Source organism: Ruegeria denitrificans (assembly GCF_001458295.1).
GTDB lineage: Bacteria > Pseudomonadota > Alphaproteobacteria > Rhodobacterales > Rhodobacteraceae > Ruegeria > Ruegeria denitrificans.
Map to the genome: position 1 here is coordinate 56814 of NZ_CYUD01000011.1, position 55864 is coordinate 112677.

The window sequence follows — 55864 nt, forward strand, 5'->3', positions numbered from 1 at the left end:
CGCGCATCACCTTCGCGGGCGCACCAGTTGGGCGACCAGCTCAGCGACAGGACGTAATAGTCGAATTCACCGGCTTTCTCTCCGTCCGCCAATGCCGCGACCGCGCTAAAAACCCACAAAATCACCCAGCGCATTCGCCTCTTCCCTTCTTGCCTTGCCGCGACTATATAGGCCCCAAGTTCCCCGACAACGGAAACCTGCCCCAAGAACAAGGGGCCGCCGAATTCCGGCGACGGGACAGATGTATTTATAGGAGACGGGCTGATGGCAAAACCGCTTATGGCCAAGGCAACAGCCGTATGGCTGGTGGACAACACCACGATCAGCTTCAAGCAGATCGCGGATTTCGTGGGCATGCACGAACTTGAGGTGCAGGGCATCGCCGATGGCGATGTGGCCACTGGCGTCAAAGGGTTCGACCCGATCGCCAACAACCAGCTGACCCAGGACGAGATCGACTCGGCGCAGAATAACCCGCTGCACAAGCTGAAGCTCAAGTTCAACGCTGCTGCCGCTGGCGAGGAAAAGCGCCGTGGTCCGCGTTATACCCCGCTGTCCAAACGGCAGGACCGTCCGAACTCGATCCTGTGGCTGGTCAAGTTCCACCCAGAACTCAGCGACGGTCAGATTGCCAAGCTGGTGGGTACAACCAAACCGACCATCCAGTCGATCCGCGAGCGCACCCACTGGAACATCTCCAACATGCAGCCGATCGACCCGGTTGCGTTGGGCCTGTGCAAACAGTCCGAGCTGGACGCGATTGTTCAGAAAGCCGCAGCCAAGAAAGCCGCCGAAGGTGGCGTCATGAGCGATGACGAACGTCGCAAGCTGGTCTCGACCGAGCAATCGTTGGAAATGGACGCCGCGCCGAAAATCCCGACCGCCATCGAGGGTCTGGAAACCTTCTCACTGTCCGACGACCCAGTGGAAGAGAAAGACGAAGAGCCGATCCTCGACGCCGACAGCTTCTTCAACCTGCCCAAAGGCGGGGCTGAGGACGAAGACGAAGACGATCTACGCCCCTAAGGCACAGATGGCCTCGGTTTTGACGAGCCGGGGCTTTTTTCCCGCAGGGAATTCATGCTCACTATCCTGTCCAAAATCTTTGGCCCGCATCGTGCCGTCTCAATCTATGGCTTTCTGAAGACATGGGGTTTGCTGGTTGTGGCAATCGTCGGCATCATCACGATTGCCGCGACGCTACTGGTGGTCAATGACGACGGCACCCACGAACATGACTCGTACCTGACCGTCTCGGTTCTGTCAGCAACTCCGGTGAATGGGGATCTGAAATACGGCGTCATTGCCTCAGTTCAGCTACCCGATGGCTCAGCCACATCGATTAACGAACCCAAAGAGCATATCGCTCGGACTGTTGGCGCCACAGCCTGCGTAGAAAAACGCATCTATGTAATCAGCGGAGAGGCACGGTATCGCTTCAAACAGCCGAGCCTCTGCGAGGCCAACCAATAAGCAAAACCGCCCGGAGGTATCTCCGGGCGGTTTTTCCTTCAGATCATCTGAAACAGGATACCGGCAATGATTGCTCCGGTAATCCCAAGCCCCAGATAGGTGGCGAAGACCCGCGGTTTGACCAGCGACCACACGGCAGCCATCGCCGGGATCGAGCTGACCGCACCCGCGATCATGAACGACATGGCGGCACCTGCGCTCATCCCCTGTTCCGTCAGCCCTGCCAACAGTGGCGGCGCGACGTAGGAGTTCAGATAGGCCGGCATCCCGACCAGCGCCGCGATCACGATGGGTAGGATGCCTTCGCCGCCAACCACACGGGCGATCAGATCGGCGGGGACATAACTGACCAACAGCGCCTCAAGCACATAGGCCAGTGCCAGCCATTTCAGCAGGAACAGCGCGTTGTGAACGAATTCCGACCGGAACCGTTGACGACGTTCAGCTTCCTGCCAAAACCGCCAAACCGGTTTGTCGTCCTGCTTAGAACCGCAGCTGCCGCATCCGGCCGGTTTGTAGTCGCGCAGCGGTTGGGCAAAAGCGCCCGAGCGCATCAGACCACGCACAACGAAGCCTCCGAACAGACCCAGCGCCACCGCCGCAACCGCCTTTCCAATAGCAAACGGCCACCCCAATGCGCCTGCGGTGATCAACAAGGTCGGCGGGTCGATCAACGGAGAGCTGAGCCAGAATGCCATCACGGCAGACAATGGCGCACCTAGCGACAGCAATCCAGCGATGAAGGGGATGACCTCGCACGAACAGAATGGAGCCAATCCACCAAACACCGCAGCAAGGAAGATCATCCGCGTCTCGCGCCCTTCAAAGGCGCGGGCCACCATGACCTCGGCTCCGGTTGCCTTGAGGTAGGACAGCAATAGCACGGCAAACAGAATGTACTGACCGGTGTGGAGCAGCGCCTTGCCAGCAAAAATCACGACCTCACTCCAGTTGCCGGGATCCAGCACGGCCACGGCGGCAAGGATCGCCACGATCAGTGCCCATGGGGTTTTGATCAGGTCAACCGCCTTAACTGACACTTTGGGATTTTGCGTAAGTTCAGCCATCGTTCGCGGCCTTTCCCACTTCGTCAGCGCAGCATTCGGCAAGAATGAATTGCGCCAGGTTTCTCAATTCGTCATAGCAGGCACGGTTGATCGTGCTGCGGCCGACTTTCTCTTGTTCAACCACTCCACCCGCGGCCAGAAACCGAAGGTGATGGGCCAGCGTTGACGGGGCGATTCCCGTCCGTTCCTGAATTTCACCAACCGTCAGCCCCGCCTGCCCGGCGCGGACTAAAGTTCTCAGAACCTTCAGCCGGGCCTCGGACCCCATGGCCGAAAATCCTGCTGCAGCAGTTTCCCACATATTCGATTCTCCATTAAACTAGATTTCTAGTTATTTAGATTAATCGAACCACCCGGTCAACCATGGCGACGCAGAATTCTTTGAAAAAGCCATAAGTCCAGATTGCTCATCTTTTAGGTCCACCCTATAAGACCTCATGGCAATATCGGTCGATACATTCTTTCTTGAGCTGAACGGGCAAGGCACGCTGCAGGCGCAAATCCAACAGATGATTGCCGAGGGCATTCTATCCGGCAGATTTCATGTGGGGGAAAAGCTGCCCTCATCGCGCAAACTGGCCGCCCATCTGGGCGTCAGCCGGATCACTGTGACGCTGGCCTATACCGAGCTGCTGGCCAATGATTATCTGACGGCAAAAGGGCGTTCGGGCTATTTCGTTTCGCAAAACGCACCGGTGCCGCCAAAATATATGCCCCTTCAGCGCGGTACGGAAAATGTCGATTGGGACGCAGCGCTGGCTCGTAAATTTTCGGGCGGCGATATGCTGTCCAAACCCCGTGACTGGCGCAATTACCGCTATCCGTTCATCTACGGACAGGCCGATCGCAACCTTTTTGACCATGCCAATTGGCGCCTCTGCGCCGTGCGCGCACTGGGCCACAAGGATTTCGAATCCCTCACCACTGATTACGTGGATCAGGATGATCCGCTGCTGATCGAATTCATCGCCCGCCACACCTTGCCCCGGCGTGGCATAGCCGCCCGTCCCGAAGAGATCCTGATCACCATGGGCGCGCAGAACGCGCTGTGGCTTGCCTCTCGTATTTTACTGACTCACAATCGCACTGCGGTGATCGAAAACCCCTGCTACTATTCCTTGCGCAGCCTGCTAGAGCATTGGGATTGCGACGTGACTCCGATACCCGTCGACCGCGACGGGTTGCCCCCCGATGCGCTGCCTGATGCAACGGATGTCATCTTCACCACGCCCAGTCACCAAAGCCCGACCACGGCAACCATGCCCGTCGACCGCAGGCACAAACTGCTTGAACGCGCGCGTGATTTGGATGCGATGGTGGTCGAGGACGACTATGAATTCGAAATGGCCTTTCTGGGCGCGCCCTCACCGGCCTTGAAGTCGATGGACCGCGATGGTCGTGTGATCTATGTCGGCAGCTTTTCAAAATCTTTGTTTCCGGGATTGCGCCTTGGATACATGGTCGGCTCGGAACCATTCATCCGCGAGGCGCGGGCACTACGCTCATTGGTATTGCGCCACCCGCCGGGGCATATCCAGCGTACCGCCGCCTATTTTCTGTCGCTGGGCCATTACGACGCGCAGATTCGGCGCATGTCAAAAGCGCTGGCGAACAGGCGCGCAACGCTGGACAAAGCAATTGACGAACACGGGTTGACCGTCGCCGGGCGTGGCATCATGGGTGGGTCATCCCTGTGGATGTCAGCCCCGGACCATGTCGACACCGCCCAACTGGCCCGCACATTGCAGGGTCAAAGCGTCCATATCGAACCCGGTGCACCTTTTTTTTCGGGGCCGGATCAGCCGAAGAACTTCTATCGCATCGGCTATTCCTCGATCCGGCAGGACCGTATTGAACCCGGCGTGAAACTGATCGCTGAAGCCATTTGTGCCTGTTAGCGGTACGCTGGACCTATTCCGCAAATCCATCTGGCCCTAACGCAGCCCTGCCCCATAGGCCAAAACCGTATGCAAAGGCGGGGCGCCGTGCCCGGCCATTCCACACATGCGCGGAGATCACACACATGAAAATGACGACTGAAGAGGCTTTTGTTAAGGTCCTGCAAATGCACGGTATCGAACATGCGTTCGGTATCATTGGCTCGGCGATGATGCCGATCTCGGATATTTTCCCGAAGGCTGGAATTTCGTTCTGGGACTGCGCCCACGAAGGGTCGGGCGGCATGATGGCCGACGGTTACACCCGCGCGACCGGCAAGATGTCGATGATGATCGCGCAGAACGGCCCTGGCATCACCAACTTTGTAACGGCAGTGAAAACCGCATACTGGAACCACACGCCAGTTCTGCTGATCACACCACAGGCCGCAAACAAGACCATCGGTCAGGGCGGTTTCCAGGAGATGGAGCAAATGCGCATGTTCTCGGACTGCGTGGCTTATCAGGAAGAACTGCGTGACCCGTCGCGTGTTGCCGAAGTTCTGAACCGGGTAATCCTGCAGGCCAAACGTGCGTCGGCACCGGCGCAGATGAACATCCCGCGCGATATGTGGACCCAGGTTGTCGACATCGAGCTGCCGAAGATCGTCGAATTCGCCCGCACCGCAGGCGGTGACGAGGCGCTTCAGGAAGCAGCGGACATTCTGTCGGAAGCCAAATTCCCGGTTATCCTGAACGGTGCCGGTGTTGTTCTGGCAGATGCAATTCCGGCCTCGGCCGAATTGGCCGAGCGTCTGACCGCACCGGTTTGCGTTGGTTATCAGCACAATGACGCGTTCCCTGGTTCGCACCCCCTGTTTGCCGGCCCGCTGGGCTATAACGGCTCGAAAGCCGGGATGGAGTTGATCAGCAAGGCTGACGTGGTTCTGGCTTTGGGTACACGTCTTAACCCGTTCTCGACCCTGCCCGGCTATGGCATCAACTACTGGCCTACAGATGCGAAGATCATCCAGGTAGACCTGAACCCGGATCGGATTGGTCTGACCAAAGACGTCACTGTCGGCATCGTCGGCGACGCCAAGAAAGTTGCCGAAGGTCTGCTGGCCCGTCTGGGTGACCATGCTGGTGACGCAGGTCGCGAAGATCGCAAAAACACTATTGCTACGACCAAATCGGCATGGGCGCAGGAACTGAGCTCGCTGACGCACGAAAACGACGATCCGGGCACCACCTGGAACGAGCGTGCCCGTGCCGCTAAGCCTGACTGGATGAGCCCACGCATGGCATGGCGCGCGATTCAGGCGGCACTGCCCACAGAGGCAATCATCTCGTCCGATATCGGCAACAACTGCGCCATCGGCAACGCCTACCCGTCGTTCGAAGAAGGCCGCAAGTATCTGGCCCCGGGTCTGTTCGGTCCCTGCGGCTATGGCCTGCCAGCGGTTATCGGCGCCAAGATTGGCTGCCCCGATGTTCCGGTTGTCGGCTTCTCGGGTGACGGCGCATTCGGTATCGCAGTGAACGAGCTGACGGCGATTGGTCGTGACGAATGGCCGGCCGTGACGCAGATCGTTTTCCGCAACTACCAGTGGGGTGCAGAAAAACGTAATTCGACCCTGTGGTTCGACGACAACTTTGTCGGCACCGAGCTGGACACCAAAGTGTCGTATGCGGGCATCGCACAGGCTTGTGGTCTGAAGGGCGTTCAGGCGCGCACACAGGACGAGCTGACTGCGGCCCTGAACCAGGCGATCATCGATCAGAAGAACGGCATCACTACGCTGATCGAAGCTATGATCAACCAGGAATTGGGTGACCCGTTCCGCCGCGATGCGATGAAGAAGCCCGTCGAGGTCGCTGGTATCGACGCTGCGGACATGAAGTCCCAGGCCGGAGCATAAATACGTGAAGCCCCTACGCCAAATTCTTGGGGCTGCCACCAGTTCCAAAAAGATCATCGCCCTTGCTGAGGGCGATGATCCACGCGTCGTAGAAGGTGCGCTGAAAGCGCGTGCCGAGAATGCGGCCGATATCATTCTTGTGGGAGATCACGCCAAGATCACCGCTTTGCTGGCGGAAAAAGGCGGATCGGATGTGGACGGGATTACCATCCATGACCCCGTGACATCCCCCCACACGGATCGGTTCGCCACCGCTTACTATGAGCTGCGCAAGCACAAGGGCATGACGCCCGAAAATGCGCGGAAACTGATCAAAAACCGCCTGAACTATGCCGCCATGCTGGTCCATCTGGGGCTGGCCGACGGAACCGTGGGCGGTGCTGTTGAAACCACCTCGGACACTGTGCGCGCCGCGTTGCAGATCATCGGCAAAGCGCCAAGCGCCCATATGGTGTCCAGCTTCTTCCTGATGATCTATGACCGCGACCACCACGCGGTTCAGGGTGCTCATATTTTCGCCGATTGCGGTCTGGTCGTTGATCCCGACGAACGGGAACTGGCCGAAATCGCGCAGGCCTCTGCCGCGTCGTACCACGCGCTGACCGGCCAAGAGCCCCGCGTTGCAATGCTGTCCTTTTCCACCAGCGGCAGCGCCAACCACCCCAAGGTTTCCAAGGTGGTCGAGGCCACAAAAATCGCCAAGGCTGCAAGCCCACATCTGCTGATCGACGGCGAGCTACAGTTCGACGCCGCCTATGTGCCCGAGGTCGCCAGCAAAAAGGCCAAGGACTCGCCGTTGAAGGGGCAGGCCAATGTGTTTGTCTTCCCAAACCTCGATGCCGGGAACCTTGGCTACAAGATTGCACAGCGTATTGGCGGGGCCGAGGCCGTCGGGCCGGTTCTGCAAGGACTGGCGAAACCGGCAAACGACTTGTCACGCGGCTGTTCAGCTGATGATGTGCTGCACATGATCGCCGTGACTGCCGTTCAGGCCCAGCACGCCGATGCCGAGCCCGAAACGTGTTGAACCTCACCCGACATAACTTCGGCGGCAAGCCCGCAGATGGTGCTGCGGCTTCAAGAAGGGCGGCCGGATAGATGCTGGCCATGACCCGGATTTCAAACCTTGTCGGTTCAGAAGCCACCCAAAAGGCCCGGACCCTGTTCCCGGGCATTCTGGTGGCCGTCATCGTTGCCGTGTCCGCCAAATTTCTATCCGAGCACTACGCGACACCAGCCATGCTGATGGCGCTGCTTTTGGGCATCGCGCTCAGCTTTCTGGGGGAAGAGGGTAAAACCGTCCCCGGGATCGGTTTCGCCGCAAAATCGTTGCTGCGTCTGGGCGTGGCACTGTTGGGTGTTCGGGTTTCGATGACTCTGATGATGGGGCTGGGCTGGGACCTGATCGCTCTGGTCGTGGGTGGGGTTCTGGTGACAATCGGCTTTGGCCTTCTGGTTGCCCGGTTTTTCGGCCACAAATGGCGCTTTGCTTTTCTGACCGCGGGTTCTGTCGCAATTTGTGGGGCGTCTGCCGCCATGGCCATCAGCGCCATACTTCCCAAGGATGAACGGTCCGAGGAACGGCTGATTTTTACCGTTCTGGGCGTCACTGTTCTGTCGACTATAGCGATGATCGCCTACCCGATCCTGGTGCGCGTCTTGGGCATGAACGATGTCGCAGGCGGTGTGTTTCTGGGCGGTACGATCCACGATGTGGCACAGGTGGTCGGCGCGGGTTTCTCGATCTCGGAACAGACCGGGGATACCGCAACGCTGGTGAAACTCATCCGTGTGGCAATGCTGGCCCCTGTGGTTCTGGTCGCCTCGCTGATCATTCGCGGCGTCGCTGAAATGGACGATACCGGCAAACGGCCCCCGATCCTGCCCGGCTTTGTCCTGGGCTTTCTGGTTCTTGCCGCTGCCAGCTCTTTCGGCCTGATCCCTCCCTTCATCACAGACCTGCTCAGCCAGACTTCGCGGTGGTTACTGCTGATCGCCATTGCAGCGGTTGGCATGAAAACCAACCTGAAACAAATCCTGTCGGTCGGCGGCGCTGCTATCGCCCTGATCGTCGTGGAAACGCTTTTCATTGCAGGGATTATCCTTGCCGGAATAACATTCCTGACCTGATCCGCCCCGACAGAAGGACGCCAGATGACCATCCAGCAACCGCAGATAGATACCAGCCCAAAAGTCTCGGACGAGGTCCGCAAGACCACATGTTACATGTGCGCCTGTCGCTGTGGCATCAACGTTCACATGAAGGACGGCAAGGTTGCCTATATCGAAGGCAACCGCGACCATCCGGTGAATAAGGGCGTTCTGTGCGCCAAGGGCTCGGCGGGGATCATGCAGGTCAACGCACCGTCGCGTTTGCGCAAGCCCTTGCGCCGGGTTGGTCCCCGCGGCTCGGGTGAGTTTCGTGAGATTGAATGGGACGAAGCAATCAGCACCGCCGTTGGCTGGCTGAACGAGCTGCACGAGACCGCGCCGCAGAAACTGGCCTTCTTCACCGGTCGCGACCAGAGCCAAAGCTTCACCAGCTTCTGGGCGCAGAATTTCGGCACCCCAAACTATGCGGCCCATGGCGGGTTCTGCTCGGTCAACATGGCGGCAGGCGGCATTTATACGATGGGTGGCGCGTTCTGGGAATTCGGTCAGCCCGACTGGGATCACACCAAGCTGTTCATGCTGTTCGGCGTGGCTGAGGATCATGACAGCAACCCGATCAAGATGGGCCTTGGTAAGATCAAGGCACGCGGCGCGCGAGTGATCGGGGTGAACCCGATCCGCTCGGGTTATAACGCCGTGGCTGATGACTGGGTCGGAATTACGCCGGGCACCGATGGGCTGTTCATCCTGTCGCTGATTCACGTGCTGATGAAGGCCGGCAAGATCGACCTCGATTACCTCAGCCGTTACACCAACGCGCCGGTTCTGGTGAATGCCGCAGAAGGCCCCGAGAACGGACTGTTCCTGCGCGACGCAGATGGCAAACCGTTGGTCATCGACCGCACCACCGGCGAGCTGACCGCCTTTGACAAGCCGGGCGTGCGCCCTGACCTGTCGGCGACCTACGAAAAAGATGGCGTCACCCACCGCCCGGTCTTCCACCTGATGGCGGAAAAATACCTGAGCGACGCCAACGCGCCCGAGGCCGTGGCCGAACGCTGTGGCATCCCGGCCAGCCGCATTCGCGCCATCGCGGCGGAAATCGCCCGCGTCGCCTTTGACGAGGCGATCGAGCTGGATCACGAATGGACCGATTTCCGCGGCGAAACGCACAGCAAGATGATCGGCCGCCCGGTCAGCTTCCATTCGATGCGCGGGGTGTCGGCCCATGCCAACGGGTTCCAGACTTGCCGCGCCCTGCACGTGCTGCAAATCCTGCTGGGCACTGTCGAGGTTCCCGGCGGTTTCCGGTTCAAACCGCCCTATCCCAAACCGGTCGAGGCGCACCCGACACCGCATGGCGACCGCCGTCCGGGCCGCCCGCTGAACGGGCCGCATCTGGGCTTTCCGCGCGGTCCCGACGATCTGTTGCTGGACGATGACGACAACCCTATTCGCATCGACAAGGCGTTCACCTGGGAAAACCCGATGTCGGCCCACGGGCTGATGCATATGGTGATCTCGAATGCCGCCGCCGGTGATCCTTACAAGATCGACACGCTGTTCATGTACATGGCGAACATGTCGTGGAACTCGTCCATGAACACCAAGGGCGTGATGGAGATGCTGACCGCCAAGGATGATGACGGCAATTACGTCATTCCGAACATCATCTATTCCGATGCCTATTCCTCGGAAATGGTGGCCTATGCCGATCTGGTCCTGCCCGACACCACCTATCTGGAACGGCACGACTGTATATCGCTGCTGGACCGCCCGATCTGCGAGGCTGATGCCGCCGCCGATGCAATCCGCTGGCCGGTGATCGAACCCGACCGCGACGTGCGCGGGTTCCAGTCGGTGCTGATCGAACTGGCCAACCGCATGAACCTGCCGGGCTTTACCAACGAAGATGGCAGCGCCAAGTGGAAGGACTATGCCGACTATATCGTCAACCACGAACGTCGCCCGGGCATTGGCCCGCTGGCCGGGTTCCGTGGCCCCGACGGCGACAAGGAAGGCCGCGGCGAGGTCAACCCGGAACAGCTGAACCGTTATATCGACAACGGCGGATTCTACGTCGCGCATATTCCCGAAGGCGCGGATTACTACAAACCGTGGAACACGGCCTATCAGGACTGGGCCGTTGGCATGGGTATCTATGACAGCCCGCAGCCTTACCTGTTCCAGCTCTACTCGGAACCGATGCGTAAATTCCAACTGGCGGCCGAAGGCCATGGTGAGCGGCAACCGCCCGAGCACCTGCGCCAGCGCATCAAGGACACGATGGACCCGCTGCCGATCTGGTACGAGACCGACCAACAGGGCAACGAAGGCTTCACCGTCAATGCCCTGACCCAGCGTCCGATGGCCATGTATCACAGCTGGGGCACCCAGAACGCCTGGCTGCGCCAGTTGCACGGGCGCAACCCGCTTTATGTGCCCACCAAGCTGATGCGCGAACACGGGTTGCAGGACGGCGACTGGGCCAAGGTCAGCTCGCCACACGGGGAAATCACGGTGCCGGTCATGGAAATGGCCGCGCTGAATGAAAACACCGTCTGGACCTGGAACGCCATCGGCAAGCGCAAAGGGGCCTGGGCCCTGCAAGAGGACGCGCCCGAGGCCACCAAGGGCTTCCTGCTGAACCACCTGATCCACGAGCTGATGCCACCAAAGGGCGACGGCATGCGGTGGGCCAATTCCGACCCCATTACCGGTCAGGCCGCCTGGTTCGACCTGAAAGTGAAGATCGAAAAAGCCGACGCCCCGGGTGACGCCGAAAGCCAGCCGGAATTCGATCCTATAAAATCGCCGGTGGGAACCGGCCCGAAAGATCTGGCGTGGAAGGTAGGCAAATGACCCAACTCCCCCAATCCACCGAACGTAAGATGGGTCTGGTTATCGACCTGGACACCTGTGTCGGCTGCCATGCCTGTGTGATCTCGTGCAAAGGCTGGAACACGGAAAACTACGGCGCGCCGCTGTCCGATCAGGATGCCTATGGCAGCAATCCGTCGGGCACCTTCCTGAACCGCGTACATTCCTACGAAGTGACCCCGGATGAGGGCCACGCACAGCTGATCCACTTCCCCAAATCCTGCCTGCATTGCGAGGATGCTCCGTGCGTCACCGTCTGCCCCACCGGGGCCAGCTACAAGCGGGTCGAGGATGGCATCGTTCTGGTCAATGAAAGCGACTGCATCGGCTGTGGCCTTTGTGCGTGGTCCTGCCCTTACGGAGCACGCGAGCTGGATCAGGCCGAAGGTGTGATGAAGAAATGCACCCTGTGCGTCGACCGGATCTACAACGAGAACCTGCCAGAGGTGGATCGCATCCCCTCATGTGTGCGCACCTGCCCCGCCGGGGCCCGGCATTTTGGTGATCTTGGCGACCCCAACAGCGATGTCAGCAAGCTGGTGGCCGAGCGTGAGGGCGTGGACCTGATGCCCGAAATGGGCACCAAACCCGTCAACAAATACCTGCCGCCCCGGCCCAAGGATCAGATCGAGGATCAGATCGACATTCTGGCCCCGCTGCTGGCCCCCGTCGCCGAAGAGCCCAAAGGGTTCCTTGGCTGGCTCGACAAAACTCTGGAGAAGCTCTGATGCATCCCGCACCTTCCGTCATCGTCTTCACCACCCTCTCGGGCCTGGGTTTTGGCCTACTGTTCTTCCTCGGTCTCGGCCTGCCCGTCGTCACCGGCTGGGTCGCCTTTGCCCTCTTTGCCATCGGCTTTGGCCTTTCCGTGGGTGGTCTGCTCGCCTCGACCTTCCACCTAGGCCATCCGGAACGCGCGATAAAGGCCTTCACGCAATGGCGGTCAAGCTGGCTCAGCCGCGAAGGCTGGTGCGCTGTGATCGCCCTGATCCTGATGGGGCTTTACGCCATCGGCGCGGTGTTTCTTGGCCAGCGCTGGGGTGTTCTGGGCTTTCTCGGCGCGTTGTTTTCACTGGCAACCGTGTTCACCACGTCGATGATCTACACCCAGCTCAAAACCATTCCGCGCTGGAACATGAAGCTGACACCGGCCATGTTCCTAAGCTTCAGCCTTGCCGGCGGGGCTCTTCTGGCGGGGCAACTCACGGCAGCGATGCCGTTGCTGTTGCTCGCAGGTGTGGTGCAACTGATGTACTGGCGCCAAGGGGACAAGGCCTTTGCCCAGTCAGGCACCGATCTGGGCAGCGCCACAGGTCTGGGTTCACGCGGTTCGGTCCGCGCGTTTGAGCCCCCCCATACGGGCACCAACTATCTGCTGCGCGAGTTCGTCCACGTGGTCGGCCGCAAACATGCTGAAAAGCTGCGGATCATCTCGTTCACACTGGCCTTCTTCGTGCCGTTGATCCTGCTGATGCTGCCCTTTCATCACATTCTGGCACTGCTGGCTGTACTATCGCATCTGGCTGGCGTCGCCATGTCACGCTGGTTGTTCTTTGCACAAGCCGAACATGTGGTCGGGCTGTATTACGGCAAACGATAAAAAAGGGGGCTCTCAGCCCCCTTTTTTGACCATGCAGGCCAATTCATCTTTGAAGACGTGCCGCTAGCCGGATGCAGACACCCGGCAAAGCCTGACTTATGTCAGACCGGCATGAGCCATCGCAGCGTCGATGGCGGTCTTGGTGCTGTCTTCCAGCGGTGTCAGCGGCGAGCGGATCTCTTCACTGCACAGACCCAGTTTTCCAAGCGCGTATTTTGCTCCGACCAGACCAGGCTCGATGAAAATCGCCTCGTGCAGGGGCATCAGGCGGTCCTGATACTCCAGCGCTTTGGCATAGTCGCCCACCAACGTCGCCTGCTGGAACTCAGCGCAAAGCTTCGGCGCTACGTTTGCAGTGACCGAGATGCAGCCAACACCGCCATGCGCGTTAAAGCCCAGCGCAGTGGCGTCCTCGCCCGACAGCTGACAGAACTCGGGCCCGCAGGCTGCACGCTGCTGGCTGACCCGTGCCAGATCACCCGTGGCGTCCTTGACGCCAACGATACGCGGCAGTTCGGCCAGTTCGGCCATGGTTGCCGGGGTCATGTCGACAATCGACCGGCCGGGAATGTTGTAGATGATGATCGGAATATCCGCACAATCATGCAGCGCGCGAAAATGCGCCACCAGACCCTTTTGGGTCGGTTTGTTATAATAGGGCGTCACAACCAGGGCTGCATCAGCGCCGATCTGTTCAGCGAATCGCACAAAGCGGATCGCCTCAACCGTGTTGTTCGACCCCGCTCCGGCAATAACCGGAACACGACCGGCGGCTGCTTTGACTACCTCTTCCACGACGGTTTCATGCTCTTCATGGCTGAGCGTAGGGCTTTCACCGGTGGTGCCCACAGGAACCACCCCGGTCGAGCCTTCCTGAATCTGCCATTCCACCAAGTGTTTGAGCGTCTTCAGGTCCAACTCGCCGTTTGAAAACGGTGTGACGAGGGCTGGCATTGAGCCTTTGAACATGACACGCTCCTTAGTGTGCAGTTTGTGTTTTTTGTGCCCAAGGATCGTCACAATCATGGCGATGTGAGTTGATACCGTCGGCACAAGGTTTATCCTGAATGGCTCTATCCTTGGTTGGTTGGGAAATGCAAGGCATGACACGCGTTCTAGCGCTTTTGATAGCAATGATTCTTGGGTCAATGGGGCAGGCGCAGGCCGATTCGGTCGGCGATCTGCGCGCCGGGATGAATGAGATGCGCAAGGGCGATTGGAATGCCGCCCTTCGCGTGTCGGGTAATCGGGGTTCGGTCAGTCGCGATATCATCGTCTGGCACTGGCTGCGCGAAGGCTTTGGCAGCTCTGGCGATGTGTTGGTGTTTATGGAACGCCGACCGGATTGGCCGGGGTTGGCCTGGCTGCGTCGCAAAAGCGAGCCGGTCTTTACCGGTGCTGATCCCGACCGGGTGTTGAAATTCTACTCCGACGTACCGCCGCAAACCGCCGAAGGGGCGCTGAACTACGCCGTCGCCTTGATGGCCAAAGGGCGCGAAGGCGATGCCGAGGCTGATCTGGTTGCTGCGTGGCGCACCATGCCGATGGGGAAAGGTCTGCAAAAGAACTACCTTGAGAATTTCAGCAAACTGCTGAAACCGCACCACGCGGCGCGGCTGGATCGGATGCTGTGGGACAACCACCTGGTCAGCGCGGGGCAGATGCTGCCCTTGGTCAGCGCCGATCAACGCAAGCTGGCCGAGGCGCGGATCGCCTTGCAAAAGCGCCAGCCCGGCGTCGATGGCAAGGTCGCTGCGGTGCCGAAATCCCTTACCGACTCGCCGGGTCTGGCCTTTGACCGTTTTGTTTGGCGCGATAGGAAGGAACTGGACGATAGCGCGATTGACCTGATGCTGGCACGATCGACCGGGCCTGAGGCGCTGGGTGAACCCGACAAATGGGCCGAGGGCCGTCGCCGTCTGGCGCGGCTTGAGATGCGCAATGGTGATATGAATCGTGCCTATCAGGTCGCCGCCAACCATCACATGACACCGGAAATGGGCTATGCCTATGCCGATCTGGAATGGCTGTCCGGGTTCCTGGCCCTGCGTAAGCTGAATGATCCGGCCACGGCCGTGCGGCATTTCCAGAACTTTTCAGGCGCAGTGCAGTCTCCGATTTCAAAAGGGCGCGGCGGATACTGGCTGGGTCGGGCCTATGGTGCGCAAGGGGATGCCGACAAAGCCTATGAAGCTTATGCGATGGGCGCGGATTACCAGACTTCGTTCTATGGCCTGTTGGCAGCTGAACGTATCGGGCGGCCCTTTGACAGTGAGTTGGCCAACCCCCGCCGCGCGCCGCATTGGAAACAGGCCGAATTTGCCGACTCCAGCGTTCTGGAGGCCGGATTGCTTTTGCTGCGTGCGGGTGAGGACAACCTGTCAGAACGCTTCCTGACCCATTTGGTTGAAGAGTTGGATCAGGTCCAGGCCACGCAATTGGGCGATCTGGTGATCGAACTCAAGGAACCGCATCTGGCGGTGATGATCGCCAAGCGGGCGGCGAAAACTGGAGTTGTTCTACCCGCCGCCTATTACCCGGTTCATCCAGTGGCCGATATGGGCCTGCCCATGGCCAAAGAGATGACGCTGGCCATCGCCCGTCGCGAAAGCGAGTTTGACCCGGTGGTGATCAGCGGCGCGGGCGCGCGCGGGTTGATGCAGGTGATGCCCGCCACGGCGCAGCTTGTGGCCAAGGAACTGGGTATTCTCAGCGGCCACAAGACGATCAAGCTGACCTCGGACTGGCAGTATAACGCCAAACTAGGTGCCAACTACCTGTCGGGGCTGGCAGAGGATTTCAACGGCAACGTGGTGATGATGGCCGCAGGCTATAACGCCGGGCCGCGCCGACCGATCTCGTGGATGGATCGGTATGGTGACCCCCGTGCCGGTGAGATCGACGTGGTTGATTGGATCGAGACGATCCCGTTCAGCGAGACGCGCAACTACGTGATGCGGGTGGCCGAAAGCCTGCCGGTCTATCGCGCGCGTCTTGGTGAACCCGCGCTGCCCGTCCCCTTCTCGCAGGAACTGATCGGTTCAACCCTGGCGGCGTTCGCGCCATAGGGTGAACAGACCCGCCGCCACGACCAGAGCTGCGCCCAGGACGACCTCTGGCCGCAGCATTTCACCAAAGACCGTGATGCCAAGGATGGTACCCCAAACCAGATGGAAATAGGCAAAGGGCTGCACCGCGCTGGCCTCGGCCATCTCATAGCATTTGATCAGCAACCAGTGACCCAAGACGCCGCTAACACACAGCACTGCCATCCACGCCCAGTCTGGGCGGGCCATCGGCTCCCAGAACCACATCCCCACCAGCGTCATCGCCACCGCCCCGGCGATACCGGTCCAGAAGAAACTGGTGGCCGCGCTGTCCTGACGGGCGACATAGCGGGTCAGCAACCCGTAAACCGCAAACATCAGCGCTGAAATCAGCGGGACAATGGCCCAAGGATTAAACACACCCTTACCCGGTTGCAGGATGATCAGGACCCCGATGCAGCCCACGCCGATCGCCATCCAGCGCCGCCAGCCGACCTGTTCGCCCAACACCGGCCCGCTGAGCGCGGCGACCAACAGCGGATAGCAGATAAACACCGCCATCGAGTCGATCAGACCCAGAACCGTGAAAGCAAACACCGCAACGCAGATCTCGGCGGCCAGTAAGACACCGCGAAACACCTGCAAGCCCAGTTGTTTGGTCTGCGCCGCGATCTGCAACCCTCCGGGCGCGCGGGCCGCCAGGGCGATCACAAACGCGGCGAAGAACCAATAGCGGATCATCACGACCATGTAGGTGTTATAGGTCCCCGCCAGATGGCGCGAGATTCCGTCTTGCAAGGCGAACACGACCGTTGCCGCGATCATCAGCGCAATTCCGGCGCGGGTGTTGTTCTGCTGTGTCACGCTTTGATCGCCCGCGTCATGTGGCGTTTGCGCCCGAATCCGGGGGTTCGGGATACGTCAAAGCCTGCGTCTTCCAAGCCTCGCCGTACAAAACCGGCAGCAGTATAGGTGGCCGCCGTGCCACGGCTGGCCGTGTGATCCGCTACGTGTCGCATCAGATCAGCCTCCCACAATTCCGGGTTCTTGGCAGGGGAAAACCCGTCCAGAAACCACGCATCGGCCCGCCCTGACCAGTCCGGCAATGTCTGACGCGCATCCCCTTCGATCACCTCAAGATGCAGGGTGCCCAGATCGCAGCGACCACCATTCCACTGAGCCAGAAAACGGTCGCTCCACGGCGCCACTTCGGGGAACGCCGCCAGTGCACGAGACATGTCTTCGGGCGCCATCGGGAAGGCTTCGAAACTGGTGAAGATCAGGGGCGTGGTTTGGCCTGATTTTTCCCATTCCGACCACACGGTCAGCATGTTAAGGCCGGTGCCAAAGCCCAACTCGGCGATGCGGAACCCAGGCGCAAAGCGCGCGGGCATGTCGTTGCCCGCCAGAAACACGTGCCGCGTTTCCTCTAAGCCGTTCTGCAACGAATAATAGGGATCATCGAAATGGTCCGAGACCGGAATCTGGTCCTCGGTCCATATCAGTTCGGCACGCTGGTCTGCCATCGGGGAATCCTGTAGCTAAGCGGCGCGACACTGAACAAGGATGAGGGGAATGGCAATGGTCGATGTAACGGTGCGCGGCGCGGGCATCTTTGGCCTGTCCATCGCCTGGACCTGCGCCCGTCGCGGCGCCAAGGTGCAGGTCGTCGACCCATTCGGCCCCGGTTCGGGCTCTAGCGGCGGGTTGGTCGGCGCATTGGCCCCGCATGTGCCCGAGAACTGGAACGCTAAGAAAGCCTTTCAATTCGACAGCCTGATCATGGCCGAGCCCTTCTGGAAACAGGTCGAAGCCACCGGCGGGGTTTCAGCCGGATATGCGCGTCTCGGCCGGTTGCAACCCATCGCCGACACCCGCACGCTGGAGCTTGCCCATGCCCGCGGAGTGACAGCGGAAATGCTGTGGCAGGGTCGCGCAGAATGGCGGGTTGTTGCGACCGATACGCTTGGGTCATGGTGTCCGCCCAGCCCGACAGGTTTCGTGATCCACGACACGCTAAGCGCCCGCATGCATCCCCGTCGCGCCTGTGCCGCGCTGGTTTCTGCGCTTGCGGTGATGGGTGTCGAAGTGGTGACAGACGCGCCGGATAAGGGACAGGTTGTCCACGCCACCGGTCTGGTTGGATTGCAAGAACTCAGCCAAGCCTTCGGCAAGACCGTTGGCAATGGCGTTAAAGGACAGGCCGCACTGTTGCGGTTCGACGCGGGCGCGGTGCCGCAGCTGTTCGCGGACGCAATTCACATCGTGCCCCATGCGGATGGTACGCTGGCGATCGGGTCGACCTCGGAACGCGACTATGACGACCCGACCAGCACGGATGCTGCGCTGGACGATGTACTGGATCGCACCATCCGTGCAGTGCCCATTTTACATGGTGCAGAGGTCATTGAACGTTGGGCCGGAGTACGCCCCCGCAGCAAAAGTCGCGCACCAATGTTGGGGGCACATCCATTGTATCAAGGGCAGTTCATCGCCAATGGCGGGTTCAAGATCGGCTTTGGCATGGCCCCAAAAGTGGCCGAGGTCATGGCCGATCTGGTTCTGGACGGGCGCGACGGAATTCCTGACGATTTCCGGCCCGAAGCGTCACTCTGAGCGCGCAACAGCGTCGGCCATCATACATTGCCGCCCATCGGGGCCGCGCACCCACAGGGATTGCTCTGCCCGGCACAGTGTCGCGGTTTCAAAATGCATCAATGGCGCGGTTGCACGGAACGAAAACTGCGCCAAAGGCCCCATTAATTCTTCGGCAAAAAGCATCAGCAGCTGTGCCAGCAGCGGGCCATGAACGACCAGCCCGGCATAGCCTTCGACATCGCGGGCATAGTCCAGATCGTAGTGGATACGGTGGCCGTTGAACGTCAGCGCCGAATAGCGAAACAGTAAGGTTGAATCGAAGGTGGCCTCACGTCGGTCGGTCTCATCGGTGCGCGCAGTGGGCGGGGCAGGCTTGAGCTCATCAGCCGAAGGGTCCTGCCGGTAGACCAGATCCTGCCACTCGGTCAGGCACAGGGTATCGCCCTGATAAATCTCATGCCGAAGCGTGACAAAACCCAACGGCCCGCTGCGCCCGGTTTTCGAGACTGCACCGTCGCAAATGGATCGGCGTTTGGCCATTCGGCCCGCAATCAAGGGCGCGTTGAATTCCAAACGCCCGCCGGCCCACATGCGGCGCGGCAGGCCCATGTCGGGAACCAGTCCGCTACCGACCTTGGGATGGCCATCCCGACCCAATTGGGATGGCGGATGAGGCGACCAGAAATAGAGTTGATGAAAGAATGGTGGCAGCGGAGATCCATCGGTCACCGCCCCCGCCCGCCCCAGTGCCACCTGAAATGCGGCGGCGCGGGCTGGGTCGATCACATCGGCTTGAATTTCCTCTGACATGCCAGCAGATTAGGCAGTCTGGCCCAAGCGAACAAGCGTTAGAACCCTGCCTCAACCCGCAGTTTTCCCATCAGAGTCCGGAGGCTGCTTTCATAGCGGTCGCTGGTCAGTTTTCCATGCTCATCGAACTCTTTCGAACTGTTGGCCAGATGAATTTCCGGGCCCTGCAAAATGCGCGGCTGGAACGGTACCATATAGCCGCGCAACACCATCTGCGCCCGCTCGCCCCCGGCACGGCCGGCCGCCGCCGACATCACCGCAACCGGCTTTTCAGCCCAGGGGCGGCCCTCTGTCCGGCTGACCCAGTCCAGTGCGTTTTTCAGCACGCCGGACGGACCTTTGTTGTATTCGGGTGTGGAAATGATCACCGCATGCGCCTGCGCGATCTGATCCGCCAGAGTTTGAACAGCCGCAGGAATGCCTTCGCCATCTTCCAGATCGCCATCATAGAGCGGCAGGTTCAGGTCAGCCTCGATATGTGTGCCGGGGTCAAACAACCGCGCAGCCTCGCGCAGCAGTTTGCGGTTGGTGGCACTTTGGCGCAGCGAACCGGACAGGCTCAGCAGGATCGGATCGGACATCGGGAAACTCCGCTGTGGTGTTTCCCCATAGCTAACTCAAAGCACGCGCGCACCAAAGCCCATGTGACGCGCAGTCAATGTGCGAAAAAGGGCACCCGCAGGTGCCCCCGGTTCGTTAGGTTTGGCCGCTGGGGACGATCTCGATATCAACCCGGCGGTTGCGGGCCTTACCCTCGGGCGTCAGGTTCGACGCGGCGGGGCGGTTTTCCCCAAGACCTATGGTCGTGAGGCGGGCACTGTTCACGCCGTTGGCCTGCAAGATATCCGCCACGGACCGAGCCCGGCGTTCGGACAACACTTGATTATAGGACGCTTCGCCATCGCTATCGGTATGACCGATAACCTGAACGTTCGAGTTGGGATACCGCGTTAGGTTCTGCCCGACCCGCACCAGGTCTGCGCGCAATGCCGGACGCACCGTCGCGCTGTCGGTATCAAAGCTGATATCGTTCGGTACAGTGACGATCAGGCGATCACCCGCATTGGTGACGGTGATACCCTGATTGGCCAGCTGCTGACGTAGCTCGGCCGCCTGCTTGTCAAGTTGGTTGCCGATCAGACCACCACCAGCGGCACCGATCGCACCACCTGCCAGCGCGCCCAACAGCGGGTCCGAGTCATTCGCAATGGCGCCAACGCCGGCCCCGACCAGACCGCCCAAAATTGCACCTTGTCTGGTGTTCTGATTGGGGTCGGATGGCAGGTTCAGCGTGCCAGGGTCTGTGCACGCACCCAAAACCAGGGCCGAGGACAGCCCGGCGGACAAAACAAATTTGGAAATCGTCATAATATCACCTTCTGCTCCGGCGCCCGTTCTCCGGGCGCGTATTGTTTGAAGCAGTATATCGCGTTGCCCGCAGGTGGGCTCAAGCAACAATCCGGTGAAATCGGCAAATACCCGCCACTTATGACGGCTCCGCAGGCACATCCCAGTGATTCTGTTCCTGCCAGATCGCGCGCAGCGGCTCACCCTGACCGCAGAAATGATCTTCGGTCAGCTCGCAGGCCCAGATGCGATCGGTACGGAAGTGGCGGAACCCGCTGCGCATCTCGCACCACGCGACCAGCATCGTGCATTCGATGTGATAGATCAGAGCAACCGGACGGACGACCCGTTCGGTCCTTACACCGTCGGCATCCTCATAGGTAATGCGAATTTTGCGTTCGTTCCGAATGGCCTCGCGATAATTCACAACCGGTACGCAGCCCTTTTCTGGGTCGTCCATCGGTGCGCCCCAAGGGGCGACCTGCAGCCAGTCCGTCGGCACGCGCAACGCCTCGATTTTGCGGCACACTCGGTCGGCAGCCTGTTGCAGTGTGCTATCCCCAGTTCGCGCCAGCATCGACAGGCCGACCCACAGGGCCTCGACCTCTTCAGCGTCGAAATTCAGCGGCGGTAGGTCATAGCCGCGCCGCATCAGATAGCCTACCCCCGCCTCACCCTCGATCGGGGTACGTTGCGCCTGCAGGGCTGCGATGTCGCGATACACCGTGCGCGCGGACACTTCCAACTTTTCCGCCAACATCTCAGCCGTTACCGGCGCTTTGGCCGAGCGCAGAATCTGGATGATTTCAAACAGTCGTGTCGAACGGCGCATTGGGTTCTCCGGTTGATCTGCTGACACTCTAGCACACCCCCCTGACAGGGTGGTGTCAGCAGTGATGGGCCAGACTTGGGATCAATTGAAAAGGAGAATCCCCATGCCCAGCCGCGACAACCACGTGATGATGACCCTGAAACTGGACCGCTGGGCGCAGGATCACACCCTGCGCGCCTTTGAAATCGAACGCGAGATCATGGCCGCACGTCGGCCCTGTGCCCCGAAGAAGCGAGCGAAACGGTTTTCGCTGGGCAATCTGAAACTGTTCTGGACCAGCACAGCCTAAGGTCAGAAATCCGCCTTGGCGCGAAATTTCATCGCAACCCCGCCTTCAGGGCTCTTCAGGCGTAGCTCTTCGGAATGCAGCATCAGGCGCGGAAAGTCCCGCGCAGCGCCCTCAGCATAGAACGGGTCACCCAGAATCGGGTGGCCCAACGCCTTCATGTGCACCCGCAGTTGATGTGACCGGCCGGTCTTTGGGAACAGCCGCAGGCGGGTCGTTTCAGCCTCAAGCTTGACCACGCGCCAGTCGGTGACGGCGGCTTTGCCGGTCTCGTGACACACCATCTGAAGTGGACGATTGGGCCAGTCCACGATCAGCGGCAGATCGACGGTTCCGGTCTTGTCTTCGACCCGCCCCCAGACGCGCGCCACATAGGTCTTGCGGGTCTGACGATTTTCGAACTGCATGCTCAGATGTCGCTGAGCGTGGGGTGTTTGAGCAAAAACCATGACGCCGGACGTGTCCCGATCCAGCCGATGCACCAAAAGCGCTTGCGGAAACGCCGCCTGCACCCGGGTCAGTAGGCAATCAGCCAAATGCTCACCCCGCCCAGGCACCGACAAAAGCCCCGAGGGTTTGTTCACCACAATCAGCTGCATATCCTCGTGCAACACGTCCAAGGGGGTCGTCGGGGGATCATAGGTCTCGCTCATGCGCGCCTGCCTATCGCAGCGCGCCACCTCCCGCAACGTCGTGCTTGCCTGAACGGAATTGTTCAGTAACTCTCGGGCCGAAGCGGAGGAAAAGAATGCACCCCACGATCCAGCGCATGCAAGACGTTGTCGCCAAGGGCGATGAAAGCCTGATCCACGAATTGCTAGCAGAAGACGTGCGGTTCTCGCCCCCCACCTACTACAGCACCTGGACCGGGCGCGCGCCGGTGGCGGCAGTGCTGGGCCATGTAGGGCAGGTGTTCTCGGACTTTCGCTATCGCCGCGTGATGGGCGCGGGCAAGGACTGGGCATTGGAGTTTCAGGGCCAGGTCGGTGATCTGGATGCGGTGGGCGTCGATCTGATCACCCTCAACGATGACGGGCTGATTCAGGAATTCGAGGTCGTCATGCGCCCGCACAAAACTATCGGTGCCCTGCGCGAGGCGATGATGGCGCGGATCATGACCGATGCACGGTTCCTTGAATTCAAAAACGCGCTGAGCTGACCATGCCTGTCGCCCCGGATCAGCTGTTGCGCGTGCCCCTGCTGCCGGTTCTGGCGGTGCAGGGCCTGTCGGTACGTCGCAACGCCCAATTGCTGCCGGAACCAATTGGCCCGCGCGAGGGGCGCGACGGGCGTGGGCCCCGACTGCGATTACTGATCGCGGGCGACAGCTCGGCCGCCGGGGTCGGTGCGGGGACACAGGCGCAGGCGCTGTCCGGACATCTCGTGTCCCGATTGGCCAGCCACTACACTATCGAATGGCAGCTTGAAGCCACCACGGGACACACAACTCAGGATACAATTGACCGATTGCGCGGCCTGAGCGGCCAGTTCGATATGGCCCTCACCGCACTTGGCGTGAATGACGTGACGCGCGGCGTGACGTGCAAGCGCTTCGTGGACCGCCAGACCCAATTGTTGGAAGTTTTGACCGGCCCTCTGGGTGTAAAACGGCTGGTCGTTACGTCTGTGCCGCAGATGAACCGGTTCCCCGCCCTGCCGCAACCGCTGGCCTGGGTTCTTGGCCATCAGGCAAGGCGACTGGATCAGGGTCTGCGGCAGGTCGCAGCCAGTTTCCAGCAGGCGCAGCATCTGACGCTGGACTTGCCCGACGATCCGGCCCTGATTGCGCCGGACGGATATCACCCAAGCCCGAAAACTTACGCTATCTGGGCCAAAAAGGCCGCCCGCCTTCTTCGTCAGGCCTGAGCCCGCATCTGCCGGATCATCGGAATCGAATACACCACCAGAGCCGTCCAGATCAGAGGAAATGCAATCATGCGTCCCCGGTCAATCTGTTCACCGAACACGGTAATGGCAGTGATGAAAATCATGGTCGGGGCGATGTATTGCAGAATACCCATGGTCGACAGCCGCACCAGCTTGGCCCCGTTGGCATAAACCAGCAGAGGCACCGCAGTCACCACCCCAGCCGCGCCCAAAAGCAAGGTGTCAGAGGCAACCACACCAAAATTGCCGGTGCCTTGCACACCCAACCAAGTGACGTACATCAACGCCGGGATCAGCAGGATCAGGACCTCAAGCAGAAAGCCCTGATTGGCACCAATTGGCAGCGACCGTTTGAAAAACGCATAAAATCCCCACGTCACCATCAACCCTAGTGCTGGCCACGGCAAACTGCCAGTCTCGATGATCAGAACCAGCACGCCCAGCGCCGCAATTGCCACCGCCACCAGCTGCGTTTTCGTCAACGGTTCCCGCAATAGAACCGCGCCCAGCGCAATGCTGAATAGCGGATTGATGTAATACCCCAGCGCCGCATCTAATGCCCGGTCATTGGCAATCGCCCAGATATAAATCGCCCAGTTCACCGAGATCAGCGTCGCCGTCAGACAAGCCATCGCCAACATCTTTGGATTCATCAAGGCCGCTTTCAGATCTCTTGTTCGTCCCAATACCACTAGCAACAAGCCAGCTACAGGCACGGACCAGATGACGCGATGGGACACGATCTCAATCGGTCCGACATGCGACAAGGCCTTCATGTACAGGGGCAAAAAGCCCCAAAGGACGTAGGCGGTCACAGCCAGCGCCAGCCCTTTGGGCGTGTCTGTATTGTTCGGTGGAACAGGGGTGTCTGCCACGACAAGTCTCCGGCTGATACCGTGTTTCTCTACGGCAAATCAGACCGGTTTGGAAACCGCGAAAACTGTGAAGAGGGTCATCAGGAATTATGATACGTCGCGCCAGCACAGGCAGGCCCAGAATCGAGCCAGGGCGCAACAGCGCCCCGACAATATGATTACACCTTAACGCGTTCGGATTTCGGGTCGTACATTGGCTTTAGCGATGCCTCTGCCCTGACCTTTACGCCGCACACGTCGATCTCGTAAGTCGAGGCCAGCACATCCGCCGCCTTCTCACCCTCACACGGAACATAGCCCAGACCGATGGCACCGCCCAGAGTGTGACCATAGTTGCCTGAACTCAGATAGCCCACATATTCGCCATCCCGGATGATCGGTTCGTTGTGAAACAATAGCGGTTCGGAATCGGTCAGCTTGAACTGGACCAGACGGTTTTTGGGCCCGCTTTCTTTGCGCGCAATCACCGCCCCGCGGCCGATAAAGTCGCTCCCCTTGTCAACCTTCACGGCAAAACCAAGGCCCGCATCGACCACGTGGTCTTCGCAGGTGATGTCATGGCCGAAATGGCGGAAGCCCTTTTCGATCCGACAACTGTCCATCATATGCATGCCGCACAGTTTCAGGCCCATGTCCTGACCCGCCTCATGCAGGGTTTCAAACACGTGCCCTGCCATGTCGGACGAGACATAAATCTCCCAACCAAGCTCACCCACATAGGTCACGCGATGCGCGCGGGCGAGGCCCATGCCGATCTCAATCTCCTGCGCAGTACCAAACGGGTTGGTCGCGTTCGAGAAATCGCTGGGCGAGACCTTTTCAAGCAGCGCGCGCGCGTTCGGGCCCATGACAGCCAGAACACCCTCGCCCGCTGTGACATCGGTAATAACCACGTTGAAATTACCGGCGTGGCGCATCATCCAGGTTTGGTCCGCCAGTCGGGTCGCTGCCGGAGTGACCACCAGATAGGAAGTTTCCGTCAGGCGGGTGACGGTCACGTCAGCCTCGATCCCACCGGTGCGGTTCAGGAGCTGGGTATAGACGATCTTACCATTCGGCACCGAATAATCGCCGCCACCGACATAGTTCATGAACTTCTCGGCATCCGGCCCTTCGACACGGATTTTTCCGAACGAGGACATATCGTACATCCCCACATTCTCGCGTACGGCGCGGTGTTCGGCGGCCGAGTTTTCGAACCAGTTCTGGCGCTTCCAGCTGTACTGGTATTCACGCTCCTGCCCTTCGTTCGCAAACCAGTTGGCGCGTTCCCAACCAGCCAGTTCGCCCATCACGGCGCCCTGTTCCAGCAGTTGATGGTGGAATGGCGTCCGCCGCACGCCCCGCGCTGTAGCCTTCTGGCGATACGGATAGTGGTCGGCATAAAGCAAGCCCAGCGTTTCCTTGGAACGCTCAAACAGATACTGTCTGTTGCCCTGGAACGGCTGCATCCGGCTGATATCTACATCGCCCAGATCAAACGGTTTCTCGCCGCTGTCCATCCATTCGGCCAGCGCCATACCCGCGCCACCGGCTGATTGGATACCGATCGAGTTGAAGCCCGCGGCGACCCAGACATTGTCCATCTCGGGTGCGAGGCCCAGATGGTATGCGTCGTCGGGTGTGAAAGACTCCGGTCCGTTAAAGAAGGTGTGAATACCGGCCTCGGCCAACATTGGCATCCGTTCACAGGCAGCTTCGAGGATCGGTTCGAAATGATCGAAATCTTCGGGCAGCTGGTCGAATTCGAACGTGTCAGGGATGCCGTTCATCGCCCAGGGCTTAGCGTTGGGCTCAAAGGCCCCCAGCAGGATTTTCCCTGCGTCTTCCTTGTAATAGGCGCATTCATCCGGCACCCGCAGCACCGGCAACTGGGTCAACCCGTCGATGTTCTCAGTAACGATATAGAAGTGTTCGCACGCGTGCAGCGGGACATTGACGCCCGCCATGCGACCAACCTCATGCCCCCACATCCCGGCGCAGTTCACCACCATGTCGCACTCGATATGACCCGAGGCGCTGCGGTCATCGGCAACCCAATCGACACCGGTCACCGTGCGGCCCTGCCTGACGATATCGGCAACCTTCACCCGCTCTTTGACAACCGCACCGCGCTGACGTGCGCCTTTTGCCAGAGCCAGTGCAATATTCGCCGGATCACCCTGCCCGTCCAACGGCAGGTAAACGGCGCCTTTGACACCTTCGAGGTTGATGTGCGGATACAGGTCCTGAACGCGCTCGTTTGAAATCTCTTCAACTTCGACACCAAAGGCGCGGGCCATGGCGGCCTGACGGTAAATCTCTTCCTTGCGCTCTTCGGTCAGTGCTATAGTGATCGACCCGCAGCGCTTGAACCCGGTTGCGACGCCGGTTTCTTCTTCAAGCGAGCCGTAAAGCTCCTGACTGTACTTGGCCAGCTTGGTCATGTTCGCCGTGGCACGCAGCTGCGCGATCAGACCCGCCGCGTGCCATGTTGTGCCGCTGGTCAGCTGCTTGCGCTCCAGCAACACAACGTCATTCCAGCCCTTCTTGGTCAAATGATACGCAACCGAGCATCCGATGACGCCGCCGCCGATGATGACCACTCTGGCCTTGCTGGGAAGATCAACCATCCTGAGAATCTCCGATGTGTCAGGTTTGCGCCAAAATGCCACGGAAGATCGACAATAAATGCACCAAAACCGTCACAGTATTGGCGATTTTCACCGTTGTATCGCTGCCCGTTTTTCCCGTCTTACAACAAAGGGGGTGATGCCGAAGAAGCTTTTGTAGACCGAGGAAAAACCGTTGGGAAAGCCGCAGGCAAGCCCGATTTCACGAACGCTCATCGTGGTGTTCAGCAACAGGTTATTGGCCTTGGCCAACCGCATTTCGCGATAGAACCCATTGGGCGTAGTGCCAAAAAATGTTTTGAACTTCCGCTCAAGCGACCGGTTTGACAGGTGCAGCGAATCGACAATCTGATGGATCGGCAGCGGGTCCTCAATATTGGCCTGCATCAGCTTGATGCACTGATCCAGCCTGGCATCCCCAGTCGCCGTTAGCTTCACCCCGGAAAACGGCTGCATCGAGGAGAAATCGCGGATGTTCTCATGCAGCATGATATCGGCCACCGTCATCTTGGCGGGACCCGAGATATGGCGACCGATCACAGCCAGCGCCACATCTGTTGTCGCCTCCATCCCGGCGCAGGTCACTACCGCACCCTGTTCGGTGGCAATGGACAGCTTGGCTTCGAACCTCGCACCGCGCTCACGTAGGAACGAGGCGTTCTCCCAATGGGTTGCCATGTCGCCCGTGCCGTGTTCGTTGATATAGCGGCTGGCGGCTTCGGCCAACAGGAACACCTTGGCACCGCGAAACGTGTAATCCGACACGACACGCCCCAGCGACAGGTCGGGGTGATCCGGGTCAGAATTGCCAATCACGAACAGGTAGTCCGCCTTGGGTTGCGCCGGGACAGGATCAGTTTGAACCATCGCCTCGCTGCTGCTGGAAATCGGGCCGCCTTTCAGTGACCGATAGGCATATGTGAACGGAGGCGTTGGGCACACTCGGTTGGCTAGCCGCAGAACCTCGACCAGTGACGCCAGTTCCAACAAAACATAGCCCGGTGCCACGAGGATATCGAAATGCTGCTGAGTTTGCGGTGAGTTGTCTGAACGTGTCCGCATCGCCTTTTCCTCAGACAATCCGGTGACCGGCTGCGCGCAACCGGTCGGCCAGTGTTTCGATGTGATCTGGGCCGACCTCGCAACAGCCGCCCACAATAGTCGCCCCCTGCGCCACCCAGGCCATGGCGTGATCGGAGTAAGCTTCGGGCCCTAAGTCCTGACGCTGTTCCAATGCGTCAACTGTGGGCGCGTCTTCCAGAAAACCCTGCGATATCCCGGTGAACCCGTTGGCATAAGCCCCGAACGGACGACCCAGTTGCTCGATGATCGGTAGTGCTGCCGGAATCGCCTCGGGTCGCGAGCAGTTGATCAGCACTGCATCGGGCGCAAAGCGCCTTACCAGCGGTTCGATATCCGCCAACGGCTCTCCCGAGCGCAGGCGGGTTCCGTCATCATCCATCACCGACAGTCCCAGCCAGACCGGTTTACCACAGCCGTCCGTGCCACGCAGGGCCCCTTCACCTTCCTGCACCGAACACACAGTTTCGATCAGGAACAAATCGACGCGTGGGGCCATCAGTGCCACAAGCTCACCGAATTTACCTGCCGCATCTAACGGGTCAGGGTTCAGATCGGGTCGGTACGAGGCCAATAGCGGCCCCAGCGACCCGGCGATCCGGGCCTCGGCTCCCTCACGGGCCCGTTCGGCTTGTGTCAGAGCTGTGTCGATCAGGTTTGGGACCTGATCCTCCATCCCAACCCGCGCCAGACGCGAACGGTGGACAGCATAGGTGTTGGTGGTGGCAACGGTCGCACCGCGACGAAAGTATTCGCCATGCACGTCAGCCACCAGATCGGGATGGTCCATCATCACCCGTGTCGACCACAGCGGTGTCGCCCGGTCACCGCTGCGTTTGACCAGTTCCTGTCCGATTGAGCCATCCAGAAGAGTGATATCCGCCATTTCTCAGCCTATTCAGGGAATCAGCACAAGTTTGCCCGCAAACGCCTTGGATTGAAAATCCGCCTGTGCAGTCGCGATGTCTTTTAGGGGGTAAGTCTTTGAAACCAAGGGCATGATGCGCCCTCCATTGATCATCCCGACCAGCCGCCCGAACACATCGAACGCCTGATGGGTGCAGCCGTGAATGGTGATGTCGCGCAAATAGATATCGCGCAGGTCGGCCTGCACGACCGGGCCTGCGATGGCGCCTGAAACTGCGTAATGACCACCCGGTTTCAGAGAAAGGATCAAATCGGACCACATCGGACCACCCACAACGTCGATTACCGCGTCGAACATATCTGCAGGCAATTCAGCATCACGGTCGAACGTGTCCGTCGCACCCTGCAACTTGACCACTTCGGTCTTGGCCGGGCTGGTAACTCCCCAGACAGTTGCTCCCCGCAACGCTGCGAGTTGCACGGCCGCCAAACCCACACCGCCGGACGCGCCGGTGATCAGCACTTTTTGCCCCGAGGTCACCCCTGCACGGGTCAACAGGTTTTCGGCTGTGCCAAAGGCGCAGGGAATGGCGGCGATTTCTACGTCAGACAGGGGCGAGGCGCTGACGTCATACAAATCATCCGCCTCAACCAGACAGTATTGCGCAAAGGCCCCATCCAGTTCCGACCCCAACGCAACGAAACCGGTCGGGTGGCCGGGTCTGGGACGGGGCAGGTTGATGGGGCAGGTCACACGCTGGCCTGGTTGGAACACGACCCCTTCCCCCACCACCTCGACGATACCGCACAGATCACCGCCCTGAATACGCGGGAATTGCAGCGCACCGCCCCAGCCTCCGGCATCGACATCCTGATCTACGGCATCTGTCGCGCCTGTCACATCCGAAGAATACCAACCGACCCGCGTGTTGATATCCGTGTTGTTCACCCCCGCAGCCAACACCCGGACCAGCACCTGTCCTGGCCCCGGCTGTGGCACCGGTATGTCATCGCGCCATTCCAACGCCTCAGGCCCGCCGTGCTGGGTCAGGTAAATGCCTGACATGACTTTAGGTATCGTCATCGGGTGATGCCTTTATACGGGATCGTCGGGATGCGGTGGAACCGGACCCATCGGGATGATGTCATAACGGGCGTTCAGCTCTGCCATCTTCGTTTCATCAGCGAAATCCGCTTTGGTCATAGTCGCAAGTTCCGCAAGGAATCCGTCAAACCCCGAGGGCTGAAAAATCATCAGCATCCGCGCCGGCGAAGCGTCGGCCACGCGGCAGGCATGCGGCACACCCGCCGGCACATGCATTGTGGTACCTAGCCCGCACCGATGCCAGTCACCGTCGACGTAGAAATCCACCGCACCCTCCAGAATATAGAAGGTTTCGGCATGTGTGTCGTGGCGATGAAGGCCAAGCGCGAAACTGGCCTTCAAATTGTCTTCCATGAGCGTATAAGCACCATTCGTATCCCGGGCCGAGACCTTTACGAACGTATGGTCGCTTTCCCAGTCATAGTTGGGACCCTCACCGGACCCCAATTTGGAATATCGCTTGCTCATGGTTCCTCCGTCAGGGGTTATGCGCGCAACCGCTCGTTCTGAGGATCCCAGAGCGGTTGATCCTCTTCTACCACGGCGCGACATTTCTGACCGTAGATTTCCACCTCAAGCTCGGTGCCGGGGTTGGCAAGCTCGGCCTTGATCATGCCCAGCGCGATGGATTTTCCAACGCGATAGCCCCAGGCTCCGGACGTGGTTTCGCCCACGATCTCGCCATTCTGCCAGATGCAGGACATGTACGGCGCGTCGCAATCGCCTGCGTCCACTGTCAGGGTGACAAAGGACTTCTTCACGCCCTGCTGCTTTTCGTTCTGGATCGCGGCCTTGCCCGGGAAGTCCTGCGGCTTGTCCAGCTTGACGAACCGCTCCAGACCACCTTCGAGCAGCGAGTAATCAGTCGACAAGTCGCCTTTCCACGCGCGATAGCTTTTCTCAATGCGCAACGAATTCAGAGCATACATACCGAACGGTTTGGCACCGGCCTCAAGGATCGCGTCATAGATCGCAGGCATGTCCGCATTTTCGGCATGAACCTCCCATCCCAGTTCACCCGCGAAAGACACCCGCAGTAGGGCGACCCAGCCGCCCTTGATTTCGCTTTCCTGAAAGCTGAGCCATGGCAACGTCAGATCGGCTTGGCAAACCTTGCTTAGCACATCGCGAGACTTGGGGCCGGTCACGATCAACGTTCCCATGCGCGTGGTCCAGTCCTCCAGCGTGAAGGTGGCATTGGCGGGCATGTGACGCTCGAGCCATTCGCGGTCGTGCCATTGCGCGGTGGCCGCCGTGACCAGAACGAACAGGTCTTCGGCCTCGCGCGTAACCGACATTTCGGTCAGGATGCGGCCCCGCTCGTCCGAGAAATAAACCAACCCGACACGGCCAATTTTGGGCAGCGACCCGGTTACAAGCCCGCGCAACCATTCATCCGCACCGGGACCTTGGATCTTGAACCGAGAGAAGCCCGGAAGGTCCAGCACACCGCACTGGTCGCGCACAGCCTCGCATTCTTCTTTGACGCGTTGCTCCCACGGACCCGAGCGGCCCCAGGTATGGGTGGCCTTAAGCGAAGTGTCATCGCCGGGCTGTGCGAACCAGTTGGCCCGTTCCCAACCGTTATAGGCCCCCATGACGCCGCCCAGTTGCTTCACTTTGGCATGGACCGGCGACAGCTTCTTGTCGCGCGCGGCGGGCCATTCGTGTTGAGGATAGTGCATGGCGTATTCGTTGCCATAGACCTCAAGGCCCTTCTGGTTGCAGTAGTCCTGATCGGTGTAGTCGGTGTAGCGACGCGGATCGACGGCCCACATATCCCATTCGGTGTGGCCATCGACGATCCATTCGGCCAACACTTTGCCTGCACCACCGCCCTGCGCGATGCCGAAGGTAAAGGTGTGCGCTTCGAACGCGTTTTTGACACCCGGCATCGGGCCGATCAGTGGCAGGCCGTCCGGCGCATAGGGGATCGGCCCGTTGATCACGCGACCAACGCCCGAGGTCGCCATCAGCGGCACCCGCTCCATCGCGTCAGTTACGATGTCCTCGATCCGATCCAGATCGTCATTCCACAGCTGGAACGAGAAGTCTTCGGGCATCGGATCATCTTCGGTCATCCAGTGGCCCTTGCAGTTGGGCTCGTACGGGCCAAGGTTGAAGCCGTGCTTCTCTTGCCGCAGGTAGTACGAGATATCCACGTCGCGCAGCAGCGGCAGCTTCTTGCCGCCGTTTGCTTTCGACCATTCTTCAACCTCGGGGATTTCGTCGGTCAGCAAGTACTGATGGCTCATGACCATCGCGGGAACTGTGCGGCCGCCAAATGGTTTGAACCACTCGCCAACACGCTGCGCATAGTAACCTGCGGCGTTGACTACATAGTCGCAGGCGATATCGCCCTTGTCGGTATGTACGGTCCAGGTGCCGTCGTCGTGCTGAGTCACGCTAGTCGCCGGGCAGAAACGGATGATCTTCTGGCCCATGTCGCGGGCGCCCTTGGCCAGCGCCTGTGTCAGCTGCGCAGGGTCGATGTCACCATCGGTCGGGTCATACAGCACGCCCTCTAGATCGTGCGTTTCAAGGAAAGGATAGCGTTCCTTTGCCTCTTCCGGGGTCCACATCTCCATCGGGATGCCCTGATACAGGCCCATCGACATGGCGCGCTCGAATTCCTGCATCCGCTCTTTGCTGTGCGCCAGACGGATCGAGCCGGACTGATGGTAGTTCATCGGATAGTCGACTTCTTCGCCCAGCCGCGCGTACAGCTCGGTCGAGTAACGCTGCATGTTCATGATCGCCCATGAGGTCGAAAATGTCGGCACGTTACCCGCCGCATGCCAGGTCGAGCCTGCGGTCAGCTCGTTCTTTTCCAGCAGAACGCAATCGGTCCAGCCTCTCTTGGCCAGATGGTACAGCGAGGAAGCCCCCACCACACCGCCACCGATAACAACCACGCGGGCTTTTGTCGGAAAATCGCTCATTGATCTTGATCCTTGTTACTGTGCCCGTTGGGGCAGATCGTCTGTGATGTCGTAATAATCGCCCTTGTCCGCGACAAAGATGTGTTGGGCGAGTTTCAGTCCTGTCGGCTCGTCCAGTGAACCTACGGAAATCGCGATCGTGTCCTCTTCGTTGTGCTGCCAGAACAGGAACGAACCACAGGCGCTGCAAAAGCCGCGCCTTGCAATATCGGAGGCGCGATACCAGCCCAGCGTGTCGCTGGCGGTAAAGGCCAAGTCGTCTTGATGCGTCACGGTCGAGGCCCACAAGTGCCCCGACTGCCTGCGGCACTGACCGCAATGGCAGGCGTTGGGCGGGGTGAGATCTCCGTCGATGGTGAATGCGACCTTGCCGCAAAGACAGGAACCAGTGTGCATGTCATTACCCCCTTGCTGCGGGCGTGGAGCTGGCCCCCAGCAACACGCCATAGATGATGAAACAGGTCGCCATGACCCGGCGCACCCAGATGTTGAACACAGCCCCCAGTGCCGCCTTGCCCATCAGCGCGCCCAGCAAGGTGAACCCGGTATAGCTGAGCATGGTGATGACCAGCGCGGTGGGCATGATCACCCCCATCTGCTGCCAGATCGGCACATCAGGCTGCACAAACTGCGAAAAGGCCGCCAGATACCCCGCGACGCTTTTGGGGTTAATCGTCGCCACGGCAAGCGCGTGCAGATAGACATGCCGCGCGGGCCGTTCGGACGCAGGCGCAGGTTTCGTTGCATTCATCCAGCCGCGAACACCCACCCAGATCAGGAAACCCGCGCCCACCAGTTTTGCAATGAAAAACCCGGTCGGAGAGGCCGCGATCAGCGCAGTCACACCCATCGCAGACAGGATCAGAAACGCGCTGGCCTGCGTCAGGATCGCCAGAACCCCCAGCATCGCCTTGGGAAACGGCAGGCTCATCCCGTTCGAAATGCAATTGACCGCATTCGGCCCCGGTGTGGTCACGAACACCACCCAAAACAGTGCGAATATGGTCCAGGCCTCGAAACTCATCAGTACACTCCCTCAATATACGGGAGGGGCAATGACCCAGATGGCCACGGCTGGCTCATCATAGGGGTTGGCCCATTGATAGGGTTCATGCCTGATACGGAAACTGTCGCCCGGTCCCACCGTGAACTGGCTGGGCCCGATGGTCAGGTCTAGCCGCCCCGAAATCATGTAACCGACCTCTTGCGTTGGCCGATTGGCTGGCTTCTGCATTCTGGAGCGGGGCTCGAACGTTGAATGCACCATCTCGAAATCATCGGTCAGATCAGGCGACAGCAGCTCTTCGATCAACCCCTCTTCGCCTGATCCCATCGGACGTCGCGATCCGGCCCGAACCACATAGCCCTGCTCGGCCACTGGCACCGAAGAATGCGCAAACAGCATCGACATCGGCACGCCCAGACATTCAGCAATCTGGCGCAGGTCCGAGATCGAAGGGTCCGACCTGTCACGCTCAACCTGGCTGAGCCATCCGACGGACCGGTTCAGCTGTGCCGCGATCTCTGTCAACGTCAGCCCGCGCGCCTTGCGCAGAGCACGAATATCCGCACCAAGTGTCGCGCTGTGGGGGGCTTGTGTGTTCACCGGGCCGCTCCGAATCTTGTGAAAATTTCCTCTCCTTTTTCACGATGACCGAAAATCATGAAATTACCAAGCCATTTTTCATTTCACCCGTTCACTTTGCTTGATATGCCTTGGGCATGTGGATTGCAGTGATCTATCTTTGGGGGATCAACACCCTGACTCTATTGGCGTTTGGCTGGGACAAGGCCCGCGCACGACGGCGCAAAAGCAGGGTGTCGGAACGCCGCCTATTATGGCTGGCCGTGCTTGGTGGCAGTCCTGGCGCCGTTCTGGGGCGCTGGATGTTCCGGCACAAGACACGCAAGCGCGGGTTCTCGGTCTGGCTGTTCGCGATAGCCGGAGTTCAAATGATTCTAATATTCTTGGTAATGACAGAAGCCTCGGAGAAACTACTGTAAAATTATTATATTCACCTAAAACAATATCTAACCATATCGCCAACTGTCTGTTACAAGTAGGTGTCTCTGTGCGCAGAGATTTCTATTTTGTATGCAAAGGGTTGGACGAATATGGAAAATGGGATCGGTTTCTTCGATATAGTCTGGTCAATCTTCTGGTTATTCCTGATGGTTGCCTGGTTCTGGGTGATGATTTCGGTTGTTGCCGATGTCTTTCGCTCAAAGGACCTGAGTGGGGGTGGCAAAGCGTTGTGGATCGCCTTTGTAATCCTGATCCCCTGGTTGGGCGTGCTGTGCTATCTCATTGTGCGCGGGGACAAAATGCACCAGCACAGTGTTGAGACCATGAATCAGATAGAAGAGGCCCAGAAGGATTATATCCGCTCGGTCGCGAGCGTGTCCTCTGCAGATGAAATTGAACGGCTTGCGGCGCTTAAGGGAAAAGGCCACCTGACGGATGAGGAATTCGCCGCGCAAAAAGCCAAGATCCTCGCGGGCTGACCGATCGCGACCCTTTTGAAATTTGAACCAGCCGGGGTGCGCCCCGGCTGTCTTCATTTTGCAAAGACGTCAGCCAGAATTGCACCAAGCGATGATGCGTCCTGATCGGTGAACGCGTCCGGCTGGTCACTGTCGATGTCAAACACCGCAATCACTTCGCCAGATGCGTCCCGCACTGGTAGCACCAATTCTGATCGGGTAGACGAGGCGCAGGCGATGTGACCCGGAAACGCCTCGACATCCGGGACAAGCTGCACCTCGCCTGTCCGCGCGGCAGCACCGCAGACACCCCGGTCAAAGGGGATCACCAGACAGCCGTGACCGCCCTGATAAGGACCGATTTTCAACAGACCGGGCTGGGTCACACGGTAAAACCCGGTCCAGTCGAACCGATCATCGGCGTGATGCACCTCGCAGGCAATCGTCGCCATCAAGGCGACCTGATCCGTTTCACCCTCAGTCAGGGCGGCGATGGTCTTGGCAAGCGTGTCGTAATCGGCGGTCATGGTCGTGCTCATTGGCAGGGATTTAGTTGGCACTATTCGGAAAAAGCCTAAGCGTCAAACGCGTTCAATTGCGATGGCGGTGCCCTCGCCGCCGCCGATGCAGATGGCGGCCACCCCGCGTTTGAGGTTCCGCTTTTCCAGCGCATTGAGCAGAGTGACCATGATCCGCGCCCCTGACGCGCCGATCGGATGCCCCAATGCGCAGGCACCGCCGTTCACATTCACCTTGTCGCGCGGCAAGCCCATTTCGTGCATAAACGCCATGGGTACGACGGCAAAGGCCTCGTTCACCTCCCACAGGTCGACGTCATCTTTGGACCAGCCGATGTTCGACAGTAGCCTCTGCGCTGCCGGGACCGGCGCGGTCGTGAACAGGCCCGGAGCCTGCGCGTGGCTGGCATGGCCAACGATCCGCGCACGCACGGTCAAACCCTGCGCTTCGGCTGCGTCGGCCGAAGCCAGCAGCAATGCGGCTGCCCCGTCAGAAATGGACGATGAATTGGCCGCCGTGACCGTGCCCTCTTTACGAAAAGCAGGTTTCAGGGTTGGGATTTTGTCTGGCCGCGCGGATTGCGGCTGTTCATCCTGGGCAAAAGTGACTTCGCCCTTGCGGGTTTTGGTTGTGACCGGTGTGATCTCATCCGCAAAAGCCCCGCTTGCCTCTGCAGACAGGGCGTTCGAGAGGGATTGCAGCGCATATTCGTCCTGCGCCTCGCGGGTAAATTGATAGGCTTCGGCACAATCTTCGGCAAAGGTGCCCATCAGGCGTCCTTTGTCATAGGCGTCTTCGAGCCCATCCAGAAACATGTGATCGACCACCTGACCATGCCCGATGCGTGCGCCGCCACGCATTTTCGGCAGCAGATACGGGGCGTTGGTCATACTTTCCATGCCGCCCGCGATCATCGTATCCGCGTGACCCAGTGCAATTTGGTCAAAAGCCATCATCGCGGCCTTCATGCCCGACCCGCACATCTTGTTCAGGGTTGTTGCAGGCACCTCTTCACCCAGCCCTGCCGCGAACCCGGCCTGTCGCGCCGGTGCCTGGCCTTGCCCTGCGGGCAGAACGCAGCCCATCAGGACTTCGTCCACGGTTTCAACGCCTGCACCCTGCATCGCAGCGCGAATGGCAGACCCGCCCAATTCAGCGGCTGCAATGCCGTCGAACATACCCTGAAATCCACCCATGGGCGTCCGCGCCGCGCCCGCGATAACAACCTGTTTCATCGCGATGATCCTCCTTTTTCACCTTCGATGGATACCGAATGGTAAGATTTGTCGTCTAGCGTATTTCTACCAATGAATTTCATATTAGAGGACCGTCGCGCATGGCTTTGACCAGCTCAACGACCGACGCAACCCAGATTATCAAGGTGCATTCCGACCGGATAGATGCAGCTATGGCCATCCAGTTCAAGGAAGACATGCGCAATCAGGCCGAAGGCGGCGCTACGCGCGTGGTGCTGGATCTGACCAGCGTTGAATTTATCGATTCAAGCGGGCTGGGCGCCATCGTCGCAGCGATGAAACAGCTTGGAAATGACCGCAGGCTGGATCTTGCAGGACTGCACCCCTTTGTTGAAAAGGTGTTCCGGCTGACCCGCATGGACACTGTGTTCAAACTGTACCCGACGCTGGATGATGCCCTGTCGGCCACCGCAGACTGACCCTTTTGACCATCTGAATAGGCGCGATGCCCATGCATAACGGCAAGTGTTTAGATCTGAGCTTCGCAGCAACCGAGTCTGAGGCCAGCGCCGGTATCGCGCAGCTCAGTCAAAGGCTGTCGGCGCAGGGGCTTCCGACGCACAAGGCGGGCGATGTGAAAATTGCGCTAGCCGAAGCAATCAACAATGTGATTGAACACGCCTACGCCGACATTACCCCGGCTAAAGTGAAGGTCAGATGCCGTCTGCATCAGAACTGGCTTGAGATTCTGATCTCGGACACAGGCAACCCGCTGCCTGGGTTTCGCGTACCCGATGGTATCCCGGCATCGTTGGGCTCGACGATCGACGAATTACCCGAGGGTGGGTTCGGTTGGTTTCTGATTCATGAACTGACCAGCGATATCCGCTATGAACGCAGCAATGGATGCAATCGGCTGTCATTGCGCTTTGACTTTCCTAAACCTTCCTAGTGGCCAAAAATCGTCACAATAAGGCCCAGATCGAACCATTGTAGCGCCGCAAACACAGGGCAAAACAGTATCTGTAGCTCAGATAGCTTCCCTCGGCGCCGAGTATCACAGCCCCCACCCAGTGAACGGCGCCGAGGAACTTCCCACGGATTTGACTAGACAACCCCGGACCGCGCGATACCTTCGGCGCGTTCTATCGGGGAAAAATGTCATGCGGAATTTTCACACACCGGGCCGATCCGAAGTTCTGGCGACTGAAGGGATGTGCGCCACGTCGCACCCGCTGGCTGCGAAGGTGGCCGTGGACATTCTTGCCCAAGGTGGTAACGCCATGGATGCCGCGATCGCCGGGGCGGTTCTGTTGGGTATTTGCGAACCTCAGATGACTGGGCTGGGCGGCGATTGTTTTGTACTGTACAACCGCGCGGGCGAGGATCAGGTACGCGCCCTGAACGGATCAGGTCGTGCGCCAGCAGCAGCCGATGCGGAAAAACTGCGAGCACAAGGGCTGACGACGGTGCCCTTGAACACGGCGGACGCTGTAACCGTCCCCGGCGCGATCGATGCCTTCTGTCACTTGGCAGAAACCGAAGGCAAGCTCGGGTTAGATGCGATTTTGCACCCTACTATTCACTATGCTGAATCCGGCGTTCCGGTTGCCCCAAGGGTGGCGCTTGACTGGAAAATCGGAGCGGCCACTTTGCAGGGGTCCGCGCGGACGCAATACCTGATCAATGACACCGCACCCGAAGTTGGGCAGATCTTCCGTTCCCCCGGTCAGGCCGAGGTTCTGCGCCAGATTGCCCGCAACGGCCGAGACGCGTTTTATTCCGGCGACATTGCCGACGACATGATTGCCGCACTTACCCAACTGGGCGGCACCCACACTGCCGAGGATTTTCTGGCCACCGCCTGCACCGAAACCCAGCCTGTCATCGGCAACTACAACGGGCTGGAACTGGTCGAGCATCCGCCGAACGGTCAGGGTGCCACGGCCATCTTGCTTCTGAATATCCTCAAGAACTTTGATCTTGCCAGCATGGACCCGTTCGGTGCGGAGCGACTGCATCTTGAAGCCGAGGCCTCGAAACTTGCCTATGACGCCCGAAACCGTTTCATTGCCGATCCCGACCATACGACTCATACGGATCGGTTCACGGATCAGGATGTGGCCGACAGGCTGGCCGCGCTTATTGATCCCAAACGCGCCATGCCTGCGGCGGCCCCGCTGACCGAAGCCATCCACAAGGATACCGTCTATATCACCGTGGTGGATCGGGACAGGATGGCGGTGTCGCTGATCTACTCCATCTTTCACAGTTTCGGCTCGGGGATTGCGTCCGAGAAATACGGCATCCTGTTACAGAACCGAGGCGCAGGCTTTACCCTGCAATCAGGTCACCCGAATGAACTGGGTGGCGGCAAACGCCCCATGCACACGATCATTCCCGGGCTCTTGAAGCAGAACGGCCGTGTGCTGATGCCATTCGGCGTGATGGGCGGCGCGTATCAACCGACCGGCCACGCCAGATTTGTATCAAACCTGATCGACCATAAGCTGGGTCTTCAAGCCAATATCGACGCCCCACGTGCCTTTGCTGACAATGGCATATTGAAACTGGAGCGCGGAATTTCGCCCAGCACCACCCAACAATTGTGTGATTTTGGGCATATTGTCGAACGTCCAGAAACCCCACTGGGTGGTGCCCAAGCCATTCGAATCTATGAAGATGGCATTTTGCAGGGTGCAAGTGACCCGCGAAAAGACGGAATCGCCCTTGGATATTGACGACAGGTGTCTGCCCTAGGGAACTTAGTTCAGATGGAAGTGAAGCGGATAAGCACCGTCTTCAAACGGGCCGAACATGTCGGGGATGTCGGGGTGTTCAACCGGTTCACCCGACTGGTCAGCAATCAGGTTTTGTTCAGAAACATAAGCAACATAGAAGGATTGGTCGTTTTCTGCCAACAGATGATAAAACGGCTGATCCTTGATGGGGCGGCTGTCCTCTGGAATGGCCTGATACCATTCTTCTGTGTTCGAAAACTCGGGGTCCACGTCGAAAATCACCCCTCGGAAGGGATGTTTTTTATGTCGGACAACTTGTCCCAGGCCGTACTTGGCGTTTGTCTTAAGCATTGTCTATGCCCCCATTGAACTTACTACCTCTTTCCGGGCCAAAATGCCAATCATTGATCCAAAAATAAGGGAAACAGTCTGTGAACCTCTTGCTGACAGTGTTCGAAATCGTGGCGCCGGTTTTTATTCTGGCAGGGATTGGTTTCACCTGGGTCAAGCTTGGATTCGAGTATCGACTGCAGTTCGTCACCCGCTTTGCCATGACCCTTGCTGTGCCCAGCCTGATCTTTGTGGCTCTGATGCAAACCGACATTCCGGGCGGCGATCTTTCCCGTTTCACCGTCGCATCGGTTTTTGCCCATCTGGCAATTGCAGCTGTGTTCTGGCTGATCGTGCGTGGGCTGAAACTTGAACAGCGCACCTATCTTTCGCCACTGATTTTCGGAAATACCGGCAACCTGGGCCTGCCCTTATGTATTTTCGCCTTTGGGCAAGCAGGGCTAGGCTATGCGGTGATTTTCCTGTCGGTTACGGCGTTGTTTTCGTTCACTTATGGTATCTACCTGGTGGCGGGAAAAGGTGCTTTCGGCAAAGTCGTGCGCGAGCCGATGGTCTGGGCCACCTTACTGGGCGCATTGTTTTTGTGGCGTGGGTGGCAAACGCCCCTGTTTCTGACCAACACTTTGGAATTGCTGGGACAGATGGCCGTACCCTTGATGCTGATAACCGTGGGCGTGGCAGTGGCACGTCTGACAACGCATCGACTAAGCCAGGCGGTCTGGTTGTCGCTTCTGAAGCTAGGTGTCTGTTTCGCACTGGGTTGGGTTGTAGCGCTTGTTTTCAAACTGGAATCCGTGGCTTTTGGCGTTTTGGTCCTTCAGATGTGCACCCCGGTGGCGGTGACCTCGTACCTGCTGGCCGAGCGGTTCAAGGCCGATGCGGACGCGGTTGCTGGGATGGTCATGGTCTCAACGGCCCTGTCAGTGGGCGCGTTACCATTAATTCTAGCTATTGTTCTGTAGCGATTGTGATTTCCTAAACGCTCAATCTGCGCTAGAATAAAGAAAAAAGGCACGAGGCACATGAGCAGAATTCTTATCGTACTCTTCGGGGTGCTGCTTCTGGCATCCTGCGGGGGTGGCTCCAAACAGCCCCCCAGCAAACTGAATGACGCGTGCAGCATTGCGCGCGAACGGCCTGACTATATGAAGGCCTTCAAAAGCACTGAGCGGAAATGGGGCGTCCCAGTTCACGTTCAAATGGCGACGATCTATCAGGAAAGCCGCTATAAACACGACGCGCGCACACCGCATAATTACGTTCTGGGTGTAATCCCGATGGGCCGCCAAAGCAGCGCCTATGGATTCAGCCAGGCGCTGGATGGTACTTGGGATGAATATCAGAAAGAAACCGGCAAGCGGCGAGCCAAGCGGGATCGTATCCGTGATGCGTCGGATTTCATCGGCTGGTATATGAACAAAAGCTACCAGCGGAACGGTATTCACCCCTCCGACACCCGCAACCAGTACTTAGCTTATCACGAGGGCCACACCGGTTACGCCCGGGGCAGCCATTATAGCAAAACCTGGTTGCTGAATGTCGCCAATGACGTGGACGCGCGCGCCAAACTATATCAGGCGCAGCTGTCAGGGTGCCGCTTCTGATCTGAACGCGGGTCAGCGATTGCCTGACCCGCTTCTTTTCGCCTTGGTAAACAGGTCTCGGCTCAGATTGCTATCTATGTCCAGCTGACCCAGCAGAACGGTTGTCTGACTGCCCGCATTGTCATGGATCACCCATTTGCGCAGCTCGACCGGGTTGTCAGTAAACATCAACTCAATCCGACCGGACTCGGGGTTTTTCGGATCCTGAGCGGTGACAACGGTGGCCGTACCGTCGAAGTCATGGGCCACAACCATATTCGCCTGCCCCAGATTCACGTTGCGCGCCAACACCAGTGACAGCGGCGTTCGCTTCAGCGGGTATTGCTCGGGTGGCTGGTTCGACTTCGGGTCAAAGATTTGCACCGTGCCCGTATTGGCCAGAACAACAGCGCTGTTTGGCGGGTCATATTCAAACCGCATCTTACCCGGTCGCTGCATCCATAACTTGCCGGTGCTTAACGAGCCATCGTCATTGACCTGAGTGAAGGTCGTTTCAACAGTTTTCAGACCGTTGAGGTAATTGGATATCTGCGACAATGGCAGTTTGTCGGCGGCCCAGGCAGCAGGTGCGGCCAGAGTCAAAGCAAGGGCAAAAGCAATCTGTTTCATAAGACCCAGATAAGCTTTCTGCCCTTGTTATTAAATATCCTATTGCTCGGGGACGAGGATTTCCCGCTTACCGACGTGATTTGCCGAAGAAACAACGCCTTCGTCTTCCATTTGCTCAACAAGTCGCGCAGCCTTGTTATAGCCAATGGCAAGTTTCCGCTGGATGTAAGAGGTCGAACATTTGCGATCCTTGATCACAATCGCCACGGCCTGATCATACAATGCATCTTCGCCGTTGGTGTTGCCACCGGTGTTCAGGCCCAGAACCGCGTCGATGTTGTCGGCCTTGTCTTCGGACGGGCCGTCCAGCACGGTGCTCACGTAATCCGGCGGACCGAACTGTTTCAGGTGGTTGACGATTTCCTCAACCTCTTCGTCCGAGACAAACGGCCCGTGGCAACGGGTGATCTTGGCGCCACCAGCCATATAAAGCATATCGCCCTGCCCCAGAAGTTGCTCAGCACCCATTTCACCCAGAATGGTGCGACTGTCGACTTTCGATGTCACCTGGAACGAAATCCGGGTCGGGAAGTTCGCCTTGATCGTGCCGGTGATCACATCAACCGACGGGCGCTGCGTGGCCATGATCAGGTGAATACCCGAGGCCCGCGCCATCTGCGCTAGACGCTGGATGCAGGCTTCGATCTCTTTGCCCGCGACCATCATCAGGTCGGCCATCTCATCGACGATGACGACGATATAGGGCATCGCCTCGGGCGCGAATTCCTCGGTCTCGAACATCGGTTCGCCGGTTTCTTCATCGAATCCAGTCTGGACTGTGCGGCTGAACAGCTCACCCTTGGCCAACGCGTCCTTCACACGTCCGTTGTAGCCGGCGATGTTCCGAACGCCCATCTTGGACATCTTGCGATAGCGATCCTCCATCTCGCCCACGACCCATTTCAAGGCAACAACCGCCTTTTTCGGGTCGGTCACAACAGGTGACAGCAGATGGGGAATGCCGTCATAGACTGACAGTTCCAGCATCTTGGGGTCGATCATGATCAAGCGGCATTCGTCTGGCGTCAGCTTGTACAGCAATGACAGGATCATCGTGTTGATCGCCACCGATTTACCGGAACCCGTGGTCCCCGCGATCAGCAGGTGGGGCATCTTGGCCAGGTTCGCCACAACGGACTCACCGCCGATATCCTTACCCAACGCCAGAGGCAGCGCATGATTGCCATCGCCGAAATCGCGGCTGGCGAGGATTTCACGCAGCACTACCATCTCGCGGTTTTCATTCGGCAATTCGATCCCGATCACCGAACGCCCCGGCAAGGTCGAAACCCGCGCCGACAGGGCCGACATCGAGCGTGCGATGTCATCGGCCAGACCGATCACACGGCTGGCTTTCAGGCCCGGAGCAGGTTCCAGTTCGTACATGGTGACAACGGGGCCAGGGCGGACACTGGTGATCTCACCTTTGACGCCATAATCATCCAGCACGTTTTCCAGCATCCGCGCGTTTTCCTCCAACGCCTCATCGCTGAGGTGATGGCGCTGAATGCTGGCCGGGTTGGACAGCAGATTCAACGGCGGCAATTCGAAATCAGAGTGGCGTTCCTCGAAGGACAGGGTCGGCTGCGCCTCGGCCTGCGCCCGGCGCGAAGGCGGCGGGGTGCGGCGCACGGGCTGTGCCACCACCGGTTTGCGCGGCTCGGCCACCGGGATTTTCATCGCGGGGCGTTGCTGCGGCACGGGTTCAGGCTGGGGCGCATCCTCGAACACGGCTTCGTCTTCAAAATCCGCCTCAGGTGCAAAATCCTGATGCAACGGTTCTTGCTGCCATTCCGACGCAGGTTCCGCCGTCAGCATCGGTTCCGGCGGCAGACCGGCCGAGGTCATTGGCGGCTCGGGCGGCAGTTCCTCAGAACCTCCGGAAGTCAGGATCAGCGGATCCGGCCCCCGGCCACGTCCTTTGGTCAGCGGCAGGTTTGGATCGGGCTCGGGCGTCATCTCTCCGGCGGCGACCTTGCGATTGCGCACGGCAGCAGAGATTTTGGACCGGATGCGATCCTCTCCCGGCATTTCATCAAACCCTGCAACGGGTTCGGGTTCGACCAGCTCGGGTTCAAGCATCGGTTCGGGACGGCGGATCAGGCTTGGCATCCGCGCCAGCAGCCCCGGCTTGGCGGGCTCAGGTTCATTGTATTCAGGCTCTTCGAACACCGGATCGGCATAGGCCAGATCATCGTCAAACACGGCTTCGGCAGCCTCAGCACGAGCGGCCTTGCGGTCCTCCCATTGCGCGCGGCGGTCGCGAGCGGCCTGCGCAGTAGCGGTGGCGCCGCGGCCCAGCATGTTCATCAGCATGTCGTACGCCATCACCAAACCCAGCAAGAAGGCACGGAAGCCTTTGCGTACATCCGCCTTGGTTAAGCCCAGCACAAAGACACCCAGCGCCAGCATCCCTGCAGCCATGGCCAGTGACATCAGCTTGACCATGAAATGCGAGGAAATCGGCAGCAGCGTCAAAAGCGCACCCATCACAGTATCGCCAAACAGGCCACCCAGACCAAAGCTGTGGGTTGCGCGCCAGGCTTCCCCCGGCACCAGCGTCGCCGCGTAAACCGAGACAATGGCAATCCAGATCGGCGCAAAGATCAGGCGGCCAATGGCGCGTTCCTCGCCGAAATGCCCGGCAAAGCGGACACCCCAGCCGATCAACACCAGCGCGATGCTCCAACTGCCCCAGCCTACGATCATGAACAACGGTGCGGCGATCGAGGCCCCGATCCGCCCCATCCAGTTCTGTACCGGGGCGTCGGTGGACACCATCCAGTTCGGATCATCCGGCGTGTAGGACCAGATCATCGCAGCGGCGGCCAGTCCCAGCAGGATCAAGGCGATCCCGATCAGCTCTTTGCTGCGCCGCTCAATCGCGGCCTGAGTCCTGCTATCCAGCAATGGATCGCGGTTGCGCGCGTTATATGATGCCATTTTGCCCTCGTACCTCACGAATAGATGCAGTCGCGGAGCGTGATCAGCCCCTGCCGCAACTCTGTTTTTGGGGCCACCATAGCGACCCGGATAAATTGCTCGCCCGGGTTTTGCCCCGGATCACCTTGAGAAAGATATGCGCCCGGCAGCACCCGTACCCCGGTCTGCTGCCATAGCTTTAATGCGGTTTCTTCGCCGTTTTCGACCGGTAGCCACAGGAAAAACCCGGCCTCAGGCGGCATATAGCCCTGAACATTGGCGAATACCTCATCGGCAATGGCGTATTTTTCCTGATACAGCGCGCGATTCTCGGCGACATGCGCCTCATCCGCCCAAACCCGTGCGGCGGCGGCCTGCAGCGGGGCGGGCAAAGGCGCGCCCGCATAGCTGCGCAACTGCTTGACCCGCTTGATCGTCTCGGGCCCGCCCGCAATCAGGCCGGACCGCAGCCCAGCCAGATTCGACCGTTTCGACAGCGAGTTGAACAGCGTGACCCGTTCAGGATCGACCCCAAGCTCCTGCGCTACGGTCAAGGCCCCGGCAGGGGCATCATTGCGGTAAATCTCAGAATAGCACTCATCCGCGAAGATGCGGAAATCGTATTTCTCGGCCAGTTGGATCAGCTCGGCCCAGTAATCGCGCGAGGCAACGGCCCCCTGCGGATTGGCGGGCGAGCAAATATAGGCCACGGCGGTGCGATTCAACACGTCCTCGGGCAACCCGGCGTAATCGGGCAGATGACCCGTTGCGGCAGTTGCAGGCACAAAAACTGGCTCGGCCCCAACAGAAATCGAGGCAACCATATAGACCTGATAAAACGGGTTCGGGCACAGGACGACCGGTCTTTGGCCGTTCTTCTGTTCCGGGCACAGCGCCATGGCAGCGTTATACAACCCCTCACGCGTGCCGTTCAGGGCCATCACGTTGGTTTCGGGGTCCATCACCACGCCATAGCGGCGCTTGATCCAATCGGTGATCGCGCCGCGCAACTCTGGCGAGCCTTCATTCGGCGGGTACCCCTGAAACCCCGCTGCATTTTCCATGATCACATCTGTCACCCAGGCCGGGAAGTCATGCATCGGCGCGCCGATGGTCATGTGAATCACGTCTCCACCCGGCTGATGGTGATCCAACAGGGTGCGCAAACGCGGAAATGCGTATTCCGGTAGGTTCGAAAACCGCTCGGGGAAATTCATAACTGCTGCCTCAATATCGGGATCATTTTCGCCCCGCTTTTTTGGCAGATTACAGACCGCACCCAGCTTCGTCCAGACAAAGAGGTGCCGAATCAGGGGATTGTGGCATTCAGGCCAACGCAGCCTCGGCTGCCGATCCAAGCCGCAAAAGTGCCTCTTCCGAGCCCGGGTAACCCATCATCATCAAACCACATCCCGGCGTGCCGGTGGGCAGGGTCAGGGCCGCCAACCCCATGAGGTTGCCAATCCGTGTATTGCGCAGCGCCAGCAGGTTTTCGGTGACATAATACTCGTGATCGTTCATCAATCGATCCAGATTCGGCGGCAGAATGGGGGCTGTCGGGGCCAGAACAGCATCAAAACCGGACGTCGCCGCATCCCAGGCGGCACGGCAGGCTTTCAGTTTGGACCACGCGGCGATGTAATCGGGACCCGAGTTATTCTTGCCCGAGCGGAACCGTTCCAGAATCTCGGGATACATGGCGTCGGGGTTGGCCTCGATCACGTCACGCCACAAGCCGTAGGCTTCGGTGGTATAGAGAAGGCCCGACAGACCCATCGCCTCGTTCAGTTCGGACACTTCAAGGGGAACGATTTCCGCACCCGCATCGCGCAACCGGTCGACAGCGTCTTCAAAAGCTTGGCGCGGCGCATCCCGCAAGTCATCCTTGGCCACATTTTGCAGATCGGCAAAGCGACGGCCTTTCAGGCTGGCCCCTCGCAGGTCTGCCGGGGTGCCGCCTTCCAACAGGGCCAGCATATGCGCAGCATCCTCAACGGATCGAGTCAACGGACCGGCGGTATCGAATCGCAGACATAATGGCACGACCCCTTCGAGACTGATCCGCCCGGAAGTGGTTTTCAGCCCGACCAGATTGTTCCAGGCCGCAGGGATACGCACCGATCCGCCCGTATCCGAACCCATCCCGCCAGCAGCCAATCCCCAGGCCACTGACGCCCCGGCGCCCGACGAAGACCCGCCCGGCACAGCATCTTCATCGTCGACGCAGGGTGGTGTGCCGGTGATCGGATTCAGACCAAGGCCGGAAAAGGCCAACTCGCTCATATGGGTTTTGCCCAGACAGACTGATCCCAATGCGGTGGCGTTGCGCACCACAACCGCGTCACTTTCGGGCACCCGGCCTTTCAGTAGGGCAGACCCGGCCTCGGTTCCAATACCGGCGGTATCGAACAGGTCTTTCCAGCTAATCGGAACCCCGTCTAACAACGACAGGCGCTGCCCGAGCTTGGCGCGGGTTTGCGCCGCTGCGGCCTCAGACCGGGCGCGGTCATGGGTGACACGGGCATAGATTCGGTCGCTGTGGGGATGTTCGTCGATGGCCGACAGGTAGGTTTCGGTCAATTCCACCGGGTCAATCCGCCCCATACCGATGCCCCGACCCAGATCACACGCCGTCATGGTCAGCCAATCCTGCATCCCTGCCCCCTTGAAAAAATTACGCTTTGACGGACGGTAGCGACAGGACCGCACATGGACAATCCCGAATGGGCGCGCATATTGCGGGGCATGGAACAAACCTCGGATATCCTGATCGTGGGCGGCGGCCTGAATGGCCCGGCTTTGGCTTTGGCACTGGCGCAGACAGGCCATTCGGTCACCGTTATTGACGCGTTGGCCGAGAAGGTGCGCAAAAACGCCGCCTTTGACGGTCGTGCCTATGCGCTTGCGCTGGCCTCGCAGCGTTTGCTGGATGCGATCGGAGTATGGGATCGTGTAGCCGAACACGCCCAGCCCATGCTGGAAATCAAGGTCACCGATGGGCATGCGGGTTCTGGACCTTCCCCCTTCTTCATGCATTTCGACCATGCCGAGATCGAAGAAGGCCCGATGGGCTATATGGTCGAAGACCGCCACTTGCGCCGCGCCTTTCTGGATGCCATGGCCGAGGCAACAGGCATCACCGAAGTCAGCGGCAGAACCGTTGTCGCACAGGATTGCAGCGCAACGGGTGTAACGCTGACCCTGGATAATGGCAGAACCCTGACCGGCCAAATGCTGGTCGGCTGTGACGGTCGCCGCAGCGGCACCGCCACGCGTGCGGGCACTAAGCGTTCCGGCTGGGACTACGGCCAGACTGCGCTGGTTTGCGCCATCGAACATGACCTGCCCCATCATGGCGTGGCCCATCAGTTCTTCATGCCACCCGGGCCGCTGGCCATTCTGCCCCTGACCGGCAATCGCAGCTCGATTGTCTGGAGCGAACGGACCGAGACGGCGCAGCACATCAACGCCCTGCCCGAGGACGAGTACTTGCAGGTTCTGCGCCCCCGGTTCGGCGATTTTCTGGGTGACATCCGCCTGCAAGGCGACCGGTTCACCTATCCGCTGAACCTGACCATCGCCAATTCCTTCATTGGCGAGCGCATGGCGCTGGTCGGAGACGCCGCCCACGGTATGCACCCCATCGCAGGGCAAGGTCTGAACGCGGGTCTACGCGATGTCGGAGCGCTGGCCGAGGTAGTGACGCTGGCCGGACGGCGCGGCGAGGATGTCGGATCCGTTCTGGTGCTGGAACGCTATCAGGAATGGCGGCGGTTCGACACGGCAGCGCTGGCCATGGCGACGGATGTGTTCAACAAGCTGTTTTCCAACGACAATCCGCTGCTGCGGATTGGGCGCGACATCGGGATGGGAATCGTGGGCTCTCTGCCCGGTCTGCGTCGGGGATTCGTGCGCGAGGCCGCCGGACTGACCGGTGACCTGCCAAAACTGCTACAAGGCCGCCCAATCTAATCCAGTTCGCGCGCCTCATCGACCAGCATTACCGGAATCCCATTGCGGATTGGAAAGGCAAGATTGGCCGCCTTGGACACCAGCTCTTGCTTGTCGGCATCATAGTGCAAGGTTGTATGCGTTTGCGGGCAGATCAACGCCTCAAGCATATGCCGATCAAAAGGGTGTTCAGTTTCGGTCATTGCAGCTTTTCCTCATTCGTTCCGCCGCGCATGGCGAATTCTATCAATGTCACTAGCGTCTCACGCCGGGTGCGCAGACAGGGGGCTTCAAGCAGCGCTTGCTTTTCCTCGGGATCGAAGTCCAGCAGCATCGAAAGCGAATTCACCAGAAGCTCATCATCGGCGTCTTTCAACGTTTCCCAATCCGTCGACAACTGGCGCGAGGTGAAAAACCGTTCCAGCAGTCCCATGAATGAGGCACGATCAAATCCACCATCCATCTCGGCCTTGCCCAAATCACGATCAAACCCACCCCACGATACGGTGCAGCGCCGGTATGGGGTAAAGGCGTCCAGCTCGGACTGGACGCGAAATCGGGAAATTCCGGTCAGAGTGATCAGATAACGGCCATCCTCGGTTTCCGAAAACTGCGTCACGCGCCCCGCGCAGCCGATCTGGTGAAGCTTGTCTTCTTTGCTCTGACACGGGTTCGGTTGCACCATGCCAATCAGACGCTCCTGCGTTTTCAGGGCGTCGTCCAGCATCTGCAGATAGCGCGGCTCGAAGATATGCAGCGGCAGGCGCGAGCGGGGCAACAACAGCGCCCCCGGCAATGGAAAAACGGATACCGTTTCCGGTAGGTCAGCGGGATGCATCATGTACCCGAGTGTAGCTCTGATCGCGATTTAGGCAAATATCATCGAGCTGAGCTTGCGCCGCCCGTTCAGAACAATCGGATCATTGGGCTTTAGCGCGTCGAAGATGGTGAACAGCTGAGCTTTGGCGGCGCCGTCATTCCATTCACGGTCGCGACGGAATAGGTCCAGCAATTGCGCCACGGCCTCTTCCACATCACCAGTGGCGTGCAGCGCCTGCGCCAGATCGAAGCGCGCCTGATGGTTATCGGGCTCAGCCTCGACCGCTGCGGTCAGCTCGGCCACGGGGCCGGCATCAGCAGCCTGCTTGGCCAGTTCCAACTGTGCATGCGCGGCTTCCAATTCGGCCGAGTTGGAAATTTCGGCAGGCGCGCCGTTCAGGATGGCTTCGGCCTGTTCCAGATCGCCTGACGCGATATGCGCGCGAACCAGCCCGCCATAAGCCGCGGCATGGTTCGGGTCTTCGCCCAGAATCGCAGCAAAGGTCTGGGCCGCGTCGACGGCCGCGCCTTCGGCCAGCATCTCTTCGGCGGCTTCAACCGCGTCGTCTAGCTGACCACCGGGGCTTTCGCCGCCCGCAGCTTCGATCACACGGTCGACAAAGGCCTTGATTTCAGACCCCGGTTGCGCCCCCTGAAACCCGTCCACGGGCTGGCCTTTGAAAAAAGCATAAACGGTCGGAACCGACTGAACGCGCATTTGCGAGGCGATCATTTGCGCCTCATCCACGTTGATCTTGACCATCTTCACCGCACCTTTGGCGGCGATTACGGCTTCTTCCAACAGGGGTATGAGGGTTTTGCACGGCCCACACCAGGGTGCCCAGAAATCCACGATAATGGGCGTTTCCTGAGAGGCCTCGACCACATCGGCCATAAAGGTTGCCTCGGACCCGTCCTTGATCAGATCGGTGGCCTCGGGGCTGGCTGCGGCGTTCAGAAGGTCCATGGTTTTCACTCTCCGGTTCGAACTTGCGCCCTATATGCAACCGCTGGCAGCGGAAACCAAGAGCCGAGTTATGCAATTACAGGTCGAAAGTCGCAAAAACCGGCGCGTGGTCGCTGGGTTTCTCCCACCCGCGCGCATCGCGCAGGACGCGGCTGGAATGGCCCGCATTCGAGATATCGGGGGTCGCCCAGACGTGATCGAGCCGCCGCCCTTTGTCAGCCGCGTCCCAATCGCGCGCACGATAAGACCACCAGCTGTACAACTGCCCCTCAGGAATATCCTGACGGGTGATATCGATCCAACCGCCCGCATCCTGGGTTTCTGCTAGCGCCTCAACCTCGATCGGGGTGTGCGAGACAACCTTGAGCAGTTGCTTGTGCGACCACACGTCATCCTCACGTGGGGCGATGTTCAGATCGCCGACCAGGATAGATTTTTCCGGCTTTTCCGAATGGAACCAGTCGCGCATATCCGAGAGGTAGTCGAGCTTTTGCCCGAACTTCTCATTCTTTTCGCGATCCGGAATGTCGCCACCCGCAGGGACATAGAAATTGTGGATCGTCACGCCATTTTCCAACCGCCCGGCAATGTGGCGGGCGTGGCCGAGGCCCGCGAAATCCTTGTCGCCGACCTCTTCCATTGGCAGGCGAGACAGGATGGCGACGCCGTTATATCCTTTTTGCCCCCGCGCTACCATGTGCGTATAGCCCAGTTCTGCAAACCCTTCGGTAGGGATCTTTTCGACCGGCGACTTGCATTCCTGCAGGCATAGAACATCCGGCGCTTCTTCCTGCAGCAATTTCAGCACGATGGGTTCGCGCAGGCGGACCGAGTTGATGTTCCAGGTGGCAAGGGTAAAGGTCATGGAGGATTCCTCTGTCGCGATTGGGCGGAGGTTAGCGTGGCGTGGAATTAGGCGCCATGACAAAAGGGGCCAGAACGTGGGATTAAAAGTGATTGCAGCGTTGATACGATTTCCGTTGGTTCAAACCACTAAATATAGGAGCAATTGCGGCCTCCAGAGCATTCCACTCACTTCGATACACCAGAGGCCGCACCGACAAATGTGTCGGCAGCGAAACCGGCCGAGGTAATTCAAAGCGGAATCGCATTCGAATATTTGTATCTAAAAGGAATCAAATCAATATTTTTCCGCGCGTAAATGTTAAAATTTGCGCGCGGCCCATACCTAATTACTTTCTTACAACATGTTAAGAGAACAAAATTTCTTCAGGACGCATAGCTTTGTCGTTTGCGAACGATCCAATAGCTGACGGACCTTTCTACATCGTCTAGAAAATGTTGACAGTTCAAAGCTTGCCGATTCACTGTCCCCGCAAATGACATAATAGATTTGAAAATACTGTGAATTTCCCTCCGTTAACATCAGGTTAATGTGTGAAATATTAAAAAAATCCATGTAGTTTTTTTACGAGTTGAACATGGGTAAACAAAGCAAAAGGGAGCTGTTCCCACCATTACACTCTTTTGAGCCCTGCACGCAGGTTTCAAACAAGGACGGCTCCCTAATACCTTTACCGGAAACCATTAGATACGCGATTCCAGTTGCCGTGTACTTTCTTCTGTTGGCCTTTTGCCTTCTGGAAGCTTCTGTCGAAAGATACGTGTCGATCTTGATGTGAAAGACATGGAACGTAGTTTGTTCGCGCACTGCCCACACAAAAAAAGGCCGGGCCATCAGGCCCGGCAGTCCAACAGGGAGGTGCATGTCAGAACCCGGACATGCACGGGTTGCAATTAACTTAATTGCACATCCAGAGTATCACTTTGATCCACATCAATCCACAACGAGTTAAGAGACCAAACGATATCCACCCGATTCTGTGACCAAAAGGCGCGCATTTGACGGATCGGGCTCAATCTTCTGACGCAAACGATAGATGTGGGTTTCCAGCGTATGGGTGGTGACACCGGCGTTATAGCCCCAGACCTCGTGCAGCAGCACATCGCGGGCAACCACTCCATCAGTTGAACGGTACAGGAACTTGAGAATGTTGGTTTCTTTCTCGGTCAGCCGGATTTTGCGATCCTCTTCGGTGATCAGCATCTTCATCGCAGGCTTGAACGTATACGGCCCCAGAACAAACACCGCATCCTCGGATTGTTCATGCTGGCGCAGCTGAGCACGGATACGGGCCAGCAGAACCGGAAATTTGAACGGTTTCGAGACATAATCGTTCGCACCGGCGTCCAGGCCCAGAATGGTATCTGCGTCGCTGTCATGGCCGGTCAGCATCAGAATCGGGCTTTTGACGCCTTGCTTGCGCATCAGGCGGCACAACTCGCGTCCGTCAGTATCCGGCAGGCCGACGTCCAGAATGACCAGATCGTAAATCGCTTCACGCGCCCGCTCCATCGCGGACTGACCGTCATGGGCTTCGAACACATCGAAATCCTCGGTCATCACGAGTTGCTCGCTAAGCGCCTCGCGTAGGTCTTCATCGTCATCCACCAGCAGGATTTTCTTGAGCTGAGCCATGTCCGGTCCTCCTAAGCCTTTTCCACCACTTGCGTGCGCAAGATGCAATCAACAAGGTTTGCTGCAATCGTCTCACGCCCTCGTGTCCGAAGCAGAGGAAATGTTTCACATTTCCGTCTTATCAGGCTACAGGAAAACTAGAACGTTACAGGGTAACATAGATGAGTCTGATCCCGGATATCTCAGAATTGCTGGCGCGGGCCCGCGCCGATCTGCGCATGGGGGTTCCTGTTGCGCTGACTGACGACAGCGGATTCAGCGTGCTGGCCATTGCGGCCGAGACTTTGAGTGCGCAGCGGCTTGCGGACTTGCGTGGCCTTGGGGGCGAGCCGGTGGTTGCCGTCACCGTACGACGTGCCGAAACGCTGAAGGCCCGGTCATATGATGGCGATCTGGCGCGTGTGATCATCCCTGCCGATGCGGGTATTACCTGGGTTCAGGCGGTGGCCGATCCGTCAGATGACCTGAACGCGCCGATGAAGGGCCCCCTGATGACCGAACGTCAGGGCAACGCCAATTTGCACCGCATCGCCGTCACGCTGATCAAATCGGCGCGGTTGCTGCCTGCAGCTGTTGTCATGCCCATTGAGGATGGGCGTGGTTTTGCTGCGGCACATGGCCTGACATGCATTGACCACACCCGCGCTGCGCCACATCTGGCCGATCGCAGCGAATTGCATGCGGTGGTTGCCGCCCGCCTGCCGATGGAAGTGTCCGAGGCCGGCCGGTTGCACGTATTCCGCCCCGAAGACGGTGGCGAGGAACATTATGCTGTCGAGATCGGCCGCCCGGATCGGGACAAACCGGTTTTGGCCCGGTTGCATTCGGCCTGTTTCACCGGCGACCTGATGGGCAGTCTGAAATGCGATTGCGGCCCACAATTGCGGGGCGCGCTGGCACAGATGGGCTCGGAAGGGGCCGGGGTGCTTCTGTATCTCAATCAGGAAGGCCGCGGCATTGGCCTAGCCAACAAGATGCGCGCCTATTTCCTGCAAGATCAGGGGTTCGACACGGTCGAAGCCAATCACAGACTGGGATTCGAGGATGATGAGCGGGATTTCAGACTGGGTTCGGACATTCTTAAGTCTCTGGGGTTCAACTCGGTCCGGTTGTTAACCAACAACCCGGCGAAGATCGCGATGATGGAGAAAACCGGGATAGCCGTGACCGAGCGTGTGCCGCTGAAAGTTGGCGAAACCGCCCATAATCGCGGGTATCTTGCGACCAAGGCGGCCAAATCCGGGCATCTGCTGTGACGCCGCATGATCTGGTTCTGACCCCACGCGGAGTGCGGTTTGCCGGGCACGTCATTCCCTGCTCTATCGGCAAAGGCGGATTGAGCCACGCAAAACGCGAGGGGGATGGTGCCACGCCCACTGGCGTGCATCATATCGTCGGGATGCTGTACCGACCGGATCGCATTGCTAAACCGGCTTCATGGGCGATTCCCATCGGTCCGCACGACTTGTGGTCAGATGATGGGCGGGACGACCAGTACAATAACCTGGTCAGCGCGCCCTATGCCTTTAGCCATGAAAAGCTGCGCCGCGCTGATCCGCTGTATGATCTGGTTTTGATTACCGATTGGAACTGGCCCAATGCGGTTCCGGGTCGCGGATCGGCGATCTTCATTCACCAATGGCGCCGCCCCGGATACCCGACCGAGGGCTGCGTTGCCTTCCGCCGCGACCACCTGCATTGGATCGCACGCCGGATTTCGCCGGATACGCGGTTGATTATTCCTGCGGCCTGACCCGTTCGCCAAAGATGGCTGAACCCACGCGCACATGGGTTGCCCCCAAAGCGATGGCTTGTTCGAAATCGCCACTCATGCCCATCGACAGCCCCTGCAAGCCGTTGCGTTCCGCAATTTTGGCCAGCAATGCGAAATGCAGCGCAGGTTCTTCATCGACCGGCGGGATACACATCAGACCCTGAACCGGCAGTTCCAGCCCACGGCACTCTGCAATGAAAACATCGGC

General features: G+C 59.1%; 58 protein-coding genes (2 of these 58 only partly in view). 24 read left to right on the plus strand and 34 right to left on the minus strand.

Translation table 11 applies throughout. The features are described from left to right. On the minus strand, nucleotides 1-134 hold the 5' end (the start) of the coding sequence (locus tag RUE5091_RS16595; RefSeq protein WP_058283060.1) for a ribonuclease T2 family protein. 496 nt of this gene lie to the left of the window's left edge; 134 of the gene's 630 nt are visible here — the first part of the coding sequence; the start codon lies at nucleotides 132-134; its stop codon lies beyond the left edge, outside the window. A 130-nt stretch (nucleotides 135-264) separates the two neighbouring features. On the opposite strand from RUE5091_RS16595, the gene RUE5091_RS16600 reads away from it, so the two are divergent. Next, nucleotides 265-1026, plus strand: a complete 762-nt coding sequence (locus RUE5091_RS16600; RefSeq protein ID WP_058283061.1) for a DUF1013 domain-containing protein — start codon at nucleotides 265-267, stop codon at nucleotides 1024-1026. Between the two features lie 54 nt (nucleotides 1027-1080). Continuing rightward, nucleotides 1081-1473, plus strand: a complete 393-nt coding sequence (locus tag RUE5091_RS16605; RefSeq protein WP_058283062.1) for a hypothetical protein — start codon at nucleotides 1081-1083, stop codon at nucleotides 1471-1473. Nucleotides 1474-1511: 38 nt separating this feature from the next. Here the strand turns inward: RUE5091_RS16605 and RUE5091_RS16610 are convergent, their stop codons facing one another. Both RUE5091_RS16610 and RUE5091_RS16615 read right to left on the minus strand, forming a co-directional pair. Further along, a complete protein-coding gene (locus RUE5091_RS16610) occupies nucleotides 1512-2540 on the minus strand; it encodes a permease (RefSeq protein WP_058283063.1) in 1029 nt (342 codons plus the stop codon). Then, entirely contained in the window at nucleotides 2533-2841 is a 309-nt protein-coding gene (locus tag RUE5091_RS16615; protein ID WP_058283064.1) for an ArsR/SmtB family transcription factor, read from the minus strand. The genes RUE5091_RS16610 and RUE5091_RS16615 overlap by 8 nt, the downstream gene beginning before the upstream one ends. A 136-nt stretch (nucleotides 2842-2977) precedes the next feature. Here RUE5091_RS16615 and pdxR point away from each other — a divergent pair, with 136 nt between their 5' ends. The 7 genes from pdxR (at nucleotide 2978) to RUE5091_RS16650 (ending at nucleotide 12931) form a co-directional block, all read left to right on the plus strand. Next, nucleotides 2978-4438, plus strand: coding sequence for a MocR-like pyridoxine biosynthesis transcription factor PdxR (gene pdxR, locus RUE5091_RS16620; protein ID WP_058283065.1), 1461 nt, complete (start codon nucleotides 2978-2980; stop codon nucleotides 4436-4438). A gap of 125 nt (nucleotides 4439-4563) precedes the next feature. Further along, nucleotides 4564-6339, plus strand: a complete 1776-nt coding sequence (gene xsc, locus RUE5091_RS16625) for a sulfoacetaldehyde acetyltransferase (protein ID WP_058283066.1) — start codon at nucleotides 4564-4566, stop codon at nucleotides 6337-6339. A 4-nt stretch (nucleotides 6340-6343) separates the two neighbouring features. After that, on the plus strand, nucleotides 6344-7366 hold the full coding sequence (gene pta, locus RUE5091_RS16630) for a phosphate acetyltransferase (protein ID WP_058283067.1): 1023 nt from the start codon (nucleotides 6344-6346) through the stop codon (nucleotides 7364-7366). An 80-nt stretch (nucleotides 7367-7446) separates the two neighbouring features. After that, a complete protein-coding gene (locus tag RUE5091_RS16635) occupies nucleotides 7447-8469 on the plus strand; it encodes a YeiH family protein (protein WP_165590794.1) in 1023 nt (340 codons plus the stop codon). Between the two features lie 24 nt (nucleotides 8470-8493). Then, complete coding sequence (locus RUE5091_RS16640; protein ID WP_058283069.1) at nucleotides 8494-11313, plus strand: molybdopterin oxidoreductase family protein; 2820 nt, start codon at nucleotides 8494-8496, stop codon at nucleotides 11311-11313. Then, nucleotides 11310-12059: a 4Fe-4S dicluster domain-containing protein gene (locus tag RUE5091_RS16645; RefSeq protein ID WP_058283070.1), complete on the plus strand. Its 750-nt coding sequence runs from the start codon at nucleotides 11310-11312 to the stop codon at nucleotides 12057-12059. Before RUE5091_RS16640 ends, RUE5091_RS16645 begins: the two co-directional genes overlap by 4 nt. After that, nucleotides 12059-12931, plus strand: a complete 873-nt coding sequence (locus RUE5091_RS16650) for a dimethyl sulfoxide reductase anchor subunit family protein (RefSeq protein ID WP_058283071.1) — start codon at nucleotides 12059-12061, stop codon at nucleotides 12929-12931. Before RUE5091_RS16645 ends, RUE5091_RS16650 begins: the two co-directional genes overlap by 1 nt. Nucleotides 12932-13027: 96 nt before the next feature. Here RUE5091_RS16650 and dapA read toward each other — a convergent pair whose 3' ends face one another. Next, nucleotides 13028-13900 carry a 4-hydroxy-tetrahydrodipicolinate synthase gene (dapA, locus tag RUE5091_RS16655; RefSeq protein ID WP_058283151.1) on the minus strand — a complete coding sequence of 291 codons (873 nt, stop codon included), beginning with the start codon at nucleotides 13898-13900 and terminating at the stop codon, nucleotides 13028-13030. A gap of 134 nt (nucleotides 13901-14034) precedes the next feature. On the opposite strand from dapA, the gene RUE5091_RS16660 reads away from it, so the two are divergent. Beyond that, the gene (locus tag RUE5091_RS16660) at nucleotides 14035-15999 is read left to right on the plus strand and encodes a lytic transglycosylase domain-containing protein (RefSeq protein ID WP_058283152.1); all 1965 of its coding nucleotides are present in this window, start codon (nucleotides 14035-14037) and stop codon (nucleotides 15997-15999) included. Here the strand turns inward: RUE5091_RS16660 and RUE5091_RS16665 are convergent. Both RUE5091_RS16665 and mnmC2 read right to left on the minus strand, forming a co-directional pair. Next, a complete protein-coding gene (locus RUE5091_RS16665) occupies nucleotides 15973-16842 on the minus strand; it encodes a DMT family transporter (protein ID WP_058283072.1) in 870 nt (289 codons plus the stop codon). The genes RUE5091_RS16660 and RUE5091_RS16665 overlap by 27 nt on opposite strands. After that, nucleotides 16839-17504, minus strand: a complete 666-nt coding sequence (gene mnmC2 / locus RUE5091_RS16670) for a tRNA (5-methylaminomethyl-2-thiouridine)(34)-methyltransferase MnmC2 (RefSeq protein WP_058283073.1) — start codon at nucleotides 17502-17504, stop codon at nucleotides 16839-16841. Before mnmC2 ends, RUE5091_RS16665 begins: the two co-directional genes overlap by 4 nt. A gap of 49 nt (nucleotides 17505-17553) precedes the next feature. Here mnmC2 and RUE5091_RS16675 point away from each other — a divergent pair, with 49 nt between their 5' ends. After that, nucleotides 17554-18594: an NAD(P)/FAD-dependent oxidoreductase gene (locus RUE5091_RS16675; RefSeq protein ID WP_058283074.1), complete on the plus strand. Its 1041-nt coding sequence runs from the start codon at nucleotides 17554-17556 to the stop codon at nucleotides 18592-18594. Here RUE5091_RS16675 and RUE5091_RS16680 read toward each other — a convergent pair. The 4 genes from RUE5091_RS16680 to RUE5091_RS16695 form a co-directional block, all read right to left on the minus strand. Continuing rightward, nucleotides 18586-19386, minus strand: coding sequence for an HTD2 family dehydratase (locus RUE5091_RS16680; protein WP_058283075.1), 801 nt, complete (start codon nucleotides 19384-19386; stop codon nucleotides 18586-18588). The genes RUE5091_RS16675 and RUE5091_RS16680 overlap by 9 nt on opposite strands. A gap of 38 nt (nucleotides 19387-19424) precedes the next feature. Continuing rightward, nucleotides 19425-19967, minus strand: coding sequence for an NADPH-dependent FMN reductase (locus RUE5091_RS16685; RefSeq protein WP_058283076.1), 543 nt, complete (start codon nucleotides 19965-19967; stop codon nucleotides 19425-19427). A 115-nt stretch (nucleotides 19968-20082) separates the two neighbouring features. Further along, nucleotides 20083-20754, minus strand: coding sequence for a YiaD family glycine zipper/OmpA-like lipoprotein (locus tag RUE5091_RS16690; RefSeq protein WP_058283153.1), 672 nt, complete (start codon nucleotides 20752-20754; stop codon nucleotides 20083-20085). Nucleotides 20755-20872: 118 nt separating this feature from the next. Further along, the gene (locus tag RUE5091_RS16695; protein WP_058283077.1) at nucleotides 20873-21565 is read right to left on the minus strand and encodes a helix-turn-helix transcriptional regulator; all 693 of its coding nucleotides are present in this window, start codon (nucleotides 21563-21565) and stop codon (nucleotides 20873-20875) included. A gap of 103 nt (nucleotides 21566-21668) precedes the next feature. Between RUE5091_RS16695 and RUE5091_RS16700 the strand changes: the two genes are divergently transcribed. After that, on the plus strand, nucleotides 21669-21854 hold the full coding sequence (locus RUE5091_RS16700) for a hypothetical protein (RefSeq protein ID WP_058283078.1): 186 nt from the start codon (nucleotides 21669-21671) through the stop codon (nucleotides 21852-21854). A 2-nt stretch (nucleotides 21855-21856) separates the two neighbouring features. Here the strand turns inward: RUE5091_RS16700 and RUE5091_RS16705 are convergent, their stop codons facing one another. Further along, a complete protein-coding gene (locus RUE5091_RS16705; RefSeq protein ID WP_058283079.1) occupies nucleotides 21857-22504 on the minus strand; it encodes an RluA family pseudouridine synthase in 648 nt (215 codons plus the stop codon). 95 nt (nucleotides 22505-22599) lie between these two features. Here RUE5091_RS16705 and RUE5091_RS16710 point away from each other — a divergent pair, with 95 nt between their 5' ends. Next, nucleotides 22600-23010, plus strand: a complete 411-nt coding sequence (locus RUE5091_RS16710) for a nuclear transport factor 2 family protein (protein WP_058283080.1) — start codon at nucleotides 22600-22602, stop codon at nucleotides 23008-23010. A 2-nt stretch (nucleotides 23011-23012) separates the two neighbouring features. After that, the gene (locus RUE5091_RS16715; protein ID WP_058283081.1) at nucleotides 23013-23717 is read left to right on the plus strand and encodes an SGNH/GDSL hydrolase family protein; all 705 of its coding nucleotides are present in this window, start codon (nucleotides 23013-23015) and stop codon (nucleotides 23715-23717) included. Here RUE5091_RS16715 and rarD read toward each other — a convergent pair. The 10 genes from rarD to RUE5091_RS16765 form a co-directional block, all read right to left on the minus strand. Next, entirely contained in the window at nucleotides 23708-24613 is a 906-nt protein-coding gene (gene rarD / locus RUE5091_RS16720) for an EamA family transporter RarD (RefSeq protein WP_058283082.1), read from the minus strand. The genes RUE5091_RS16715 and rarD overlap by 10 nt on opposite strands. Nucleotides 24614-24771: 158 nt before the next feature. Beyond that, nucleotides 24772-27225 carry a GcvT family protein gene (locus RUE5091_RS16725; RefSeq protein WP_058283083.1) on the minus strand — a complete coding sequence of 818 codons (2454 nt, stop codon included), beginning with the start codon at nucleotides 27223-27225 and terminating at the stop codon, nucleotides 24772-24774. 90 nt (nucleotides 27226-27315) lie between these two features. Further along, nucleotides 27316-28287: a GlxA family transcriptional regulator gene (locus RUE5091_RS16730; RefSeq protein ID WP_058283084.1), complete on the minus strand. Its 972-nt coding sequence runs from the start codon at nucleotides 28285-28287 to the stop codon at nucleotides 27316-27318. A gap of 10 nt (nucleotides 28288-28297) precedes the next feature. Beyond that, on the minus strand, nucleotides 28298-29191 hold the full coding sequence (locus RUE5091_RS16735; protein ID WP_058283085.1) for a homocysteine S-methyltransferase family protein: 894 nt from the start codon (nucleotides 29189-29191) through the stop codon (nucleotides 28298-28300). A 12-nt stretch (nucleotides 29192-29203) separates the two neighbouring features. Next, on the minus strand, nucleotides 29204-30256 hold the full coding sequence (locus RUE5091_RS16740) for an alcohol dehydrogenase catalytic domain-containing protein (RefSeq protein ID WP_058283086.1): 1053 nt from the start codon (nucleotides 30254-30256) through the stop codon (nucleotides 29204-29206). Between the two features lie 12 nt (nucleotides 30257-30268). Further along, a complete protein-coding gene (locus tag RUE5091_RS16745) occupies nucleotides 30269-30745 on the minus strand; it encodes a cupin domain-containing protein (protein ID WP_058283087.1) in 477 nt (158 codons plus the stop codon). 17 nt (nucleotides 30746-30762) lie between these two features. Further along, a complete protein-coding gene (locus tag RUE5091_RS16750) occupies nucleotides 30763-33219 on the minus strand; it encodes a GcvT family protein (protein WP_058283088.1) in 2457 nt (818 codons plus the stop codon). 15 nt (nucleotides 33220-33234) lie between these two features. Then, nucleotides 33235-33615, minus strand: coding sequence for a GFA family protein (locus tag RUE5091_RS16755; RefSeq protein ID WP_058283089.1), 381 nt, complete (start codon nucleotides 33613-33615; stop codon nucleotides 33235-33237). Nucleotides 33616-33619: 4 nt separating this feature from the next. After that, complete coding sequence (locus tag RUE5091_RS16760; RefSeq protein WP_058283090.1) at nucleotides 33620-34243, minus strand: LysE family translocator; 624 nt, start codon at nucleotides 34241-34243, stop codon at nucleotides 33620-33622. A 12-nt stretch (nucleotides 34244-34255) separates the two neighbouring features. Beyond that, nucleotides 34256-34825, minus strand: coding sequence for a helix-turn-helix domain-containing protein (locus RUE5091_RS16765; protein ID WP_058283091.1), 570 nt, complete (start codon nucleotides 34823-34825; stop codon nucleotides 34256-34258). Nucleotides 34826-34953: 128 nt separating this feature from the next. Here RUE5091_RS16765 and RUE5091_RS16770 point away from each other — a divergent pair, with 128 nt between their 5' ends. Both RUE5091_RS16770 and RUE5091_RS16775 read left to right on the plus strand, forming a co-directional pair. Beyond that, nucleotides 34954-35223, plus strand: a complete 270-nt coding sequence (locus tag RUE5091_RS16770) for a DUF1294 domain-containing protein (protein ID WP_243470808.1) — start codon at nucleotides 34954-34956, stop codon at nucleotides 35221-35223. 111 nt (nucleotides 35224-35334) lie between these two features. Further along, on the plus strand, nucleotides 35335-35724 hold the full coding sequence (locus RUE5091_RS16775; RefSeq protein WP_058283093.1) for an SHOCT domain-containing protein: 390 nt from the start codon (nucleotides 35335-35337) through the stop codon (nucleotides 35722-35724). A 53-nt stretch (nucleotides 35725-35777) separates the two neighbouring features. Here the strand turns inward: RUE5091_RS16775 and msrC are convergent, their stop codons facing one another. Both msrC and RUE5091_RS16785 read right to left on the minus strand, forming a co-directional pair. Further along, complete coding sequence (gene msrC, locus RUE5091_RS16780) at nucleotides 35778-36230, minus strand: free L-methionine (R)-S-oxide reductase MsrC (RefSeq protein WP_058283154.1); 453 nt, start codon at nucleotides 36228-36230, stop codon at nucleotides 35778-35780. Between the two features lie 54 nt (nucleotides 36231-36284). After that, nucleotides 36285-37457, minus strand: coding sequence for an acetyl-CoA C-acyltransferase (locus tag RUE5091_RS16785; protein WP_058283094.1), 1173 nt, complete (start codon nucleotides 37455-37457; stop codon nucleotides 36285-36287). 101 nt (nucleotides 37458-37558) lie between these two features. On the opposite strand from RUE5091_RS16785, the gene RUE5091_RS16790 reads away from it, so the two are divergent. The 3 genes from RUE5091_RS16790 to RUE5091_RS16800 all read left to right on the plus strand — a co-directional run bounded on the left by RUE5091_RS16790 (nucleotide 37559) and on the right by RUE5091_RS16800 (nucleotide 40159). Then, nucleotides 37559-37897, plus strand: a complete 339-nt coding sequence (locus tag RUE5091_RS16790; protein WP_058283095.1) for an STAS domain-containing protein — start codon at nucleotides 37559-37561, stop codon at nucleotides 37895-37897. 32 nt (nucleotides 37898-37929) lie between these two features. Then, nucleotides 37930-38370: an ATP-binding protein gene (locus RUE5091_RS16795; protein WP_058283155.1), complete on the plus strand. Its 441-nt coding sequence runs from the start codon at nucleotides 37930-37932 to the stop codon at nucleotides 38368-38370. A gap of 211 nt (nucleotides 38371-38581) precedes the next feature. Continuing rightward, entirely contained in the window at nucleotides 38582-40159 is a 1578-nt protein-coding gene (locus RUE5091_RS16800) for a gamma-glutamyltransferase family protein (RefSeq protein WP_058283096.1), read from the plus strand. 24 nt (nucleotides 40160-40183) lie between these two features. Here the strand turns inward: RUE5091_RS16800 and hspQ are convergent, their stop codons facing one another. Then, nucleotides 40184-40510, minus strand: a complete 327-nt coding sequence (gene hspQ, locus RUE5091_RS16805; protein WP_058283097.1) for a heat shock protein HspQ — start codon at nucleotides 40508-40510, stop codon at nucleotides 40184-40186. An 80-nt stretch (nucleotides 40511-40590) separates the two neighbouring features. Between hspQ and RUE5091_RS16810 the strand changes: the two genes are divergently transcribed. Together RUE5091_RS16810 and RUE5091_RS16815 are read left to right on the plus strand one after the other, a co-directional pair. Continuing rightward, entirely contained in the window at nucleotides 40591-41472 is an 882-nt protein-coding gene (locus RUE5091_RS16810) for an AEC family transporter (RefSeq protein ID WP_058283098.1), read from the plus strand. Nucleotides 41473-41532: 60 nt separating this feature from the next. Further along, nucleotides 41533-42114, plus strand: a complete 582-nt coding sequence (locus tag RUE5091_RS16815) for a transglycosylase SLT domain-containing protein (protein WP_058283099.1) — start codon at nucleotides 41533-41535, stop codon at nucleotides 42112-42114. Nucleotides 42115-42126: 12 nt separating this feature from the next. Here RUE5091_RS16815 and RUE5091_RS16820 read toward each other — a convergent pair whose 3' ends face one another. From RUE5091_RS16820 to RUE5091_RS16835, 4 genes are all read right to left on the minus strand, one after another. Then, entirely contained in the window at nucleotides 42127-42723 is a 597-nt protein-coding gene (locus tag RUE5091_RS16820) for a LolA family protein (protein WP_058283100.1), read from the minus strand. Nucleotides 42724-42762: 39 nt separating this feature from the next. After that, a complete protein-coding gene (locus RUE5091_RS16825; RefSeq protein WP_058283101.1) occupies nucleotides 42763-45666 on the minus strand; it encodes a DNA translocase FtsK in 2904 nt (967 codons plus the stop codon). Between the two features lie 14 nt (nucleotides 45667-45680). Continuing rightward, a complete protein-coding gene (locus RUE5091_RS16830; RefSeq protein ID WP_058283156.1) occupies nucleotides 45681-46862 on the minus strand; it encodes an aminotransferase class I/II-fold pyridoxal phosphate-dependent enzyme in 1182 nt (393 codons plus the stop codon). Between the two features lie 109 nt (nucleotides 46863-46971). After that, nucleotides 46972-48300, minus strand: a complete 1329-nt coding sequence (locus RUE5091_RS16835) for an amidase (RefSeq protein WP_058283102.1) — start codon at nucleotides 48298-48300, stop codon at nucleotides 46972-46974. A gap of 54 nt (nucleotides 48301-48354) precedes the next feature. On the opposite strand from RUE5091_RS16835, the gene RUE5091_RS16840 reads away from it, so the two are divergent. Next, the gene (locus RUE5091_RS16840) at nucleotides 48355-49617 is read left to right on the plus strand and encodes an FAD-dependent monooxygenase (protein ID WP_243470809.1); all 1263 of its coding nucleotides are present in this window, start codon (nucleotides 48355-48357) and stop codon (nucleotides 49615-49617) included. On the opposite strand, the gene RUE5091_RS16845 is transcribed toward RUE5091_RS16840, so the two are convergent. The 5 genes from RUE5091_RS16845 to RUE5091_RS16870 form a co-directional block, all read right to left on the minus strand. Then, entirely contained in the window at nucleotides 49614-49799 is a 186-nt protein-coding gene (locus tag RUE5091_RS16845; protein WP_058283103.1) for a Trm112 family protein, read from the minus strand. The genes RUE5091_RS16840 and RUE5091_RS16845 overlap by 4 nt on opposite strands. Then, nucleotides 49796-50437, minus strand: a complete 642-nt coding sequence (locus RUE5091_RS16850; RefSeq protein WP_058283104.1) for an LON peptidase substrate-binding domain-containing protein — start codon at nucleotides 50435-50437, stop codon at nucleotides 49796-49798. Before RUE5091_RS16850 ends, RUE5091_RS16845 begins: the two co-directional genes overlap by 4 nt. A gap of 27 nt (nucleotides 50438-50464) precedes the next feature. Then, nucleotides 50465-51382 carry a thioredoxin family protein gene (locus tag RUE5091_RS16855; protein ID WP_058283158.1) on the minus strand — a complete coding sequence of 306 codons (918 nt, stop codon included), beginning with the start codon at nucleotides 51380-51382 and terminating at the stop codon, nucleotides 50465-50467. A 76-nt stretch (nucleotides 51383-51458) separates the two neighbouring features. Next, nucleotides 51459-52247, minus strand: a complete 789-nt coding sequence (locus tag RUE5091_RS16860; RefSeq protein ID WP_058283105.1) for an exodeoxyribonuclease III — start codon at nucleotides 52245-52247, stop codon at nucleotides 51459-51461. A 948-nt stretch (nucleotides 52248-53195) separates the two neighbouring features. Next, nucleotides 53196-53882 (minus strand): response regulator transcription factor, encoded by a 687-nt coding sequence (locus RUE5091_RS16870; RefSeq protein WP_058283107.1) that lies wholly within the window; start codon nucleotides 53880-53882, stop codon nucleotides 53196-53198. A 161-nt stretch (nucleotides 53883-54043) separates the two neighbouring features. Between RUE5091_RS16870 and ribA the strand changes: the two genes are divergently transcribed. Then, nucleotides 54044-55138, plus strand: a complete 1095-nt coding sequence (gene ribA / locus RUE5091_RS16875) for a GTP cyclohydrolase II (protein WP_058283108.1) — start codon at nucleotides 54044-54046, stop codon at nucleotides 55136-55138. Beyond that, entirely contained in the window at nucleotides 55135-55635 is a 501-nt protein-coding gene (locus tag RUE5091_RS16880) for a L,D-transpeptidase family protein (RefSeq protein ID WP_058283109.1), read from the plus strand. The genes ribA and RUE5091_RS16880 overlap by 4 nt, the downstream gene beginning before the upstream one ends. Here RUE5091_RS16880 and RUE5091_RS16885 read toward each other — a convergent pair. Continuing rightward, on the minus strand, nucleotides 55619-55864 hold the end of the coding sequence (locus RUE5091_RS16885; RefSeq protein WP_058283110.1) for a YggS family pyridoxal phosphate-dependent enzyme. Its footprint extends 414 nt past the window's final position; 246 of the gene's 660 nt are visible here — the last part of the coding sequence; its start codon lies off the right edge, out of view — the gene reads right to left on this strand; the stop codon is at nucleotides 55619-55621. The two genes, RUE5091_RS16880 and RUE5091_RS16885, sit on opposite strands and share 17 nt — an antisense overlap.

Bases quoted from the DNA above. Each gene is read 5' to 3' on its own strand.
- RUE5091_RS16600 (WP_058283061.1), top strand. From the start codon at position 265: ATGGCAAAACCGCTTATGGCCAAGGCAACAGCCGTATGGCTGGTGGAC.
- RUE5091_RS16605 (WP_058283062.1), top strand. From the start codon at position 1,081: ATGCTCACTATCCTGTCCAAAATCTTTGGCCCGCATCGTGCCGTCTCA.
- RUE5091_RS16610 (WP_058283063.1), bottom strand. From the start codon at position 2,540: ATGGCTGAACTTACGCAAAATCCCAAAGTGTCAGTTAAGGCGGTTGAC.
- RUE5091_RS16615 (WP_058283064.1), bottom strand. From the start codon at position 2,841: ATGTGGGAAACTGCTGCAGCAGGATTTTCGGCCATGGGGTCCGAGGCC.
- pdxR (WP_058283065.1), top strand. From the start codon at position 2,978: ATGGCAATATCGGTCGATACATTCTTTCTTGAGCTGAACGGGCAAGGC.
- xsc (WP_058283066.1), top strand. From the start codon at position 4,564: ATGAAAATGACGACTGAAGAGGCTTTTGTTAAGGTCCTGCAAATGCAC.
- RUE5091_RS16635 (WP_165590794.1), top strand. From the start codon at position 7,447: ATGACCCGGATTTCAAACCTTGTCGGTTCAGAAGCCACCCAAAAGGCC.
- RUE5091_RS16640 (WP_058283069.1), top strand. From the start codon at position 8,494: ATGACCATCCAGCAACCGCAGATAGATACCAGCCCAAAAGTCTCGGAC.
- RUE5091_RS16645 (WP_058283070.1), top strand. From the start codon at position 11,310: ATGACCCAACTCCCCCAATCCACCGAACGTAAGATGGGTCTGGTTATC.
- RUE5091_RS16650 (WP_058283071.1), top strand. From the start codon at position 12,059: ATGCATCCCGCACCTTCCGTCATCGTCTTCACCACCCTCTCGGGCCTG.
- dapA (WP_058283151.1), bottom strand. From the start codon at position 13,900: ATGTTCAAAGGCTCAATGCCAGCCCTCGTCACACCGTTTTCAAACGGC.
- RUE5091_RS16660 (WP_058283152.1), top strand. From the start codon at position 14,035: ATGACACGCGTTCTAGCGCTTTTGATAGCAATGATTCTTGGGTCAATG.
- mnmC2 (WP_058283073.1), bottom strand. From the start codon at position 17,504: ATGGCAGACCAGCGTGCCGAACTGATATGGACCGAGGACCAGATTCCG.
- RUE5091_RS16675 (WP_058283074.1), top strand. From the start codon at position 17,554: ATGGCAATGGTCGATGTAACGGTGCGCGGCGCGGGCATCTTTGGCCTG.
- RUE5091_RS16680 (WP_058283075.1), bottom strand. From the start codon at position 19,386: ATGTCAGAGGAAATTCAAGCCGATGTGATCGACCCAGCCCGCGCCGCC.
- RUE5091_RS16685 (WP_058283076.1), bottom strand. From the start codon at position 19,967: ATGTCCGATCCGATCCTGCTGAGCCTGTCCGGTTCGCTGCGCCAAAGT.
- RUE5091_RS16690 (WP_058283153.1), bottom strand. From the start codon at position 20,754: ATGACGATTTCCAAATTTGTTTTGTCCGCCGGGCTGTCCTCGGCCCTG.
- RUE5091_RS16695 (WP_058283077.1), bottom strand. From the start codon at position 21,565: ATGCGCCGTTCGACACGACTGTTTGAAATCATCCAGATTCTGCGCTCG.
- RUE5091_RS16700 (WP_058283078.1), top strand. From the start codon at position 21,669: ATGCCCAGCCGCGACAACCACGTGATGATGACCCTGAAACTGGACCGC.
- RUE5091_RS16705 (WP_058283079.1), bottom strand. From the start codon at position 22,504: ATGAGCGAGACCTATGATCCCCCGACGACCCCCTTGGACGTGTTGCAC.
- RUE5091_RS16710 (WP_058283080.1), top strand. From the start codon at position 22,600: ATGCACCCCACGATCCAGCGCATGCAAGACGTTGTCGCCAAGGGCGAT.
- RUE5091_RS16715 (WP_058283081.1), top strand. From the start codon at position 23,013: ATGCCTGTCGCCCCGGATCAGCTGTTGCGCGTGCCCCTGCTGCCGGTT.
- RUE5091_RS16725 (WP_058283083.1), bottom strand. From the start codon at position 27,225: ATGGTTGATCTTCCCAGCAAGGCCAGAGTGGTCATCATCGGCGGCGGC.
- RUE5091_RS16730 (WP_058283084.1), bottom strand. From the start codon at position 28,287: ATGCGGACACGTTCAGACAACTCACCGCAAACTCAGCAGCATTTCGAT.
- RUE5091_RS16735 (WP_058283085.1), bottom strand. From the start codon at position 29,191: ATGGCGGATATCACTCTTCTGGATGGCTCAATCGGACAGGAACTGGTC.
- RUE5091_RS16740 (WP_058283086.1), bottom strand. From the start codon at position 30,256: ATGACGATACCTAAAGTCATGTCAGGCATTTACCTGACCCAGCACGGC.
- RUE5091_RS16745 (WP_058283087.1), bottom strand. From the start codon at position 30,745: ATGAGCAAGCGATATTCCAAATTGGGGTCCGGTGAGGGTCCCAACTAT.
- RUE5091_RS16750 (WP_058283088.1), bottom strand. From the start codon at position 33,219: ATGAGCGATTTTCCGACAAAAGCCCGCGTGGTTGTTATCGGTGGCGGT.
- RUE5091_RS16755 (WP_058283089.1), bottom strand. From the start codon at position 33,615: ATGCACACTGGTTCCTGTCTTTGCGGCAAGGTCGCATTCACCATCGAC.
- RUE5091_RS16760 (WP_058283090.1), bottom strand. From the start codon at position 34,243: ATGAGTTTCGAGGCCTGGACCATATTCGCACTGTTTTGGGTGGTGTTC.
- RUE5091_RS16775 (WP_058283093.1), top strand. From the start codon at position 35,335: ATGGAAAATGGGATCGGTTTCTTCGATATAGTCTGGTCAATCTTCTGG.
- msrC (WP_058283154.1), bottom strand. From the start codon at position 36,230: ATGACCGCCGATTACGACACGCTTGCCAAGACCATCGCCGCCCTGACT.
- RUE5091_RS16785 (WP_058283094.1), bottom strand. From the start codon at position 37,457: ATGAAACAGGTTGTTATCGCGGGCGCGGCGCGGACGCCCATGGGTGGA.
- RUE5091_RS16790 (WP_058283095.1), top strand. From the start codon at position 37,559: ATGGCTTTGACCAGCTCAACGACCGACGCAACCCAGATTATCAAGGTG.
- RUE5091_RS16795 (WP_058283155.1), top strand. From the start codon at position 37,930: ATGCATAACGGCAAGTGTTTAGATCTGAGCTTCGCAGCAACCGAGTCT.
- RUE5091_RS16800 (WP_058283096.1), top strand. From the start codon at position 38,582: ATGCGGAATTTTCACACACCGGGCCGATCCGAAGTTCTGGCGACTGAA.
- hspQ (WP_058283097.1), bottom strand. From the start codon at position 40,510: ATGCTTAAGACAAACGCCAAGTACGGCCTGGGACAAGTTGTCCGACAT.
- RUE5091_RS16815 (WP_058283099.1), top strand. From the start codon at position 41,533: ATGAGCAGAATTCTTATCGTACTCTTCGGGGTGCTGCTTCTGGCATCC.
- RUE5091_RS16820 (WP_058283100.1), bottom strand. From the start codon at position 42,723: ATGAAACAGATTGCTTTTGCCCTTGCTTTGACTCTGGCCGCACCTGCT.
- RUE5091_RS16825 (WP_058283101.1), bottom strand. From the start codon at position 45,666: ATGGCATCATATAACGCGCGCAACCGCGATCCATTGCTGGATAGCAGG.
- RUE5091_RS16830 (WP_058283156.1), bottom strand. From the start codon at position 46,862: ATGAATTTCCCCGAGCGGTTTTCGAACCTACCGGAATACGCATTTCCG.
- RUE5091_RS16835 (WP_058283102.1), bottom strand. From the start codon at position 48,300: ATGCAGGATTGGCTGACCATGACGGCGTGTGATCTGGGTCGGGGCATC.
- RUE5091_RS16840 (WP_243470809.1), top strand. From the start codon at position 48,355: ATGGACAATCCCGAATGGGCGCGCATATTGCGGGGCATGGAACAAACC.
- RUE5091_RS16845 (WP_058283103.1), bottom strand. From the start codon at position 49,799: ATGACCGAAACTGAACACCCTTTTGATCGGCATATGCTTGAGGCGTTG.
- RUE5091_RS16850 (WP_058283104.1), bottom strand. From the start codon at position 50,437: ATGATGCATCCCGCTGACCTACCGGAAACGGTATCCGTTTTTCCATTG.
- RUE5091_RS16855 (WP_058283158.1), bottom strand. From the start codon at position 51,382: ATGGACCTTCTGAACGCCGCAGCCAGCCCCGAGGCCACCGATCTGATC.
- RUE5091_RS16860 (WP_058283105.1), bottom strand. From the start codon at position 52,247: ATGACCTTTACCCTTGCCACCTGGAACATCAACTCGGTCCGCCTGCGC.
- RUE5091_RS16870 (WP_058283107.1), bottom strand. From the start codon at position 53,882: ATGGCTCAGCTCAAGAAAATCCTGCTGGTGGATGACGATGAAGACCTA.
- ribA (WP_058283108.1), top strand. From the start codon at position 54,044: ATGAGTCTGATCCCGGATATCTCAGAATTGCTGGCGCGGGCCCGCGCC.